49 protein-coding genes (2 of these 49 cut by a window edge) are annotated in these 57,671 nt (G+C 39.8%); 17 read left to right on the top strand and 32 right to left on the bottom strand.

Annotation, left to right across the window (positions count from 1 at the left end):
- Positions 1-1,073, bottom strand: the 5' portion of a protein-coding gene (locus ACIQXP_RS11085) for a glycosyltransferase family 2 protein (RefSeq protein WP_387505357.1). It extends 94 nt beyond the left edge of the window; the window shows 1,073 of its 1,167 coding nt (coding positions 1-1,073); its start codon is at positions 1,071-1,073; the stop codon falls past the left edge of the window.
- Positions 1,074-1,103: 30 nt separating this feature from the next.
- Positions 1,104-2,024, bottom strand: a complete 921-nt coding sequence (locus tag ACIQXP_RS11080; protein ID WP_387505358.1) for a glycosyltransferase family 2 protein — start codon at positions 2,022-2,024, stop codon at positions 1,104-1,106.
- A gap of 403 nt (positions 2,025-2,427) precedes the next feature.
- On the opposite strand from ACIQXP_RS11080, the gene ACIQXP_RS11075 reads away from it, so the two are divergent.
- On the top strand, positions 2,428-3,789 hold the full coding sequence (locus tag ACIQXP_RS11075; RefSeq protein ID WP_387505359.1) for an MBOAT family O-acyltransferase: 1,362 nt from the start codon (positions 2,428-2,430) through the stop codon (positions 3,787-3,789).
- Between the two features lie 2 nt (positions 3,790-3,791).
- Positions 3,792-4,703, top strand: coding sequence for a hypothetical protein (locus tag ACIQXP_RS11070; protein ID WP_387505360.1), 912 nt, complete (start codon positions 3,792-3,794; stop codon positions 4,701-4,703).
- Positions 4,704-4,751: 48 nt separating this feature from the next.
- On the opposite strand, the gene ACIQXP_RS11065 is transcribed toward ACIQXP_RS11070, so the two are convergent.
- Entirely contained in the window at positions 4,752-5,555 is an 804-nt protein-coding gene (locus ACIQXP_RS11065) for a glycosyltransferase family 2 protein (protein ID WP_387505361.1), read from the bottom strand.
- 185 nt (positions 5,556-5,740) lie between these two features.
- Here ACIQXP_RS11065 and ACIQXP_RS11060 point away from each other — a divergent pair, with 185 nt between their 5' ends.
- From ACIQXP_RS11060 to ACIQXP_RS11035, 6 genes are all read left to right on the top strand, one after another.
- Positions 5,741-6,640 carry a glycosyltransferase family 8 protein gene (locus tag ACIQXP_RS11060; protein WP_293744016.1) on the top strand — a complete coding sequence of 300 codons (900 nt, stop codon included), beginning with the start codon at positions 5,741-5,743 and terminating at the stop codon, positions 6,638-6,640.
- Positions 6,641-6,742: 102 nt separating this feature from the next.
- Complete coding sequence (locus ACIQXP_RS11055; RefSeq protein WP_387505362.1) at positions 6,743-7,519, top strand: glycosyltransferase; 777 nt, start codon at positions 6,743-6,745, stop codon at positions 7,517-7,519.
- Positions 7,520-7,629: 110 nt separating this feature from the next.
- Positions 7,630-8,607, top strand: a complete 978-nt coding sequence (locus ACIQXP_RS11050; protein ID WP_387505363.1) for a hypothetical protein — start codon at positions 7,630-7,632, stop codon at positions 8,605-8,607.
- A complete protein-coding gene (locus tag ACIQXP_RS11045) occupies positions 8,608-9,945 on the top strand; it encodes a flippase (protein WP_293744010.1) in 1,338 nt (445 codons plus the stop codon).
- Positions 9,942-10,760 carry an alpha-1,2-fucosyltransferase gene (locus ACIQXP_RS11040; protein ID WP_293744008.1) on the top strand — a complete coding sequence of 273 codons (819 nt, stop codon included), beginning with the start codon at positions 9,942-9,944 and terminating at the stop codon, positions 10,758-10,760. The genes ACIQXP_RS11045 and ACIQXP_RS11040 overlap by 4 nt, the downstream gene beginning before the upstream one ends.
- Before the next feature lie 15 nt (positions 10,761-10,775).
- Positions 10,776-11,987: a glycosyltransferase gene (locus ACIQXP_RS11035; RefSeq protein ID WP_387505364.1), complete on the top strand. Its 1,212-nt coding sequence runs from the start codon at positions 10,776-10,778 to the stop codon at positions 11,985-11,987.
- 6 nt (positions 11,988-11,993) lie between these two features.
- Here ACIQXP_RS11035 and ACIQXP_RS11030 read toward each other — a convergent pair whose 3' ends face one another.
- The 6 genes from ACIQXP_RS11030 to ACIQXP_RS11005 all read right to left on the bottom strand — a co-directional run bounded on the left by ACIQXP_RS11030 (position 11,994) and on the right by ACIQXP_RS11005 (position 19,973).
- Positions 11,994-13,214 (bottom strand): glycosyltransferase family protein, encoded by a 1,221-nt coding sequence (locus ACIQXP_RS11030; RefSeq protein WP_293744004.1) that lies wholly within the window; start codon positions 13,212-13,214, stop codon positions 11,994-11,996.
- Between the two features lie 21 nt (positions 13,215-13,235).
- Positions 13,236-14,405 (bottom strand): acyltransferase family protein, encoded by a 1,170-nt coding sequence (locus tag ACIQXP_RS11025; RefSeq protein WP_293744002.1) that lies wholly within the window; start codon positions 14,403-14,405, stop codon positions 13,236-13,238.
- A 93-nt stretch (positions 14,406-14,498) separates the two neighbouring features.
- Positions 14,499-15,908, bottom strand: coding sequence for an O-antigen ligase family protein (locus ACIQXP_RS11020; protein ID WP_293744000.1), 1,410 nt, complete (start codon positions 15,906-15,908; stop codon positions 14,499-14,501).
- 23 nt (positions 15,909-15,931) lie between these two features.
- Positions 15,932-17,116, bottom strand: a complete 1,185-nt coding sequence (locus tag ACIQXP_RS11015) for a glycosyltransferase (protein WP_293743999.1) — start codon at positions 17,114-17,116, stop codon at positions 15,932-15,934.
- Positions 17,116-19,272 (bottom strand): GumC family protein, encoded by a 2,157-nt coding sequence (locus ACIQXP_RS11010; protein WP_387505365.1) that lies wholly within the window; start codon positions 19,270-19,272, stop codon positions 17,116-17,118. The genes ACIQXP_RS11015 and ACIQXP_RS11010 overlap by 1 nt, the downstream gene beginning before the upstream one ends.
- Positions 19,272-19,973, bottom strand: a complete 702-nt coding sequence (locus ACIQXP_RS11005; RefSeq protein WP_134204576.1) for a TolC family protein — start codon at positions 19,971-19,973, stop codon at positions 19,272-19,274. Before ACIQXP_RS11005 ends, ACIQXP_RS11010 begins: the two co-directional genes overlap by 1 nt.
- 84 nt (positions 19,974-20,057) lie before the next feature.
- Between ACIQXP_RS11005 and ACIQXP_RS11000 the strand changes: the two genes are divergently transcribed.
- The 4 genes from ACIQXP_RS11000 to ACIQXP_RS10985 all read left to right on the top strand — a co-directional run bounded on the left by ACIQXP_RS11000 (position 20,058) and on the right by ACIQXP_RS10985 (position 27,522).
- Positions 20,058-20,678, top strand: coding sequence for an acyltransferase (locus tag ACIQXP_RS11000; protein WP_378936346.1), 621 nt, complete (start codon positions 20,058-20,060; stop codon positions 20,676-20,678).
- Positions 20,679-20,855: 177 nt separating this feature from the next.
- Positions 20,856-24,458 carry an Ig-like domain-containing protein gene (locus tag ACIQXP_RS10995; RefSeq protein WP_391527767.1) on the top strand — a complete coding sequence of 1,201 codons (3,603 nt, stop codon included), beginning with the start codon at positions 20,856-20,858 and terminating at the stop codon, positions 24,456-24,458.
- A gap of 1 nt (position 24,459) precedes the next feature.
- Positions 24,460-25,380, top strand: a complete 921-nt coding sequence (locus ACIQXP_RS10990; RefSeq protein WP_387505367.1) for a PorP/SprF family type IX secretion system membrane protein — start codon at positions 24,460-24,462, stop codon at positions 25,378-25,380.
- A 3-nt stretch (positions 25,381-25,383) separates the two neighbouring features.
- Complete coding sequence (locus ACIQXP_RS10985; protein WP_293743991.1) at positions 25,384-27,522, top strand: OmpA family protein; 2,139 nt, start codon at positions 25,384-25,386, stop codon at positions 27,520-27,522.
- Positions 27,523-27,627: 105 nt separating this feature from the next.
- Here ACIQXP_RS10985 and ACIQXP_RS10980 read toward each other — a convergent pair whose 3' ends face one another.
- The 18 genes from ACIQXP_RS10980 to ACIQXP_RS10895 all read right to left on the bottom strand — a co-directional run bounded on the left by ACIQXP_RS10980 (position 27,628) and on the right by ACIQXP_RS10895 (position 48,663).
- Positions 27,628-28,710, bottom strand: a complete 1,083-nt coding sequence (locus tag ACIQXP_RS10980) for a sugar transferase (RefSeq protein ID WP_293743989.1) — start codon at positions 28,708-28,710, stop codon at positions 27,628-27,630.
- The gene (locus tag ACIQXP_RS10975) at positions 28,697-29,080 is read right to left on the bottom strand and encodes a response regulator (protein ID WP_090980831.1); all 384 of its coding nucleotides are present in this window, start codon (positions 29,078-29,080) and stop codon (positions 28,697-28,699) included. The genes ACIQXP_RS10980 and ACIQXP_RS10975 overlap by 14 nt, the downstream gene beginning before the upstream one ends.
- Positions 29,081-29,354: 274 nt before the next feature.
- A complete protein-coding gene (locus ACIQXP_RS10970; RefSeq protein ID WP_293743988.1) occupies positions 29,355-30,632 on the bottom strand; it encodes a nucleotide sugar dehydrogenase in 1,278 nt (425 codons plus the stop codon).
- A gap of 238 nt (positions 30,633-30,870) precedes the next feature.
- Complete coding sequence (gene rfbA / locus ACIQXP_RS10965; protein ID WP_090980834.1) at positions 30,871-31,731, bottom strand: glucose-1-phosphate thymidylyltransferase RfbA; 861 nt, start codon at positions 31,729-31,731, stop codon at positions 30,871-30,873.
- A gap of 68 nt (positions 31,732-31,799) precedes the next feature.
- Positions 31,800-32,657 (bottom strand): dTDP-4-dehydrorhamnose reductase, encoded by an 858-nt coding sequence (rfbD, locus tag ACIQXP_RS10960; protein WP_293743987.1) that lies wholly within the window; start codon positions 32,655-32,657, stop codon positions 31,800-31,802.
- Positions 32,654-33,202: a dTDP-4-dehydrorhamnose 3,5-epimerase gene (gene rfbC / locus ACIQXP_RS10955; protein ID WP_293743985.1), complete on the bottom strand. Its 549-nt coding sequence runs from the start codon at positions 33,200-33,202 to the stop codon at positions 32,654-32,656. Before rfbC ends, rfbD begins: the two co-directional genes overlap by 4 nt.
- Positions 33,202-34,254, bottom strand: coding sequence for a dTDP-glucose 4,6-dehydratase (gene rfbB, locus ACIQXP_RS10950; RefSeq protein WP_293743983.1), 1,053 nt, complete (start codon positions 34,252-34,254; stop codon positions 33,202-33,204). The genes rfbC and rfbB overlap by 1 nt, the downstream gene beginning before the upstream one ends.
- A gap of 468 nt (positions 34,255-34,722) precedes the next feature.
- Positions 34,723-35,286 carry a DUF3109 family protein gene (locus tag ACIQXP_RS10945; protein WP_134204564.1) on the bottom strand — a complete coding sequence of 188 codons (564 nt, stop codon included), beginning with the start codon at positions 35,284-35,286 and terminating at the stop codon, positions 34,723-34,725.
- A gap of 2 nt (positions 35,287-35,288) precedes the next feature.
- On the bottom strand, positions 35,289-36,062 hold the full coding sequence (locus ACIQXP_RS10940) for a DUF3108 domain-containing protein (RefSeq protein WP_134204909.1): 774 nt from the start codon (positions 36,060-36,062) through the stop codon (positions 35,289-35,291).
- 350 nt (positions 36,063-36,412) lie between these two features.
- The gene (locus ACIQXP_RS10935; RefSeq protein WP_293743981.1) at positions 36,413-36,928 is read right to left on the bottom strand and encodes a DUF2480 family protein; all 516 of its coding nucleotides are present in this window, start codon (positions 36,926-36,928) and stop codon (positions 36,413-36,415) included.
- Between the two features lie 65 nt (positions 36,929-36,993).
- Complete coding sequence (locus ACIQXP_RS10930) at positions 36,994-39,078, bottom strand: peptidylprolyl isomerase (RefSeq protein ID WP_293743979.1); 2,085 nt, start codon at positions 39,076-39,078, stop codon at positions 36,994-36,996.
- Between the two features lie 286 nt (positions 39,079-39,364).
- On the bottom strand, positions 39,365-39,937 hold the full coding sequence (locus ACIQXP_RS10925) for a hypothetical protein (RefSeq protein WP_090980845.1): 573 nt from the start codon (positions 39,935-39,937) through the stop codon (positions 39,365-39,367).
- Positions 39,937-41,250 carry a BamG family beta-barrel-assembly machinery protein gene (locus ACIQXP_RS10920; protein ID WP_145858679.1) on the bottom strand — a complete coding sequence of 438 codons (1,314 nt, stop codon included), beginning with the start codon at positions 41,248-41,250 and terminating at the stop codon, positions 39,937-39,939. The genes ACIQXP_RS10925 and ACIQXP_RS10920 overlap by 1 nt, the downstream gene beginning before the upstream one ends.
- Positions 41,231-41,965, bottom strand: a complete 735-nt coding sequence (locus ACIQXP_RS10915) for a type III pantothenate kinase (RefSeq protein ID WP_293743976.1) — start codon at positions 41,963-41,965, stop codon at positions 41,231-41,233. Before ACIQXP_RS10915 ends, ACIQXP_RS10920 begins: the two co-directional genes overlap by 20 nt.
- A gap of 155 nt (positions 41,966-42,120) precedes the next feature.
- On the bottom strand, positions 42,121-43,101 hold the full coding sequence (locus ACIQXP_RS10910; RefSeq protein WP_387505368.1) for a DUF6427 family protein: 981 nt from the start codon (positions 43,099-43,101) through the stop codon (positions 42,121-42,123).
- A gap of 476 nt (positions 43,102-43,577) precedes the next feature.
- Positions 43,578-44,567 carry a glycosyltransferase family protein gene (locus ACIQXP_RS10905; RefSeq protein ID WP_387505369.1) on the bottom strand — a complete coding sequence of 330 codons (990 nt, stop codon included), beginning with the start codon at positions 44,565-44,567 and terminating at the stop codon, positions 43,578-43,580.
- A 20-nt stretch (positions 44,568-44,587) separates the two neighbouring features.
- Entirely contained in the window at positions 44,588-45,442 is an 855-nt protein-coding gene (locus ACIQXP_RS10900; RefSeq protein WP_387505370.1) for a UDP-2,3-diacylglucosamine diphosphatase, read from the bottom strand.
- A 725-nt stretch (positions 45,443-46,167) separates the two neighbouring features.
- Complete coding sequence (locus ACIQXP_RS10895) at positions 46,168-48,663, bottom strand: YfhO family protein (RefSeq protein ID WP_387505371.1); 2,496 nt, start codon at positions 48,661-48,663, stop codon at positions 46,168-46,170.
- Positions 48,664-48,792: 129 nt separating this feature from the next.
- Between ACIQXP_RS10895 and ACIQXP_RS10890 the strand changes: the two genes are divergently transcribed.
- The 5 genes from ACIQXP_RS10890 to ACIQXP_RS10870 all read left to right on the top strand — a co-directional run bounded on the left by ACIQXP_RS10890 (position 48,793) and on the right by ACIQXP_RS10870 (position 52,904).
- Positions 48,793-49,887: an alginate lyase family protein gene (locus ACIQXP_RS10890; RefSeq protein WP_387505372.1), complete on the top strand. Its 1,095-nt coding sequence runs from the start codon at positions 48,793-48,795 to the stop codon at positions 49,885-49,887.
- An 18-nt stretch (positions 49,888-49,905) separates the two neighbouring features.
- Entirely contained in the window at positions 49,906-50,445 is a 540-nt protein-coding gene (locus tag ACIQXP_RS10885) for a GbsR/MarR family transcriptional regulator (protein ID WP_387505373.1), read from the top strand.
- Between the two features lie 237 nt (positions 50,446-50,682).
- Positions 50,683-51,507: a DUF393 domain-containing protein gene (locus tag ACIQXP_RS10880; RefSeq protein ID WP_387505374.1), complete on the top strand. Its 825-nt coding sequence runs from the start codon at positions 50,683-50,685 to the stop codon at positions 51,505-51,507.
- The gene (locus tag ACIQXP_RS10875) at positions 51,504-52,433 is read left to right on the top strand and encodes a TIGR01777 family oxidoreductase (protein WP_387505375.1); all 930 of its coding nucleotides are present in this window, start codon (positions 51,504-51,506) and stop codon (positions 52,431-52,433) included. The genes ACIQXP_RS10880 and ACIQXP_RS10875 overlap by 4 nt, the downstream gene beginning before the upstream one ends.
- A 21-nt stretch (positions 52,434-52,454) precedes the next feature.
- Positions 52,455-52,904, top strand: a complete 450-nt coding sequence (locus tag ACIQXP_RS10870) for an SRPBCC family protein (RefSeq protein WP_293743965.1) — start codon at positions 52,455-52,457, stop codon at positions 52,902-52,904.
- A 118-nt stretch (positions 52,905-53,022) separates the two neighbouring features.
- Here the strand turns inward: ACIQXP_RS10870 and ACIQXP_RS10865 are convergent, their stop codons facing one another.
- The 5 genes from ACIQXP_RS10865 to ACIQXP_RS10845 all read right to left on the bottom strand — a co-directional run.
- Positions 53,023-53,271 (bottom strand): DUF4834 family protein, encoded by a 249-nt coding sequence (locus tag ACIQXP_RS10865; protein ID WP_293743964.1) that lies wholly within the window; start codon positions 53,269-53,271, stop codon positions 53,023-53,025.
- A 126-nt stretch (positions 53,272-53,397) separates the two neighbouring features.
- On the bottom strand, positions 53,398-53,595 hold the full coding sequence (locus ACIQXP_RS10860; protein ID WP_086548157.1) for a YwbE family protein: 198 nt from the start codon (positions 53,593-53,595) through the stop codon (positions 53,398-53,400).
- 56 nt (positions 53,596-53,651) lie between these two features.
- Positions 53,652-54,944, bottom strand: a complete 1,293-nt coding sequence (locus tag ACIQXP_RS10855; RefSeq protein ID WP_387505376.1) for a DUF3472 domain-containing protein — start codon at positions 54,942-54,944, stop codon at positions 53,652-53,654.
- Between the two features lie 77 nt (positions 54,945-55,021).
- On the bottom strand, positions 55,022-57,064 hold the full coding sequence (gene uvrB, locus ACIQXP_RS10850) for an excinuclease ABC subunit UvrB (protein WP_387505377.1): 2,043 nt from the start codon (positions 57,062-57,064) through the stop codon (positions 55,022-55,024).
- Positions 57,065-57,418: 354 nt separating this feature from the next.
- Positions 57,419-57,671, bottom strand: the 3' portion of a protein-coding gene (locus ACIQXP_RS10845) for a M1 family metallopeptidase (protein ID WP_387505378.1). Its footprint extends 2,120 nt past the window's final position; 253 of the gene's 2,373 nt are visible here — the last part of the coding sequence; its start codon lies beyond the right edge, outside the window; the stop codon is at positions 57,419-57,421.

Here is a 57,671-nt window from a genome sequence, read left to right as displayed (position 1 = left end):
TAATAGGGAATGAATAAAATTTTAAGTCTGATTTTCCGCTTTTCCAGCCAGAAACCGCAGAGTGCCATCAGATAAAACAGCGTTTGCAGTAAAAACAGGGTATAATATATATTACCGCCGTACTGTGCTATGATAAGCACATTAGTGAGGTAGGCAGCAATGAGCGCCAGCGGCGTCAGTGTCCACCTCAGCACACGGTGGCTGATGTACTGAAAGGTAAGTACGGGATCCCTGAAAGGGTTCATCAGCGATTTTAACCAGATAACCGACTGGATGCCCCCGGCTCCAATCCTGACCTTACGTTTGAGTTCTTCGCTGATATTTGCAGAGGAAGTTTCCTGGGCGAAAGCATCCGGCTCATATTTAATGCGGTAACCCTTTTCTGCAATCCGCATCGAGATCATAAAGTCGTCAAGAATACTATTTTTCGGCACGGGCTGATAAAGTGACCTCCTGATGCTATATAATTCGCCTGCCGCACCTACAACAGTATGCAGTTCTGAATCCCATTCCTTCAGCTTCGATTCATACTTCCAGTAAATCCCTTCTCCGGCAGTTGCATCGGCGTGCTTGTCAGTATATACTTTTTTCTCGCCTGCAACCCCGCCCACGCGTTCATCTGCATAATGTTTGCAGAGATGGAAGAGGGCATCTGCATTAAGGAAGGTGTTTGCATCAGTAAAAACGACAAGGTCGGTATCAACACTTTCCATGGCGCGGTGTACCGCTGCGATTTTCCCTTTACGATCTGCAGAATGCATGAGTTGAATCTGCTGATAACGCGAAACAATTTCTGGCGTACGGTCTGTTGAGCCATCTGTAACAAAAATAAGCTGAAGCTTCCCGGCAGGATAATTAAGGGCCAGCGTATTATTAATCTTCTCTTCAATAAAATCCTGCTCATTGAAAGCTGCTACAATAAGTGTACAGGTTGGCAGCTCCTGATCACCAAAAACTTTAGGAACGGCCGGAGCAAATACACGTTTAAGCAAAATCAGAAAGTATAGTACAATCCCATAGCCGATATAGGTATAAAACACCAGCAGAATAGCGATAATGAAGAAAACTTGCATAAAATAATATATTGGTATATGTTTTTGGGGTTAAAATGACTGGGTATCATGGCTGAGATTCCAATAGACCGCTTTGAACAAGACATTAATATGTTTAAGCTTACCTCTGATCAGGAATTTCAGGAAGTTTCTCGGAAATACAATCAGGCCAAAATAAAGGCAGAACAGCGTCCGTTTATAAAAAGCGAAATGCTTTCTCACCAGCAATATCCGGTTCCTGTTCATGTAATAAACTTTAAGCGGACTATCTGCCCCGACCGAAACGGATTCTTTATGGTAAATCTGGGCAAACGTATTCACCCGGATCTTAAACCCTGCTTTTCGGATGTTCAGGCTCCAGTCCATTTCCTCATAATAGAGAAAAAAGTTCTCTGCCATTAATCCGGCCTGCTCGCAAACTTCGCGCGAAACCATCATTGCCGCACCATGCGCAAAAGCGGTAATAAAAACTTTGTTATCGTACTGCCCCTGATCATCTTCAAACTGACCCAAACAGTGGTTTCTGGCTGTAATCGAGGTAAGTTCTGTAAAACCAACGTACTGGATCTTCCCCGGATGCTCAAAATACCTGATTTTTGGGCAGACTACCCCTGTATCAGGGAAATCCTGAAAAGTTGCACTAAGCGTTTCCAACAGGCCGGGAGTAAACTCGGTATCATTATTTACCAGAAAAAGGTAATCGCCATCTGCTGCTGCGATCCCCAGGTTGTTTCCTCCTGCAAATCCGAGATTCAGCTCCGATTGAATAAATTTAACCTGAGGATACCTCTCCTTCCAAACAGGAATAAAATTCTCTTTGCTGCCGTTATCCACAATAATGATCTGGATGTTGGGATAAGTGTTTGTTGTAAAAATGGAGTCGAGTAATTGTTGGGTTACCGCTGGCTGATTATAATTTACACTGATAACTGAAATTTTTTTGCCCTGCAGATTTTCAGTCAGATTCATCATCGGTTGCTTACGGATTTAAAAAATTGTGGGTCCATTTTAATTGCTTTTCATCTGCAGGTTTTGGGTAGTAGCTAACCGTTTACCCAGTTTCGGCCTGGTTCCAGCTACTGCTATGCGTGATCAAATTTATAATAATAACACTAAATAAGGCTTAAAATTTAAGGAAAAGCTGATCAGATTATACAAATGCATCTGATCTATATTCCTTTTATCTATAAATCTGATCTCTGAACACCGATTTACAACTGAGCATTCTAAAGAAAAGGACTGATTATTTAATAAAAAATTGCATTTATAAGGGTTCTATTTATATCTTAGATGTTTCGAAATTTAGACCTGCATGCTCTTTAATTCCCTCAGTTTCTTTCTGTTTTTCTCCACTGTCCTCCTACTTTACTATTTTTTGCCAAAAAAATATGTGTGGATGATGTTGCTGGCCGCCAGCCTGTTTTTTTACATGTGCTGGAAGTGGGAATACATCTTTCTGCTCTTCTTCCCTGCAACCATAGATTTTTTCGTTGCCAGGCGGATAGAGAAAACGGCAGCGCAACGGAGAAAAAAAATGCTCCTTTGCATCAGTATCATCACCAACCTCGGGCTTCTTTTCTACTTTAAGTATTTTAATTTTTTTCTCGACAGTATCAATACCACATCTGCATGGCTTGGATCACCACTCTTATTGCATAGTGCAAAAATTCTTCTTCCTGTAGGGATTTCTTTCTATACCTTTCAGAGCATAAGCTATACCGTAGAGGTTTACCGTGGAAATATGATTGCTGAAAAGAATTTTGGCAGGTTTGCGCTTTTTGTGTCGTTTTTCCCACAACTGGTAGCAGGCCCCATCAACCGCCCGCAGGTATTGCTTCCACAGGTGAACAACCTAAAGCCGCTTGAGGCTGACAACCTGATTATCGGCGCCAGGCGAATATTATGGGGGCTGTTTAAAAAAGTAGTGGTGGCAGACCGGCTGGCATTTTTTGTCAACCTGGTTTACAACAATCCCGAATCGTACCATGGCTTATCTGTTCTTTGTGCCACCATATTCTTTGCTTTTCAGATCTACTGCGATTTTTCAGGCTATTCTGATATTGCCATCGGCGTAGCTAAAATGATGGGAGTTGACCTGATGAGAAATTTTAACAAGCCTTACTTCTCATCATCAATACGCGAATTCTGGAGCAAATGGCACATTTCGCTGTCTACCTGGTTCAGAGACTATCTCTATATTCCGCTTGGAGGAAACAAGGTGGGAATGGGCCGCTGGATATTTAACTTATTCATTACTTTCCTGGTATCAGGAGTATGGCATGGCGCAAGCGTAAATTTTATTATCTGGGGAGCGTTACACGGTTTGTTGATCTCACTTGAATCGTTAAATCAGCGAAAAAAGTTTTTCAATTTTAAACTCCCGCGATGGCTGGGTACATTCTGGACATTCTCAGCGGTATGTTTTGCATGGATTTTTTTCAGGGCTAACAACCTCCATGATTCTTTTACAATCATCAACAACCTATTTGATTATAGTCATTCCTTTATTGCTGAGATCAAACAATCAACAGGGGCTGATCTTTACAACTTCGCCGTAGGCTTTCCACTGATTTTGTTATTGCTCATCTTTGAAGGTTTTTGGGGGAACCAAAGGGTGCAATATTATTTCTATGCCTATCAATCGCTACGTTTTTTAAGCTACCTCACCTTAATCCTACTTATTGCCTTATTCGGGGTACTGGTATCACAAAGCAGTTTCATTTATTTTCAATTCTAGCCATGAAGAATTTTTTTATTCAGCTATTTAAACTACTTCTGATCTGTTATCTGATATTCTGGTTGCTGGATGAAGGTTTTACCTATGTATTTCAGAAAGGAAATTATACTAAAATACAGTGGCTGGACAAGGTTAGTAACCAGAAGTTTGATTTTGCCGTTCATGGAAATTCAAGGGCATATACATCGCTGGATCTAAAAATGATCGAGCAGCAGACAAAAAAGAAAGGGATCAACATCTCTGTAGATGGAAGTTCCATTACCGATCAGTACCTGATGCTGAAGCTGTTTATATTGAAAAACAACAAGATAAAAAAATTATACCTGCAGATCGACCCTTTCTCCTCTAATACAGAGCAAATTTTTGATTTTGCCGTACCTAAATTTTTCCCGTACATTAAAGAACCGGTGGTATTTGATCATTTTAAACAATTCGGATATGAATGGTATGCCTACAGATATATACCTTTTTACCGGTATGCCAAATACAACACCCTATGGGGAATTCACGAAGTGATTAATGATGGATTTAATATACTGCCCCAAGACTTTGACGGTTACGGAGATTTCTTTTATCCTGACGTGGCCTACAAAGGGCCAACGAAGCTGAGAGACCTTACTTTCGATCTGAAAGGAAAATATAAGTTCCTGAATGATATCATTGCACTTTGTAAGGCCAGTAAAATTGAACTCATCTTATTTACAGCGCCAGTGGCCGATATTAAAATTGATGAAAGGTATAAACAGAACATCGCTGATTTTACCCTGCAGATGAAAAGGGATCAAGGGGTTGAATATTTAAATTTTGGTGATATTTATCAGCACGACCCAACCTTTTTTTATAACGAAATCCACATCAACCAAAAGGGTGCAGAAGATTTCACCAAGCGTATGATGCCGGTTTTTGCAAGGTAATAATCATGCTCCGCCCGGTTTCCGAATACACTACATTTTTAGAGAAAATTATCCCCCAAGTACCCGTTTAATTCTTTTTAAAGAACCCTTTATCAATCCTCCATCAATTTGTATTCTTCTGTCGGTGGTCCAGGTCAGCGCGCTGATGGCGGTAACCAGATGGAGTTTTCCAAAGCCCTTATTGCGCAATTTTAGTGCGAGCCAGCCATCTTCATTGGTTCCCGGTGGATGGTTAAAACCATCTACGGCGATTCCCTGCTCGCGCCTAAAGCCCGAATTGAATCCATATACATTTACGGCCTCCTCCTTAAAAACCTTATTCATCCACCGCGAAAGCCTTGCCAGGTGTTCATAAAAAAAATAGGTTGCGCGACCTGTTTCTGCAATAGGCAAAAAAGCGAATCTACCATAAGTAAGGGCGATGCCTGGGTTCTCCAGCGGCACAGTCATCTGTTCAATCCAGTCTGCAGGATAAATGGTATCCGCATCAGCATTTAATATGTATTTACCGCGGGCAACCGCAAGGCCGGCGTTACGGGCAAAAGTAATTCCCTGCCTGCTTTCCAGAATACATTGTACCCCGGTACTTTTAACAAGGGCTTCAGTATGATCGGTAGAATTGTTGTTTACCACAATAATTTCTACCACCCTTTTTGTTTTATTGGCAGCCAAAGAGGCGAGGGTAGGTAGGATATTATCCTGCTCGTTGAATGCCGGCATCACCACCGATACTTCCGGAACACCATTAGAGATCGTTTTATAGGAGGCCCTGGCCTTAGCGCCCAACTCTTCGGAGGTGAACCGTTTATCAATAAACTGTTTAATATGTTCAGGAACTTTGATTGGCCACATGACTGATGTTTTAAAACACAATATTAAAGAAATACTTCAATAATTTTAAGGTTTGCAATATATTTGAATAGGTAAAGGGGTCAAAACTTCAAATTTAGATCGATAAGGTTTAAAAAGATGAATAATAATTTTAATTCCCTAAATTTGTATGTTCTACCGAAACAAAAAGCCTCTATTTCAAACGAATGTCCAAACAAAGAGAAACTATCCATATTGTTATCGCAACGGATAACCACTATGCCATTTTACTGGCCCCCCTGATCAAATCGGTACAGGCCAACCATAAAACCGGTGAGCAGATTGCCTTCGCGATTATTGATAATGGAATTTCCAAACTGAACATTCAGAAGCTACGATCAATGGTTGATGGTAATGATTATACCCTCAGCTTTCATGAGATGGAATCGGTTCTGCCCAAGGATATGCACCTTCCCATTGACGGTACCGGGATGCCACAGATTACCTATATGCGAATGTTTGCGCCTTATATTGTAGGTAATACCGCAAAACGGGTTATTTATCTGGATGTAGACATGATTGTGAACAGGGATATATCGGAGTTATGGTCGGTGGAACTGGACGGTAGAACCGTAGGTTGCGTACAGGACCATTCGGAAACGGTAAGTTGCGAATGGGCAGGAATACCTAATTACCGTGAACTTGGGCTTGATCCGGAGACGAAATATTTCAATGCGGGTTTGCTGGTAATCGATATTGAAAAATGGAAAAACGAAAATATACCTCAAAAAATACTGACCTGCGTAGAGGAGAATAAAGATTCGCTGCTTTTAGCAGATCAATATGCCCTGAACGTAGTTTTTGCCAATAGCTGGAAAGAACTCGACCACCGTTGGAACTGCAAGGCCGGGGTGGACGTAAAGGATCCCTTTATTATGCATTTTATTGATATTAAGCCGATCTATTCATCGTATAATGGCAGTCAGTTTTACAAAAACGAGTTTTTCCGGTATCTTAAAATGACCCCCTGGGCAGACTTCAAAATTGTACCCAATTATGTGAGGGTTTTCAGAAAAGGGTTTTACAAAGTAAAAAAAACAGTCAAAAAAATTTTTGCTTTGAAATAAAATAATAAATTTATACATGTTCAGATCCGCTTCTGTAAGCTGCACCCCCAAAAGGTTAAGACCAGCAGTGGAAATCTTTTCCAGCTAACAATTTATCAATACATGCAGTCAAAAGCTTTCAATTTTCCAGAGGTAACCTTGCTGGTTACCCATTTTAACAGGCCTGCCTCCCTTGCCAGATTACTTTCCTCTTTCGCGTCGCTAGGTTGCAAATTTGGTGAAATTGTTGTGTCTGATGATTGCAGTACAGCCGAAAACCTGTTACTTGTTAAAAAACTCCAGCCTGAATTTGGTTTTAAGCTCATTACTACGCCAAAAAATGCCGGACTAGGGAATAATATTAATAAAGGACAGCGGAACGCAACACTTCCCCTTACGCTTTATGTACAGGAAGATTTTGTTCCACTCGAACTGTTTCCGGAGAAACTCTCTGCATCAATCGGTTTTATGCAGAATGACCCCACCCTGGATATTGTTCGGTTTTATGCCTATCAGCGTTTTCCTTTTCTGAAACCATTTGCTGAAGGTTTCTCTGAAATGCATTTTAATCCTAAAGATATTCTGAGTACCTATAATAAATTCTACCTGTACAGTGACCATCCACACCTGAGGAGAAGTGATTTCCTAATCAAGTTTGGCGATTATAAGGAAGGGGTTAATGTAGAAAAGGCAGAATACAGCATGATGATGTCGTTTCTTAAACGTAAGGGTAAAGGATTGTTCTATGAAGACTTTCAGGGTCTTTTTGAGCAAAAAAACTCGAGTGAAGAACCCAGTACCTTTAAACGGAACTGGAAGCGGCATCCCACCAATATGATGATCAGGGTGGCCAGGCACCTTTACAGGCACATAAAATTTAACCTGAACTATTATTTTTAAAGTTGCGCAGCGCTTAGCTTTTGATTAACGCGACTTTACGACTAAATTACCACAAAACCTCTGGCTGGCATCAGCATAAAAAATGAAAATAGCTACAAATAACCTGTGACATGCTAAGGAAATTAATTGTTAAAATTTTAGGCTTATATACAAAAATCAGGCATTATAACGTTCCTGCGAATTACCGCTATTTCTTCAGGGACACCTATCTATGCCAGGTGATCCAGTGGAAATACCTGATCAGCGATTATGTAATTAAAAAACCCTACAAAAAAATATCCTTTAGCGGGGAGTTTACTCCTGACCTGGCCTTTGCACTGCCATTTGCCTACTGGCATTTCAAAAACGGCACCCTATTGCAAACAGAAGGGGCAAAATATACCTCCGAGCTGTATTTTTTTTCGCCTGAACACCTTGAAACATTTGATTCCAGAACTACGCCTGGAAACTATAATTTTGAAACACCCCGGATTCTTTACAGCCAAAACTACAACATGCGTAAGTGGGCACAAGTTCCCTTAAAAGAGATGTATGGCAATGACATTTATCGTTATAACAAACCTATCCTGATTATTGCCAACCGCTATAATATGGAATGGGACGGTCCGCCGATCAGTTTTTTAAGCATTCCACTTTTAGACGAACTGATCAACAGCTATAAATCTGAATACCAGATTATTTACAATAGACCCAGACCTGAAAATATTACGAATGACAACAGCGATATTTACGACTTAAATGAATACGACTGGATTGAGCAGCAGCACCCTGAAGTGCTCTTAATGGAAAACATGTTTAAACAAAACCTGGGCAAAGCGAGAAACTTTAACCATTTCCAGCTGATGGTATATGCAAATGCGGAACATTTTATATCCACACACGGGGGAACAGGTGCATTGGCCAGCTATTTTGGCGGCGTAAATATCCTTTTATCTAAAAAAGGCCCGGAACACTATTTTGGTTGTTTTACAAAACTCTACCCTAAATTCTCAAATGCAGCGGTATACCATGCCAAAAGTGATCAGGACGTACTTGAACTGGCAGCAACACATCTGAAAAGAAAACCATTATCCCCAAATCAGGCTTAAATGAGTGGAACAAAAAATAACTATTGGATTAAATCCGGGATCATCAATATCCTTCAGAACTTTTCGGGCACGCTGATCAACCTTGCGATATTCTTCGTACTGGTAAGACTTCTTACAAAAAATGATTATGGTGTGTGGGGAATATTTTTGCAAACGGTAACGATCCTGGAAATTATCCGTAACGGACTTATTCAGAGTGCATTGATCAAATTTATGTCGGGGTCTGAAAAAAAAGAACATTCAGATATCTTTTCTGCAACCCTTACCATTAGTGGAAGCCTTACGGTTCTTTGCATTTTATTGAACCTGATTTTTGCAGGTTATCTTTCCAGATTGCTCAAAGCACCGGAACTAGAACCCATGTTTCACTTGTATAACATTGTATTTATTTTTTCCGGAATCCTGACCCAGTTTAATTGCATTGAGCAGGCCAACTTTAAATATACGGGTGTTCTCTTCAGCGGTTTGGCAAGACAGTCCGTATTATGCTTATTCTTGTTCGTATGCCTTTTTTTCGGCATCAAGACCAACCTGATGACACTGGTGTATGTACAGATTTTAGCTGTACTGGTTAGCATCGCCATCTCCTGGGCCTATGTAAAAAACTTCATCAGCTTCTCTTACCGGTTTAGTAAAAACTGGATCAGCCGGATATTCCATTATGGCAAGTATGCATTTGCTACCTCGGTTAGTTCCATTCTTTCTGGTACGATAGATCAGTGGATGCTTGCAGGCATCATTTCCCCGGCTGCCTCCGGCTCATTCAATATTGCAGTGAGAATTGGTAATCTGATCGATATTCCGACCAATGCTGTAGCCACTATTGTGTTTCCGCAAAGTTCTAAACGCATAGAAACGGAAGGAAAGGAAGCCATTAAATACCTGTATGAGAAGTCGGTTGGTACCATTCTGGCCATGGTAATCCCCGCAATCATTTTCATCTATCTGTTTGATGGGATGATTATTAAGCTTTTGGCCGGAGATAAGTATGCCGATACTGTTCCTATACTCAACATCACCTTACTTTATTGCATATTCGGTCCGTTTGGGCGACAATTTGGGGTAATTATCGATTCCATCGGAAAAACAAGGGTTACTTTTATCATTGTAATTGTTAATACCTGCGTAATTCTGACACTGAATTATTTCCTCATCCACCGGTACGGGGTAATCGGTGCTGCATATGCTACCCTTATTGCTAACATTTTCGGTTTTAGCATATCTCAGGTTATTTTGTGGAGAGAATTAAAGGTAAATGCGCTCAACGCATTTGTATATGCCTATCGCTTTTACCCTGAATTCATCAATAAATATATTTTAAAAAAGGCAGATTTATGATCGGAGTTAAATTTATCGGGAGGCTTGGAAACCAGATTTTCCAGTATGCTTTCTTTCAGTATTTAAAAGCAAACAACAAAGGAAAATCGTTTTTTTTTGTAAATCCGCATCATGCTTACCTGACCAAATATTTTGACCTGGGGACATTCGATAACCTGACCTTATCTTCAAAGCTCTATTCGGTATATACCCGCATGTTGCCCAAAGTATTGAAATTTAACGAGATTTACATTGAAAGTATCCAGGTTCCGCGGCCGGTAGAAGTGAAAGAACGCACCATCTACAAGGGCTTCTTCCAAACCGATTTTTATGTCAGGAATATTCCAGGAGGATTCAACATTAAGCTTAAAAAGCAATTCACCGATCTTTTTGAAGCGGAATTCGGACCTGTTTTCCGGACGAATAAAACGATTGTTGTCCATATCCGGCGAACGGATTACCTGAACTATGGCAAAAGAGACATCTCCCTGCCGATGTCTTATTTCAAAACGAGACTGGATGCCCTTGGCGATACTAAAAACTGTATCGTTTATTTTGTGAGTGATGATATTGAGTATGTAAAGACCTACTTTGGTGAACAGCCAAACTATATATTCTCATCAAATAATGAGATTACTGATTTTCAGATTATAAAAAATGCTGACATCGCCATTATTTCCAACAGTAGTTTTGCCTGGTGGGCCGCTTATCTTTCAGATAAAAACAATACGGTATATGCACCAAAAAACTGGTTAGGTTTCCGCATTGGGAAGGAGCATCCAAAAAGGGTGATGACAGATAAATTTATATGGTGCGACGTTTTTGATCAGCCCTAATTTTAACCATAAGGGATGAGGATACTTCATATTACAGCTTATATTACCGGTGGGGCAGGAATTGCTGTTATGCGTCTTCATCAGGCGCTTTTAGAACAGGGCATCGAATCTGAAGTGCTTTGTATGCATGCCCTCAATGAAAATCTTTTACCTGGAGTGTATAAGACCGATCAAAAAAGGCCGTTTACCAACCGTGTAACGAGGAAACTGGGCATAGACAGAAATACGAGAATTACGGAAGGACAAACAGGAAAGTATGAAATATTTAGCTTTCCTTTTTCGCATTACCGGTTGGAACAGGATGACCGGGTAAAACGTGCTGATCTTATCCACCTCCACTGGATATCGGATTTTGTAGATGTCCCGACCTTTTTTAAAGCCATAAAAAAACCGATGGTTTGGACCGCTCACGACCTGAACCCGATATTAGGTGGTTTTCATTATGAACAGGACGTGTTGCGTAATCCCAATTTCAAAAATGCAGAAGATTTGCTTCAGAGAACAAAACATGAAAGCATTCGTTCTTCCGGCATCAGGTTTATTGCGAGCAGTACGCTTACGCTGCAAAAAATCCAACAATATCTTCCTGGCGTAAAATGCGATCAGATTCCTTGTGTGCTTGATATTGCCGGTTTCAGACGAATTGACAAAACTATTTCCAGGGAAGCCCTTAATATCCCGGCAGATTCACTGATACTTGGAACGGGTGCTGATGATCTTGAAAATTACAGAAAAGGTTATTGGCTTTTGCTTGAGGCGATTGGTGGCTTAGAAGCCGATGAAAAAAAGTTCATTACCATTTTAACTTTTGGGGCAATCAGGGCAAAAGTTACAACGAACAATGAGCACGCCATCAATATCATCCGCTTTGAACCTGTGCACGATAAAAGATTTCACTCACTGATTTACAGTGCAATGGATTTTTTCATTAATCCATCACTGGAGGAAACGTTTGGACTTACCGGCACCGAAGCTATACTGTGTGGCACACCGCTGATTGCATCAGCAACAGGGGGAATGATTGATTATACTGAGCCTGGCTTAAGTGGCTATTTATTTGATCCGGGTGATGTAGCTGAACTGCGGAAACTGATCAGACAAGCAATTATTTCAAAAAAAGAAAAAGCGGCAACTTTAAACAGCTGCAGGGAGCGCCTTCTTGAGTGGTACAAACGCAATGATCCGATTAGTAAACATATCAATCTGTACAAGGAAATGTTGTCTTAAAAAAAGTTAATTTTTACCTTTTTTTTCGGGATAAAACTCAGCGATCAGACTGCCCAGTTCTGCCATACGCCTTGCCCAGGTATTATCGGCAGCAATTGACAACCTGAATGCTTTAGCTTCCTCGTTATCATTTTCAAGATAAAAAGAAATGGCTGCAGAAAACTCATTAGCATTGTGGCAATAGCGCACAGAATCAAAGGTAAACTCCAGAAGATCCATATTAAAATCTGTAGACACCACTGGTTTACCGGTTCCCAGGTACTCAAATAATTTAAGCGGAAAGATTGTTGCACTCACTTCATCCTTTTTAAAAGGAACCATTGCAATATCGAATCCTTTTACCACCGCCGGCATCTCATCATAGCGCACACTTTCGCGAAAATAAACGTTATGCATTTCTTCAAACTCCTGAGGAACAAATTCCCGGGCGGTAGGCCCAACCAGTACAAAGCTTTTATCCGGGTTCATCTTAGCGACCTTTATCAACAGATCAAAATCGATACGGCGTTCGATTGCACCTAAATAACCGATAACCGGTTTCGGGATATCAGATACGGAAGGGTGGATGAGCAGGTTCGGATCCAGCGCCCGTGAGGAAACCGTCAAATCGGCTGCATTAGGAATAAAAAAGGTCAGCTTTTTCTTTTTAATTTTGTCGCGATAAAGTGCTTTGCTTGTGCAGATTACAAGATCGCTGTTTTTGATGAGCAAATCTTCGGATACAAATCCATGGCGTTCATCATAAGCCGTAATAATAGGGTCTACACAATGGTAAATCTTCAGTATTGCCCCGGAAAGCATTTTAGAAACACCGGGATAGTGGAAATTAAACGAATTGATAAAAATAAATTCATCAACGCCCCGCTCTGCCATAACCCGGTTAATCCTGGCTGAAATCATGCGTTCGTTCCACCGCAACAACCAACGATAAATACGCCCTTCGGGCAAAAAGTTAAGAGAAAGTAACAATGGCAAGATTAAAATCTTTAAACCGGGAAATCCTGTATCAAGAATTCCTTTTGCGCCTTTCTTAAAATGTGGAATTCTTAAAGCAATGTCTGATTGTTGATTTCTTTTGAAGTAATCTTTAAGCGTATACGGAAAATCAACATAATATACGTCGTTGTTTTCTGCCAGAAATTTGGCGGTATGATAACTGGTGGATTCAAATTTCCAATCAAACCTGGTGGCCCCCAATATTACAATTACCTTGTCCTTTAGTTCCATAGTATGTATTCTTAGCAAAAGTTATTGCCTTTTCCAGATAGATGAAATCCGTTGCGCAACCCTGGAAGGCCAGTCTTTATCCATAAAAGGCTTTTCGAAACATAGAAAAAATACGGCACTCAAGGCCAGTACAACCGGAAGAAACAGGGCCAGCTGCAAGAGCAGATTAATGGTATAATCACGCGTGAAGGTTACATATTTGCTCAACCGGATAAAAAACTCGGCAAAGGGAAGATGAATAAGATATATGGTATAACACATTCCACCGATGGCCATCACCCACCTGTTGGTAATCAGCCGGTTAATCAGGTTTCCTTTAAATGCAGCAATAAAAAAAACAAAAAGACAAATCACCACCGCCAGTCTGTTAATGAACTCAAAACCCCAGCTCCATAAACCAATAAGCCCTGCAAGAGCGAGTATAGCTACAATATCATAAAATTTGCTTTTTTTAATTGAAGCCCAATCGCAGATATAAAGATCAGCCAGCATAAAACCGATTAGGAAATAGTGAAGATGACCTAAGATTGAAAGACTAAACGGTGGCAGGTACCACTTAAAATACTGCTGGAGCAACATCAGCACCAGGATAAAGCCAATGTTCAGTCCGCGTCTGATACCTTTTTTAGGTATTTTAAAGAAAAAATAGGAAAGAAATGGCGCAAGAATATAAAACTGGATTTCGATTTCGAGGGTCCAGGTTGGGGGATTGAAGGGAGACCAGACACCATAAAAAATAGCATGGGTATAGGTGATATTGGCAAAATAATGCGGAAGATATTCAAAAAAAGACACATGGCGCTGAAATACATAAACCAGAAAGAAAATACTGATCCAGAAAATATAAGGTGGTTCAAGCCGGGTAAGCCTTCTCCAGAAATATTGCCTGATACCTATTTTCTTTCCGCTGGCCAGGTGGTATGAAGCAAATGGGAGCGCCAGGATAAACCCGCTGATTACAAAAAAAATGTAAACACCTAAGAACCCCCTGTAAGCCAGAAAATAGGCAAATGTATCTGCTTTGGGATGGATAAAATCGATCGTGGTATTCCGCTCAAAACGCTCGTTCAAATGCTGTATAAGCACCGGAAGGATCGCAAAAAATCTAAGTCCATCAATCTCGCTGATGAGCTTCCTTCCGGAGGTGACCCTGGCCAGTTTATCGGGTATGGATTGCAGAAATTTATACATTATTCTTACTTTTCTTATATCCTTTGATAAAACCATATATAAAAAATACAGCTGCTGGTATGACCAAAAGTCCTAGTGGCATATTGAAATTAGTTAATTTTTTGAGATTTCTATTTTTTTTCCATCCAAACTATTGGCCATCAATACAAATGACCATGACATGTAAAGAATGATTACTGAAGGGAAACCATTCATTACTTCATTGCCATAACTACAAAAAAACAGCCCGGCGGTACCGGATGTTAGCGCAATGCATTTTACTTTGAGTCCCTTATCCTGAATGTTCCAAACCGTTCCGCAACACTTTCCAAGCATATACATAATCAGTGAAAACCATATCACAAGCCCCACAGGTCCGTACATTACCCAAATCTTAACCCAATAACTATCTGGCGGAATATTTGATAAATATTTTTCTGAATTAAATTTAATCCCGTTCAATCCGATACTTCCCACCCCTGCACCGAAGGGTTTGTTCTTCATCAATTCTTTCAGCGTGGCCTGATTGATCAGCCTGGCATTAAAGGAATCGTTTTCAGGGTCAACAGCGGTACGTAGCCTAACAATCTGGTAATTCCCACTTCCGATAGTGGTATATTTGAGAAAACCAAACATGGCAACAACGAAGAAAAGCCCCGAAAAGAGCACCTTAAAATTTTTACTCAGTGACATGGCAAAGATGCTGGCCACTACAAACGCAAAAAAAGCTCCCCTGGTGCCGGAAATTAGCATTCCGTAAAAGAGTATTAATCCGGAAATCCATAATAAGATCTTCTTCCATCTTTTGAAAGGGCCTAAGGCCATCACTATTGTGATTGCAGACATTGCGGCCTGAGAAGCACCAAACTGGCCTGCATCGGTATAAAATGAAAATACCCGGAGCCTGCCATCAATAATATGGGTGGTTGCCCCTCCTTCATCAAGCCACCGTTGCTCACCGGCAGAAACCCCTATATAATATTGTTTGATTCCATAAAGTGTACCTAAAACCGACAGGGAGATGATCATTATAAAAAAAACATCAAGGTCGCGTTTACTCTTAAACAATAAGAAGCCGATAGGGGCAATTAGCAACCAGTTGAAAGCTGTAAAACGTACTTCATTTAGCCAACCCAGCAAACTGGCCCCTTCCGGATTAACCAATTCCAGAATGTTAATTGAAAACCAGATGAGCGCGATGATAATATGATCATTATGGATCTCTTTCCAGTCGATTTTCTTATAATTAACGAGCAGCGAAAGCCAGGTAGCGCCGAGCAGAACTTCCATTAGGGGCCCAAAAGGCAATCCCGTATTTTTCAGCAAGCCCGCAATAAAGAAACAGTATACGAGATAAACGAGAAAACCAACTTTTGGATTGGAAAATAATGCAATCGTAAATACAATGCCTCCTGCAAAAAGCAGTGCCAGGAAAACGGCATAATATTCGAGCTTAACGGTGAGTAAAGCTGAACCGACAGCAAATGATAGCATAGCAATAAGAATTACCAGCTTTTTTTTCATCTCATATGATAGGTTGGACCACATCATCTGCTGTTATTTTTGAGGCTGTGCCTGGTTGCCACATTTGGCTTACTAGAGAAGACAGATTTGGCTAAGGATATAAATTGATAAAATATAAATTTAGGAATAAAAACCAGCGCCCTGCGAATTTTTTTATCGGTTGTTTTGCTTAAAACCGGAATTAAAAAGCTAATTACATAAATAATCAGGGAAAGGAAAATTACCAGTGCCAATAGCTGGGTGGTAAATAGGCTAATGACCATTAACAAAACAGCCAGTGATAAGAATATAAACAGTGGCGGCCTTAAAAGCACAGTACCAAAGATAAGCTGATTAAGATTAGCGCCTGCCACACCTTGATAAAGAATTCCAAACCCAAATTTGAAGTACTTAAACCAGGTAGCGATCCAACGCGATCGTTGGCTGACCAACTGCTTCGGAGCGGAGGTTTTCTGATCATAAACAATGGCGTCCTGGGCAAAAGCAATTCTTTCGCCACCAGCAATCAAACGGGCCTGAAGCACTTTATCAAATCCGGCACCCTTGATATCAATATCTTTTAGCATTCGTATGTAGAGCTGCGAATCAAACGCCATACCTGAGCCCGCAAGCGTTGCAGATGATCCAAGTTCAAAGATCACTTTCCCGTCATAAAAATGGTAATAAATATCCCTTGCCGCGTCCAGGCAGGCAATTGTAGTCTCCAGGTTTTTAGCTGATCTAAGTCCCTGTACAGCATGGAACCCCAGCCCGAAATACTTGTTTAACTCATTAATCAATTGCGGATGAGCGAGGTTATCGCTATCCATGATCAAAATTGTTTGATGTTGATGCCTGAAATGCTCAATGGCATAAAAGTGAGAGGCCGTATTGCTGGCTAAAACATTTCCGGGAAACAAAACGTCAACACGATCATCGGTAAAAATAAGCGCCTCAGATGGCTTACAGTTATCCGCAACCACATAAATATGAAAATTTAAATAGTCCATATCCAGAAGGGATTTGACCGCATCGGCTACAAAATCTACCTGCTCATAAGCCGTTACAATAATTCCATAATCCCTGTTGGTTGTACCCGGATTTAAAGATTTTACTGGTTTGGCGGAAAACTTCCAGCATAAAAACAGCACCATCGGAAAAAGAAGATGGAAGCAAATAATGATTCCCAGAATGTATAATATCCATTGCCAGATCACAAACCCGTCCATTATCCTTTTGTCTTAAAAAACTCCAGTCCGCCCGAACCCGTTTCGGCCATATTAAGTATCCATCCCCTAAAAATCCCGGTTTCTTTAAGCATAGCAAGATATGCCTTTTTATCTTCGTTGATTGATTCTCCTGATTTGAACACCGCTACGGCGTTATGGGAAAAGGAAAGCCATTCTCTCACGAGGCTGCTATCATTGATAGCGGCAACATCGATAATAATCAGGTCGTATATTGTTTTTGCCCTATCCAGCTGTTGATTGATCTGTTGAGCACTGGAAAGTTCCAAAAGAGATCCTTCTTTGCCACGGTTGCTTAACACCGAAATCATTTCTATCGGTTCCTGCTGCCCAACTTGTTCTCTTCCCTGTAAAAAATCCTCCACATATTGTCCAGCCCGGGCCTGACCTAGCGAGGGATGTGTAAAATTCCCATCTATCAACAATACCTTTCTATTTGTTTTTTCCCATGACCTTGCAAGGCACCTTGCAAAAAAGCTTTTCCCTTCAGAAGGCCCAAAGCTGGAAATAACGATCACCTTATCCTGCATGGCCGACTCCAGCTCATATCGGATGGAACGTATGCTGGCCCAAAAATCATGATGTGCCGGATCCTCCCATGAGCTATTCAGCGATTCAAGCGGAGCCGGGAGTTTTGGTATCGTACCGAGTACAGGCACCGACGTTTTCGCCGCCAGTGTTTTCGCATCAAGTATTCGGTTATCGGTAATGAAAACGATAAATAATGCCAAAAGACAGAAAACAAGACTCACAAAACCACTGAGCACCATCAGCGGAAATTTCTTCGAAGGCTGTGCAAGTCCGCCAACGCCCATCTGGACAATATTCATCTTGGATTCAACCCCGGATTCGAGGTTACTCTGATTGTATTTGTTTAGGATATCCAGATACTCCTTGCTGGCGATATCCACACTCATCTCCAGGGTCTGTACCTCTGCTTCCTGTGGAACTAAATTCTCAAAATCCCTGGTCAGTGAATTAATTTTATTTTCAAGAGAGTTTATTCCGTACCGGGATATATCCATCTGTATTTCCAGATTGATTTTTTGACTGACCAGTTCCTGTTTAGCACTCAGGGGATTGTTGATGTACTGATCAGAAGATTTGTTAATCTGTTCAGTAAGCTTATTTCTAAGGGAATCATAACTGTTTTTATACCTTTCGTCAAGGTCGTTTTTAAGATAGAGATCGTAAAGGCTGCTTAGTTCTGCCTTAGTTTCCACCAATCCCTGGTTTACTTTAGAGAGTCTGGATTCGATATAGCTCCGTTCTTTGGGATTGAACTTTGCATCAATCTCATTAAGCGCACCAGCGTATGCAGCAGTCTTCTCAATGGCTTCCTGCTTTTTGGTATCATAATCCAGGATTAAAGAATACAACTGCTTAGACTGTTCTGTGAGATTTAAGACCTTGTTTTTGATTTTATAATTTTTCAGTCTGGCCATTCGTGCGGCAAGGGTATCTGTCTTTTCTCTGAGCATATTCCTCAAAAAATTGTTTGCCTTACCCTGCGAAGCTTTGGTGAGCGAAGTATAACCTTTAATGAATTCTGAAGACAGGGTATTTACAATATACGCTGCCAGCTCCGGGCTTTCGGCTTCAGATTGTACGGTAATGAAATCGCTTTCTCCGGAACGGAATACAGATATTTTGCTTTTAAGGGCATCGGCATCGTAATTCATTGATTTGAGCACCCTTGTAAGCCCCTCCTCATCAGGAACGTTGAGATCAAGTTCCTCATTATTTTCATATTTTTTACGATATATCTCAATGGCATGGGCAACAGCGTCTTTATTCAGCGTTTCAACCAGGTCACTTTTGGGTTTAAAAGGTTTATTGGTGGTTAGATCGTGTATCATTAACAAGTAGGATACTTGATTGAGTACCCTTTTCATACGGATCATCTCAATGAGATTGCTAAACTGCTGACGCACCTGTTCACCCTGGACCGCCTCAATAATTACCGACTGTTGCTGTGTTTCATCCACAATCCCAGTTGAAATCTGGGCCTGGGATATATAGGAACTTTTCAGGTTCCGCACTAAAAATGTAGTGATGATAATGGTAATCAAAGGGACCAATATCAATGCCAGACGATAGCGTTTGACAAGTTTCAAAAATTTATATCCTTCAGCCATTATTTTATTTCTTCCAACTTTTTAACCGTTAATTCTTCGAGTGAAATTTTTGCATTGAGGTAGCTGGCTTCCATCTGCAGTTTGGCCTGCAGGGCATTGCTCAAGGAATTCGACGCGCTGTTGTATTCTGCAAAGGTTATCTCGGCCTTTTGATACTTGATTTTCATGTTTTCAAAATTACTCTGTGCCGTGAGATACATATCATTAACCGGTGCCAGCGATTTTTGAAACTGAAGAAGTGTAACATATCTGGATTTTACCTGTGCCTCCAGCTCAAGAAAATACTCTGCCTGGTTAGACTGGGCAATTCTTAACTGTTCTTTTGCTTTTTTAATCTGGCTTGGCTTGGTTAACAGAGAGCCGGGGTTGATGGAAATACCAAACTGATATCCTGTAAGCAGATCAGCAGTCTGCAGATCTACCACGGTATTGGCTGTTGCCTGGTTTGAGCGGGCGACGTACTGAAAGGACAGCGGCTCCAGCCACGAAAGTCGCGCCCCGGAAAGGTCGCTTTTGGCTATATTGATCTGGTTATTAAGAGCACCTACCCTTGGATAGTTGGCTTTAGCCGCCGCAACAAGTTTCTCCATATATAAATAAGAAACTTCGCTTAAAATACTTTCTTGAGCGAGAACGCTGTTTAACTTAAGCAGGGTGCAGATAAAAAACACCATTAACGGCTTGAGTTGGTTTCTAATCATAAAACGATTGCAGTAAAGATCAAATATATGGTTATGATTTAAATTATGCTAATATTGTAAAGATAACCATAATTAAGATCTGTAATGAAATCACTCTTAAAAGTAGTAAAGGGTAATGAAAAGCTAAAAAAAATTGTGCACTGGATGATGATCCCTACCGGTGAGGCCCGTCCAAGAATATGGGTAAGCCTTTTTTTAAATCCTTTCTTTCATAAAAAAGGTAAGAATAGCCGCATCAGGTCTAGAACAAGGCTGGATGTTTTACCATTTAACAGTTTTGAAATGGGCGATGACTCCATCATAGAGGATTTTTGTACAATCAACAACGGGGTTGGCGCGGTCTACATTGGCAACAGGACGCTGATCGGAATGAGTAACGTAATTATCGGACCGGTACATGTTGGTGATGATGTCATTATCGCCCAAAATGTAGTGATCAGCGGCCTTAATCATTCCTACCAGGACATTGATCTTCCTATCTCTAAACAACCCGTAGTTACATCGTCAGTTAAAATTGGTAATGGCAGCTGGATTGCAGCCAATGCGGTTATAACAGCCGGAGTGACGATAGGAGCACATGTGGTAATTGCGGCAGGTGCAGTTGTAACCAAAGATGTTCCGGATTTTTGTGTAGCAGCAGGTAATCCGGCAAAAGTGATCAAGAAATACCATCCCGAAACTGGGTTATGGTCCAGAATAAGTTAAGCTATCAGCCCTATTGTGATGGCGCTAAATCCTGGCTGACCGAAAACCAGAAGGTTGCCGGTGTTATTAATTTGAGAATTATCAATAATTTGAGCTAAATATATAATAGTTTGGAAATTAGCTTTTAACTTTGCAAGTTAAAAATCAACAAACTATTAATCCAAGTTTATGATAAAAATGTTACGTTTTCAGATAATCGTCGTATTATCGCTTTTTATCTTTAAAAATGCTTTTGCCCAGTTCCCTTATGTAGAAAGTTTCCGTAACTCCACCTCAAAAGGAATAATCTTTGGCGGTGCACCATCTGCTTTTTTGACCGCTGGTGGTAGTGCTTACAATACGGCTACCTCCAGCCATACAGGCACGCCTCTGGACCCAAATGGAGATGGATATTTGAGGTTGACAAGCAACGTTCAAAATCAGAAAGGCTATGTCATCAATACCACCAACTTCCCTTCGGGTAATGGTCTTAAAGTTGCCTTTGAATATTATATTTATGGTGGCACAGGTGCCGATGGAATCAGCTTCTTTCTTTTCGATGCAAATGCCAATCCATTTGTTATCGGCGGATTCGGCGGTTCGCTCGGATATGCACAGATTACGACAACTACCCCAATCTCTCCCGGAGTAAGTAACGGCTATCTCGCCATCGGCCTTGACGAATACGGAAACTTTTCCAATCCAACTGAAGGCAGGCAGGGAGGCATAGGATTTAGGCCTGGCTCGATAACCCTAAGGGGCAGGGGAAATGGTGCGGCACTAACCTCCGGTAATTACAGCTATCTGACCAGTGCTGAAATGAATCAATTTGGGTTCCCACTCGTAGGAGACGGCGGACAACGTCAACCTGATTCTACCAATACGGGATATAGGAGAGTTTATATGGATCTTGCCCCACAACCTGCCGGAGGCTTTAATATAACGGTAAGGGTTACACGTGGTGGAGCAAAGCCAATTACCACCACAGTTATTGATAACTTTTATTATGCTGAAGCTGCGCCAGATAATCTCCGTTATGGATTTGCATCATCTACAGGCGACCTGACTAACTTTCACGAGATCAGACAAGTAACTATTGATGCGCACAACCAGACTGGTTTAATAGATCCAGTAGCCAAAAATGATGCCTTAACGCTATGTCAGGGTAATCAGGCCGTGATAGATGTAACTGCTAATGATACAACCGCGAACCCGAGTGCTGTATTGAATAAATCAACAATTGACCTTGACCCTAACCAGAATGGGATACAGACCAGCTATACCGTCTCCGGAAAAGGAACTTTCTCAGTAAATTCTCAGGGCAGCGTGCAATTCATCCCTGAACCGAATCTCTCTGGTACGGTATCTGCGTCCTACACGATAAAAGATTCGTACGGAAGAACATCTAATCCGGCGACCATTTCATTAACCTATGTTGCTGCACCAAACCAGCCAGATGCGGGAATTGACCAACTGCTTAATATTGCTACCCCTACCACAACCTACACGCTACAGGGAAATAGTGCGGGTACCAACAGTGGTTTATGGACACAGTCTTCAGGGCCAACAGGAGCTGTGTTGGTAAATCCCCAACAGCCAAATGCAATTATAAACAACTTAACCGGTGGCATTTACACATTCAAATGGACCCTTACTTCTCCGGGCGGATGTCAACTTTCAGATGAAGTTAAGCTGATTGTGAACCATATACCTGTAGCCGTTAATGATACAGTAACCACAAGTAAAGATACGAATATACCGATAAGCGTACTTAGCAATGATACTGATGCCGATGGCAATTACACGATCAATGCCTCATCCATCAGTATCAAAAGTCAGCCTTTACATGGAACACTTGTTGTTGATCCGGTGAGCGGTATTGTAAACTACAGGCCGGCAGCCAATTATAGCGGCTATGATTCATTTGTATATACTGTAAAAGATAATTATGGTGCCGAATCCAATACGGCAATTGTAAATATCGCTGTAAATATCAAACCTGTAGGCACAGCAGATATCGCGAATACGGTAACTGATTTGCCGGTAGTTATACATGTGATGGATAATGACCCTGGTAAAGCAGGGTCAATTGTCATCAAAAAAACAGATCCCCTAAAAGGCACTGTGGTACTCAATACTGATGGAACTTTCACTTATTCACCTAATGCCGGCTTTAGTGGAAAAGACAGCTTTACTTACATCTTACAGAACAAAGACGGGTTACAGTCTGATCCGATCACGGTAACGGTAAATGTGAAACCCTTGGGTAATCCTGATGCGGCCTCTACTGTTACAGGAACTCCCATCACTATAGCGGTAAAGGAAAATGACCCCTCTAAAACGGGTACCACAACGCCTATACAGACTCCGCCAACAAATGGCAGTATCAGTTTTGATGCCTCAGGGAACCCGATTTACACCCCAAATCCGGGCTTTTCGGGAAAAGATAACTTCACCTATACGCTTAAAACTGTTGACGGACTCTCATCAGATCCCATCAGTGTAACCGTTTCTGTAAAACCTTTAGGTTCCGCAGATGCCTATATCACTCCTTTTAACCGCTCAGTTGAAATGCCGGTAAAGGATAATGATGCCAGCAAAAGCGGCACCAGCGTGGTATGGGTAACAGCCCCTAAAAATGGCAATGTAAGCGTAAGCACAACCACCGGACTACCTGTTTACACGCCTAATGCAGGCTTTAGCGGTCAGGATGTTTTCACTTACATCTTAAGAACTGTTGACGGCATTGATTCAGACCCAATTGCCGTAACAGTAACCGTGAACCCACCGGTTGTGATCAATGCGCCAAATATCAGCGTAGAAACCCCGGTAAATGGACCGAAATTAATCAATGTTCCAATTTCTTCCGGAGGAAAGGTTACGATAACTGATCCGCCTAAACATGGTACAATAACTTTTGATCCTACTACTGGTCAGCCGATTTACACGCCCAATCCGGGTTATTCAGGCCCTGATGAGTTTACCTATATCATTGTAGATAAAGATGGTACCCCGTCTACTCCAGGTAAGGTTACAATTACGGTACTTATTCCTGGCAAAATCGGATTGGCAAAACGATTAAAATCAACACCGGTTCGAAATCAGGACGGAAGCTATACGGTTAGCTATTCATTCGTGCTGACCAACTTTGGCCAGATAGCGATAAGAGATATTAATGTAACTGACGATCTGTCTGCAACTTTTAGAGGAAACACTTTTGAAGTATTAAAAATCAGCGCAACAGGTGGTCTTTCTGCAAATAACGGTTTCAATGGTTTAGCTGACAAAAACATGCTTACAGGGAGCAATACATTAGCTAAATCTGCTTCGGGCACGATTGATATCGAAGTTAAGGTATCTTTAGATAAGTATGACGGTAGTTTTAGCAACTCGGCTACTGCTGAAGGCTTTTCGGTAAGTGACAACAGCAAAACTACAGACGTTTCTACGGATGGAACTAAACCAGACCCGATCACCGCAGGAGACGTTAGTCCATCGCAACCAACAGTGGTTAACCTGATCAAGGAAGATCTTTTCATCCCGGGAGGTTTTTCTCCAAACAATGATGGCATTAACGATTATTTTGTAGTTGGCAATACCAACGGAAAAAAGATCAACTTAAGCATTTTTAACCGCTGGGGAAATCTGATTTACCAATCGAAAAGTTATCAGAACGACTGGAATGGAAAAACGACTGAAGGTGTCCATGTGGGAGAAGAAGTTCCGGCAGGAACCTATTATTATATTTTGACCATTGATGGAACGGACAGACGTGTGGGCTATATTACAATTAACAGATAAGATGAAAAGATATATTATAATTTTAACCATGTGCCTGCTTTTTACTAAAAGCTGGGGCCAGCAGGACGCTATGTATACGCAATACATGTTCAATACGCTTGCCATAAATCCTGCGTATGCCGGAAGCAGGAACCTGGTATCGGCAACTGCACTTTACCGTAACCAGTGGACAGGAATAGAAGGCGCACCCAGAACAGGAACATTCACTATCGACGCTCCTGTCTTAAATAAAAGATTTGGTGTAGGCCTGCAGGTTTTTAGCGATAAACTAGGTGTTACCCAAACCACAGGTGGTTCTGCAAGCGCAGCCTACCGGATAAGAATGGAAAAAGGAAGCCTGAGCTTTGGTCTGCAAGGTTCCATTAGCCATTACACTGCACGACTTAGCAGTGTTTCATTAAGTTCAAATCCTGGCTACGATCCTGCATTTATGAATGATGCGAGTAAAACGCTGTTTAACTTCGGAACAGGAGTATATTACAATTCGGATAAATTCTACCTTGGCCTAGCTGTGCAAGATTTACTGGGCAATAGCCTTAACAGCAACGCTAACGGGAACAACTTACAAGCCAAGCAGGTGCCGCATCTTTTCGTTACCGCAGGTTATGTCTTTCCTCTCGCTGAAGACTTCAAGCTGAAACCCTCATTTTTAGTTAAAGGCGTAAAAGGTGCCCCTGTGGAAGCTGATTTTAATGCGTCACTATGGATTAAAAATATACTGGCTATCGGAGCAGGTTACCGGACAAATGCAGACATCAGTGCGCTGCTCGAAGTACAGGTTAGTCCTCAGATACGTATTGGTTATAGTTATGACAGAAGCACCACTGAACTGCAAAATTTTAATTCAGGCAGTCATGAGATTATGTTGAGGTACGAATTTGGGTTTGAAAAAAACAAAATATTATCACCAAGATTTTTCTAAGTTATGAAATTTGATTTTAAAGTAACGTTGTTAATATACCTAGGCCTTACTCTCGCCCTCTGTACCTCCACATATGCGCAAAACAATCCAAACATCCAGAATGATTTAAATGCGGCACGCAAGAGTTTTAATGGGCTTGAATATGTCTCTACAATCAATAAGGTTAAAAGGGTACTGGCAAAAGATTCAACCAATTTAGAGGCGCTGGACATGCTGGCCTACAGCTACAAAATGATTAAAAATTACCCCGGAGCGTTGAAAACATACCGGAAGTTAACCTCACAACCGGCTATGAAGAATGAGTGGGCGTTATATTATGCCGAAAGCTTAGCCAACAACCAGCAGTATGAAGAATCAGAACGGTGGTATAGAAAATACCTCTCATTAGTACCTGCAGATAAAAGAGCAGCGGCTTTTGCATCTACAAACCTGGCCAAGATCAATAAAAATTCAAATCACTGGAAGATAGGTTTTTTAAATATTAATACGCAGGCTTCCGAATATGCTCCGACTTTCTACAAAGAAGGTCTTATGTTTACCAGTAACCGGCAATCGGAAAATTTTTCTAAACATATCTTTAAATGGGACAATACGCCATTTAGCAAGCTCTATTATGTTAATAAACTTTCAGACTTAAAGGTAATTAACCAGGACAGTTTAATTAATTCGCAAAGTTCTGCAGATAAACAGAAAATCAGGTATAATGATGATGATACACCAGAAACCAGTAATGATAACAACGTTTTGTCTGCCTATACCAGTGCGATAGAAAGAGATACCTTAAACCTGATTTATGGTCAGCATAAAATGGTCAAAAAACTAGGTGGAGTATTTAACAACAAATATCACACTGCGGCAGCGGCTGTGTTTCCTGACGGTTCCATCATTTTTACCGGTAATAACTATTTAAACGGAAAAACCTCCAAGAGCAATGATGGTACTATAAAACTGAAACTTTACACAGCTTATGGACCTAATCTCAGTGCAACCAAAGAATTTCCTTATAATAGCAATGAGTATTCTACCGGCCACCCGGCATTAACTCCTGACGGGAATATTCTTGTTTTTGCTTCTGACCGTCCAGGCGGCTTTGGGGGTACAGATTTATATTACTGTGTAAAATCTGGCCGTGGCGAATGGACCAGCCCCATTAACATGGGTAAGCTGATCAATACGGAAGGGAATGAAATGTTCCCAAGTTTTGATCATGACGGGAATTTGATTTTCTCATCAACCGGAATTGCCGGTTTTGGAGGACTGGACCTATTCCAGGTGCCGCTTAAAGAAATGAAACCGACAACCGCGCCCGTTAACATGGGTGCTCCTTTAAACTCATCTAAAGATGACTTTGCGCTTATTTTAACTCCAGACGGCAAGAAAGGCTATTTCAGCTCTAACCGGGAAGGAAACGACAACATTTACGAGTTTAAAAGATCTACCTACAAAATTATTTTGCAAGGAACCCTTACAGACGCAAGAACTCGGATTCCCCTGGCCGGAGGCCGGATCCTCATGCACCACCTTGATGGCACTGATACCATCAAAACAGATAACCAGGGACGCTTTAAAAGAGAGTTGCCTGCAGAGACAGACTATGAGGTTACAGCTCAAAAACTTGGCTATATCAACAATATCCAGTTTACCACGTCAGTAGGGATACAAAAGGATTCTGTAATCAATCTCGACATCAGATTGAACAGAACAGAAAGCGCTCAACAGTATGTGCTAAACCATTGCGATTCATTGAAAAAAGTTTTCTCCGTAAAAAATATATATTATGATTTAGATAGATCAGAAATAAGGCCTGATGCCAGGGGCGCGTTGAACGAACTGGTAGAACTGATGAGAAAATACCCTGAAATTACGATCATTACTTCCAGCCATTGCGATAGCAGGGCATCAGAAGAATACAACAGAAACCTGTCGTTAAGACGTGGTGAAGCTGCCAAACAATACCTGGTTGCGCGTGGTATCCAATCGGATCGGATCAAGGTGGAATACTATGGAAAAACCCGGTTAGTTAATCGCTGTTACGATGGCGTTAACTGTTCAGAGGAAGACCAGCAACTTAACAGACGGACAGAATTTGACGTGATTCTAAATGGCGTTAATATCACCAGGGAGAACTGTTCGGATAGATAGAAATGAGGCAGGTTGCTTACCCGTAAATATTAAATGAGTTAAAAAAGTATATCAGAAATGATATGCTTTTTTAGTTTAACAACAATTGCAACCGTTTTGAAAGACTTATACATTTTCCTTTTGCTTCATCGCAGCGAATGTTGCAATAAGGATGGCCAGATCTAGTCTTAAAGAATATTTTCTGGCATAAAAATTATCAAGTTTTTTACGCTCCCGTTCAGACATTTCTCCTTTACCCCTTCTGCTCACCTGCCATAGACCCGTAAGCCCTGCCGGCGCAAGGAAACGTAAAGCCCATTCATCGGATGTCAGCGACTTTGCTTCGTAAAGCGGCAAAGGCCTGTTTCCTACAAGAGACATATCTCCTTTTATTACATTGAAAAGCTGAGGCAACTCATCTAAACTGTATCTGCGTAAAAAGGCGCCAACCTTTGTAACCCTCGGATCATTCTTTATCTTAATAAAAGTAGGCGAAGAACCTTCAGTAGGTACGTACTGGTTAAGTGCTGAAAGGTTGGCCAAATCGTTACTACTTTCGTGACGCATAGAGCGGAATTTAAAAAAATCGAATATTTTATAACCCGCTCCCACGCGTTTGCTCCTGTATATGATCGGTCCTCTGGATTCTATGCGGATTAGAAGCGCGATTAAGCTAAATACAGGAATCAGCAATAGAAAAACAAAGCATGATATACACAGGTCGAAAATCCGTTTTTTTATTGGGAATTGCGCTGTTATTCTGATTGCAGCTGAATCGCTTACCCGGGGCTGAAAAGCACGTAACCTGATCAGGAATTTAATCCTGTTGCAAAGATCATTAACCGGAATTGGCGCAATATAGAGATCACCAACATTAAGCATCAAAGCAATCTGCGATAACTTTGGACTGCCCGAGGCCGATAAAAATATAATCACGATCTCCCTAAGCAACGTGTTTAGCTTTAGTTTCTCTACAAACCTAAAACATTCACCGTCCCCATCCACTTCTATCAATATCGCATCCGGAAGACTCAGCAGGGTCTGCTTTGAAATATACTCTCCAAGAGTCGCAATATCTTTATGCGTTTCCACTTTAAAATGGCGTTGCAATTCAGGAAGGAGTTGGGTGAGAAATTCCTTCCCAGCATAAATAATGCGCGTGTAATCATTAACAACTATCCCATTTCCTTTATCATCAGTTGACTGCATGGCTTGCTAGTATATTACTCATAGCCATTTCCAGATCGAGCGGATTGAAGGGCTTGGAAAAGTATGCATCAACTTTAAAAGGTATGGCGCTTATCTGCGTTGAGAGATCTTTGATTCCGGAAAGAACGATAATCGGTATATGCCTGTAGAGCCCACTGATCTTAAGATTACTGATGAGTTCGGACCCGCTCATATACGGCATATTGATTTCTGAGATAATGATATCTGGCATGTTTCCCTTATGCAACCACTGCATGGCTTCAACTGGTCCTGATTGCATCGAAAGATCATAACGACCTTTTAAAATCACCCCTAAAAGGTTTAGCATGTGAATTTCTGTATCAATCACCAAAATTTTCTTTAGTTCCATGTTGTTAGTCTAGATTAAAACAAATCTAACCAGAACCTGTAGAAGAAAAAATACATTTTTACTGATTTTTCACATTTTTTGACATAGATCAAAAAGAATATCCGATTCCTAAATGAAAATTTGAAAAAGACATTAATTTATTAATTCGTTAACATATTCAGTCATCAAATTAAACGGAAAATATGGGGGGTAATTCTGCTTTGAGAAGTAAATTTGATTACCTTTTGACGAGAATATTGCTATTTTATGCGGCAATAATCCAATCAAATACAAATTATAATCTACCATCAACCAAATCGCGCCTGATAAACGATTTGGTATCGAAAATAATTGATCCTTTTGCTTTTAAAGCAGCATAATCAATCTGCAGGAATTGTTGGTGCGCCACAGCTAAAATAATTGCATCATAGTGATTGAAATCATCAGATTGAATCAGCTGGATATTATACTCAGTCTTCACTTCAGCTACATTGGCCCATGGATCATATACATCTACCTCCATACTAAAAGATCTGAGTTCTTTATAAATGTCAATCACCCTCGTATTTCTGGTATCCGGGCAATTCTCTTTAAAAGCAAAACCTAATATGAGGGCTTTGGCTGCGTTAATTACTTTATTTCTTGCCACTAACATTTTAATCACTTTGTTGGCAACAAACATACCCATATTGTCGTTTACTCTGCGTCCGGACAGAATTACTTCTGGTTTATACCCCAACGCTTCTGACTTATGCACCAAATAATAGGGATCAACACCAATACAATGACCACCGACTAAACCTGGTTTATAGTTAAGAAAATTCCATTTGGTAGCAGCAGCAGCCAATACATCAGCTGTATCAATATCCATGCGATCGAAAATCAGGGCCAGTTCATTAACAAATGAAATATTGACATCACGTTGTGCATTTTCTATGGCTTTTGAAGCTTCTGCAACCTTAATGCTAGGCGCAAGATGCGTACCGGCAGTAATGATAGAAGTGTAAAGCTGATCAATTTCAGCAGCAATTGCGGGGGTGGAACCCGATGTAACTTTTTTTATCTTCGTAAGGGTATTGACTTTATCACCAGGATTTATCCGCTCTGGCGAATAACCACAGAAAAAATTAATATTAAATTTTAATCCTGATTGCTCTTCTAAAACCGGCACGCAGTCTTCTTCGGTACAACCCGGGTAAACGGTAGACTCATAAATTACAATATCACCTTCTTTGAGAATTTTACCCAACATTTTACTGGCCCCAAGTAATGGCTGTAGATCCGGCCGTTTAAGGTGATCTATAGGTGTTGGTACAGTGACGATAAAAACAGCACAAGCTGTCAAATCTTCCAGGCTTGCACTCAATGTTAAGCCAAATTCTGATGAGGAAAGTACAGCTTTCAGATCATTTAAATTTGCTTCGTGAGTGTGGTCTTTCAGTTGCTTTAGATCTTCAACACGACTTTTGTTAATATCAAAACCAACTACTTTATATTTCTTTGCGAATTCGATAGCAAGCGGGAGCCCAACATAACCTAAACCTATAATCGCAATTCGCTTTTTTATATTCATTTTTTCTTTGGTGACCGGGACAAAGATAAGATAAATCGCGAAAGCTTTAATTGCCGCTTACTTAATGCTGAAAATTGCGAACCAATAAAAAAACCTGGAAAAAAGACCCTTTTATAGTAGCTCGGGCTACATTATTTCCGATCTGATAGAAATTCAGGATGATATGGGAGTAAAAATAAAATCGCTGATGAATGCTTTCCGATTCATCAGCGATCAACTATAATAATAAGATAATAAACTACTTAATCTGTTTAAGTAAATAGCTTCCGTAACCGCTTTTTACCAGTGGAGTAGCAATGGTTCTAAGCTGTTCTGCATCGATGAAACCCATACGATAAGCAATTTCTTCAATACACCCGATTTTTAAGCCCTGGCGTTCTTCGATAATTTGTACAAATTGCCCTGCCTGCATTAATGAAGTAAAGGTTCCGGTATCTAACCAGGCCGTTCCACGGCTCAATACGCCAACTTTTAATTTGCCTCGCTCCAGATATACTTTGTTCACATCAGTAATTTCATATTCACCACGCGGAGAAGGCTTAACATTCTTTGCAATTTGCACTACCTCATTATCATAAAAATACAAGCCAGGTACGGCATAATCAGATTTAGGTTGAGTAGGTTTTTCTTCGATAGATATGGCCTTTTTATTTGCATCAAACTCTACTACGCCATAGCGTTCAGGGTCTGATACCTGATAAGCAAACACCACTCCTCCATCCGGATCAGAACTGGCTTGTAATAATTTGGCCATCCCATCACCATGGAAAATATTGTCACCTAAAACCAAAGCCACTTTATCCGTACCAATAAATTCTTCACCAATTACAAAAGCCTGAGCTAAACCATTTGGTTCTGCCTGCACAGCATAACTAAATTTACAGCCTAAATTTGCGCCATCACCTAATAATTTCTCAAAATTTGGGAGATCATGCGGTGTAGAAATGATTAAGATTTCTTTTATCCCTGCTAACATCAGTGTAGATAGAGGATAATAAATCATCGGTTTATCATAAACCGGCATCATTTGTTTACTACAAGCCAAAGTTAAAGGATGCAAACGCGTTCCGCTACCACCAGCTAAGATTATACCTTTCATTAGTATTCGATTTGAGATTTAAGAATTTAGATTGAGATGAAAGCACTGATCTCAATATCCGTATTACTTTATTTATTAATTTGTTTTATACACGCTACCAAACTATCTCTCCAATAAGGAATCTCTATATTAAAAGTTTCTTTAATTTTAGTTTTATCCATAACTGAAAATGCCGGTCGCAAAGCTTTGGTCGGATAAGCAGAACCAGGAATAGGATTTACTTTGACTTGGGTTTGGCTAACATCAAAAATAGCCTTTGCAAAGTCGAACCATGAAGTTACACCTTCATTACTGTAATGGTAAATGCCATAGCTGGTTTGTCCGGATTCGATGATATCATATATTGCATTGGCCAGATCGATAGCATAGGTCGGCGTACCCACCTGATCGGCAATGATATTCAGTTCATCACGTTCTGCACCAAGTTTAAGCATGGTTTTCACAAAGTTATTTGCATATTCAGAATATAACCAGCTGGTACGAATGATGAAATGGGCAGGTAATATTGAGGCTACCGCTTTTTCACCATCTAATTTAGTTACACCGTAAACATTGATCGGTTTCGCCTCATCGCTTTCCTTTAGCAATTTAACGTCATTACCTTCAAAAACAAAATCTGTAGAAACATGGATTAACGTGGCACCATTTGCCAGGCAGCTTGACGCTAAATAAGCAGCCCCCGTTTCATTGATTGATTTGGAAAGATCAGCTTCATCTTCTGCTTTATCAACAGCAGTATAGGCTGCACAATTAATTACAAAGCCTGGTTGTTCTTTAGCTAAAAGGTCATTTAAACCACTTTCATTTAAGATATTTGCATCTTGCTCTGCCGGAAAAACAACTTCTGTAATCCCTCTGCGCTCTGCAACTACCTTTAAACACTGGCCCAACTGTCCACCCGCGCCAATTACTAATATCTTGCTCATATATGTTGAAGTTCAGCAAATGGTTTTAAAAGTAAGTCTTTATCAGAAACAGCCTGATGTTCTTCAGGAATTAACCAATCGATATTCAGGTCAGAATCGTTATAAATCACGCCGGTTTCTGAAGCCTTATTGAAAAAGTTATCGCATTTATATAAAAATTCGGCGGTTTCGCTCAACACTGAAAAACCATGTACAAATCCTCTCGGAATGTACAACTGCAATTTGTTTTCTGCGCTTAAACGCACAGCAACATGCTTACCGTAGGTTGGCGAACCTGGACGTACATCTACAGCAACATCCAATACCTCACCCTTGGTTACACGGACTAATTTAGCTTGCGCAAATTCACCGGTTTGTGCATGTAAACCACGTATAACGCCATAAGAAGAATAGGATTGATTATCCTGAACAAATCTTCCTGACAAACCAGTTTTTTCTTCAAAGGTATTTTGATTAAAACTTTCAAAGAAATAACCGCGGGCATCTTCAAATACCCTTGGTTTTATTATCAGACAGTCTTTTAAGCCTGTTTGTTCAATTTCCATTATTTACCGCTGTACTGTTGTTCGTAATAAGATTGATAGTTACCAGAAGTAACATTGTTTAACCATTCTTCATTTTGAAGATACCAGTCTACTGTCTTGGCCAAGCCTTCTTCAAATTGTAAGCTCGGCACCCAATCTAATTCCTTTTGCAGCTTGGTAGAATCAATAGCATAACGTAAATCGTGACCAGCGCGGTCAGTTACATAAGTAATCAATTTAGCTGATTCACCTTCTTCGCGACCCAGTTTTTGATCCATAATTGTACAAAGCAAGTTGATCAGATCAATATTTTTCCACTCGTTATGCCCACCAATATTATAAGTATCACCTGTTTTAGCGTTGTGGAAAATTACATCAATTGCCCGGGCATGATCTTCTACCCATAACCAATCGCGTACATTTTCACCCTTACCATAAACCGGCACAGGTTTGTTATTTTTAATATTATTAATGGCTAATGGAATCAGCTTTTCAGGAAAATGATGAGATCCGTAGTTGTTTGAGCAGTTAGAAATTACACAATCAATACCATAAGTATCGTGATAAGCCCTTACAAAATGATCGGAGCTAGCCTTTGATGCCGAATATGGACTATGCGGATCGTAAGCTGTAGTTTCAGTAAACATGCCTTCTTCGCCTAAAGCACCATAAACTTCATCCGTACTCACATGGTAAAAACGTTTTTTATCGTAATCACCTTTCCAATACTCGCGGGCAGCATTTAATAAATTTACTGTACCGATTACATTGGTAATTACAAAGGCCGTTGGATCTGAAATAGAACGGTCTACGTGACTTTCAGCTGCAAGGTGAATTACTGCATCAAAGTTTTCCGCTTTAAATAGATCGAACATTGCATTGGCATCAGCAATATCTTCCTTTACAAATCTATAATTCGGCTTATTTTCAATATCAGTTAAATTAGCCAGATTACCTGCGTAAGTAAGCTTATCTAAATTGACAATTTCGTATTGAGGATAGTTATTAACAAAACGACGAACTACATGGGAACCAATGAAGCCCGCACCACCAGTAATTAAGATTTTCTTCACGTTATAAATTGATTTTTGGGTCGTGCTAAATTAAATGTTTTTTAAACAACAAACAACTTAATTTGACATTATTAGCACCTGAATTGCTAAAAATCAACTCCTATTTAACGAATTACAGAAGAAAACGCTAATTAGCTCAGTTAATATACAATTCGAAGCTAATTTTATTAAATATTTACTACATTAGCACTTTTTCACCACTTTATTCCGCGCCAATTATTGACAAAATTAATTTTCATCTCGCAAGAATGTTAATTTTTTAACAATTACTTAATACCAAAAGGTGCAATTTTAGCTGAATACTCAACTTGCTGACTAGAAAAGGTTCCAAATCTTTATAAAAAGCAACCCTAACCCCAATATTACAGAGGTACACCTATAGTTAACCTTGATATAGCATCATTGTAGCGAACCGTTGTTTAAGATCAGGAATCATCATAAAGAACTTAACCAGCACCATGTTGATCACTATAATGCAGCCACAGAACTCTCTAATTCTTTATACCACTGCTCTCCATACTTTCGGATTAGTGGCCCCTTTAGAAAACTGTATACCGGCACTTTAAGTTCGCGGCCAAAAGTACAGGCATCATGGCAGATATGCCAACGATCATAGTTTAACACTTCAAATTCCGGATATTTGGTAATCCGGATAGGATACAAGTGGCAGGAAATCGGCTTTTGCCAATCTACAATCCCTTGCTCATATGCTTTTTCAATAGCGCATTTAGTAATACCGCCTTCGAACAACACATAAGCGCATTCTTTATTTTTATCTACACAAGGGGTAGTTAGATCGCCATCTTCATCCACTACATAAACGCCTTGTTCTTCAATCGCTTTAATACCCTTTTCGTTTAACAGGTGTTTTATTTTCGGGTAAATTTCTTCCAAAACGGCTTTTTCGTCATGATCTAGAGGCGCTCCGGAATCGCCTTCCACACAACAGATTCCTTTGCATTTGCTTAAATTACAAACAAAGTTTTCTTTCAATACATCTTCGTGCACCAGCACCTGTTCAACTTCTATCATCATTATTCTTTTGCTAAAGCATATTTCAGCCCATCGGCTGATTTTAATTCCATTGTAACTGCACCAACCAATATCTCAACCTGAGCCTTTACCGGCACCCGGTTTCCATCATCGGTTACCCAAAGGTATAACCGGCTATCTTTTTTAAATATACGCCCAGGCTTAATAGATGGGCTGAATTTCAAACAGCGGATATTACCTAACTTACTCTTTACCGTTTCTTTACCGATATACTCTACCTCCAATGCCGAAATCTCATCCCCTAAGAAATAGTTCAACTTAAACTTATCTCCAACTTTGATTTTACTCATATCCAGGCTTCGCGCAAAATAATATGCTGAAACGAGATCAAATGTTTGATTGGTTGGTGTAGTAAAGGTACCCCTGTTGGAAACAACTTTCTTTCCATCCTGATTGAAACGCGCCTTATCCTGTCGTCTATAACTGGCCTCACGGATATTCTCCTGATAGAAATAAGGTAAAAGATCAGTTTTATCAATATATGAATCGTAATGATCCCTTATCTTGTAAAAGATATCAAATGTACCCGAAGTCTGTGCATCAACCGTGAGTTTATATGTAGGTTTGTTATCAAACTTTAAATCAGAATTGGTTACTTTAATCGTGGCTTCGGCCGCAGTAATAAATCCATACCTCAGTTTATACTGTAATACCTCACCCTCCTGAAATACAGCCTCTTTCTTTAAGGGGAGTTGTTGTGCTACCGAGAGTAGACTACACAGGCAGGCTGTAACCGTTATCAATATTTTTTTCATTGCTTTTGTACTCATTTGTGTGTGTGTCATGAGAAAAAAACCATGTTTAATAGTATGGCCAAATTTTCCCTCTATGAAGATATACAAAAAGCCAACCAAAATTTAATCTTTCTTATATTCATACTTAATTACGAAGCACAGATCGATTAATACTATCCCGTTTGAACCGTAATTCTGGTATTTAATTTCAAGGTAAACCTAACCACGAAAATCAGGATCAGAGTCTATTTTCAAAAGATGCTGACTAGGTATTAGCTACAAGACAATTGAAAAAAACATTTCTACTTGTAAAATAAATCAGATAGCTAGCGGATCAGCATGACGATTGCTTAAGGCAGGGGGCTTAAAATTTAATCTTTCCTTTTATAAACAGGTACCGTAGAGCAAGGTTCGCCAAACATAATACTTTTCACGACCGGGGTGAGCAGATTGGTAACTTCTACATATGCAGCAACCGGCACCTCAATATCGCCACATCCTTTGATCACCACACGCTCGTTAGCATAATCCTGTGGATTAATTTTAGCCAATGCCTTAGTAAATAAAACCGTTTCTAACGTATTTAAGTCGCCGAATACCACTTCGTTTGCATAGGGCTTTAGCTTATTGGCCAGCAGCATATAGGCCCAGGTTGGCACAATAGCATCTGCAGAGCAGGTGATGGCCACATTCTTATCCTGATACTGTGCCCAATCGTGATCTTTGATAAATGTCCGAAAATCTTTTTCCCTCAGCATTAAACCGTGGAAGAGATTATTGACAATATCATATACGACCCTTTCTCCTTTATGATAAAAATCCTCAAGGTTTAAGGTAATCAAACCACTATTAGCAACTTTATTGATGATGTTTTCCTGAATTTCCATGGCCTTAAATAAAAAAACCGTTCCGACTAATCATCGGAACGGCTACAAAATTACATATTTTCTAATTAATAGAATTTCACGCGATTGTCTTTTATCTTGGCATTATCCTGCAAAGCCTGAAAAGCTGATCCTAATGAACGCTGACCTAAACTTAACAACATGCTTTCTTTTTGTTTAAACATATTTGCAATTGGAGCAGGATTTGTAAATCCATCAACGGTAAATACATATACACCACGCTCACCCTGAACAGGAGCAGACAATTTACCCGGCTGTGAACCAAATACACTACCTACCAATGCATTTTCCTGTGCAACACCTGGAATTACAGGATTAGCAAATACTACGTTCTGAACTGGATTAACCGGACGGGCAACTTTCGCCGCCACCTGATCAATAGTTCCTTTACCAGCATTCACTAATTTCTCTTTCAATTGTTTGGCCTTAACCGCATTAAGTACCATTGGTTCGATTTCTTTTTTCACATCAGCCAATGATAAAATGCCTTTAGGACTAATGTTGGTTAAGCGTGCCACCACGTAAGCATTGCTCATGGTATAAATTTCTGGCAAAACATCGCCTTTATCTGCTGCGTAGGCATCCTGGATCAGTTTACGTGGATTATCTAAACCTGCCGCAAATCCTTGTGTTGCTGTAACTCTATCTGCTACACCTACTTTTAGGCCCTTTTGAGCTGCAAATTTACTGAAATCGTTACCTTTTACATCAGTTAAGAAACTGCTCGCGGCTTTATAAGCTGCAGCCTGGGTTTTGCTGCTTGCGGCCAGTGCTTTTTCTACATAGGCTAATTTAGCTACTTTAGAAGAACCGATTTGCTTTTCAATTTTAATCACATGATAACCAAACTGCGATTTTACCACTTTAATATCACCGGTTTTACCATCAAAAGCAGCATTTTCGAATTCAGGAACCATTGCACCACGCGCAAACGTACCTAACTCGCCACCTTTATCCTTTGAGCCATCTACACTGTAGTTTTTAGCCAGTTCAGCAAAATTGCCACCTTTCAAAACTAATCCTTTTAATGAATCAGCTAATTTAAGTGCTTTATCTTCGCCGCCAACTTTAGCCGGGTCAATTAAGATATGGCTTGCTTTTACCGAATCAGGAGACATACGGGTAGCCACCACTTTTACGATTTTGTAGGAGTTGCCGCTTAATTTCGGACCGTAGAAACTGCCCGCAGGTAAAGCAAATACCGCTGAATCAACTGCAGGATCCAATTTACCTTTTGTAATATAGGTAAAAGGAACTTTTACGTCAGAATTGATCGCTGCAAAAAGCGAATCATTTTTAGCCACCTGGAAATCAGCAGCAATTTTATCTACCTGAGCTTTGATGGCCATTGAATCGGCTTTATTAGGACTGATACTGAAAGTAACATACTCAAAAGCACGTGTTTCCTGCGGATTGTTGAAACGCGCTTTATTCTGATCATAGTATTCCGAATAATCAGCATCCGTTAATTTAACCGATTTATCAGGAACTGAAGCATAATCTAAACTTACATATTTGAAATTAGCCAGTTTGTTACGGTTGTTATATTCGTCTGTAGCTTCTAATGAAGTTACATAAACCGAATTACGGATTAAGTTGGAATATTTGGTTTGTAATGCCTGGTTTTTAATTTCCTCCTGTAACATATTAGATTGTTGCAAAGCCTGAGGATCTTTTGATTTCAAAAAGTTCATCAAGGTAGCACGGTCCAATTGTCCGGTTTGTGGATTGGAAAAATATTGTTTGATCAACGGGCTGGGGTTTTGACCTTGTAACAGATCTAACAACTCGTCTTCTGATATGGTTAAACCTAAGCGATCATACTCTTTAGTTAACAAAACTTTTGCTAACTCTGCATTCCAGGCCTGATCAACAGCCATAGCCGTCATCTGAGCATTGGCACTACCACCGTATTGTTGTTTCATCTGGTTTACGCCCTGATCAACCTTTGGCCCGAATTCATCGATATTGATGTCGTTACCATCAATAGTTCCTACCACTTTTTGATTTGCGGACCAAAAAGGTTTACCCACGTTAATTGCATCACCTACTAAAAATGCAACAATTGCAAAACCGATTGCAAAGACCAGAATATAGCCCGCACGGTTGCGCAAAAATGTCATTAATCCCATATTGTATTTATAATTTATTTAGTTCTTTTTTAAGAGGGCGCAAGATACAAATTTGCCTTAAAAAAGAAAATACAAAATTTTATTTATCAAGCACCTAATTATTAAGGGGATGGAAGAGGCAAGAATGGAGGACGGGAGAGGTAAGAATGGAGGATGGAAGAAAAGAAATTTGGCTTTGAATCTATAAATATTTAGAAGGTTTCCGACTTACCTCACCCATCTCACATCTCAAATCTCAAATCTCAAATCTCAAATCTCAAATCTCACATCTCAAATCTCAAATCAATCAGGGCGCTACACCTTCTTTCATATTCAATTCGCCATTTCCGCTATCCATTTCGTAGGTACTAAAATCCTGTGGTGCCTTGAAATTTATTCCTTCACCCACGCTTCCATCAATTCCCTTTACGTATACCCGCTGGTTGGAGTAGAAAATTTTCTTTGATTCATCCCAGATTAATTCCTGCGAGGAGAAGGTATCACCCTTACTGCTTTTCACTACTACATTTTTCCTGAATTCCGTTTTGAGCTCATTATCCCTTCTAATGGCATAATCGCAAACCAGGTTTCCATCAATGGTGCCGTTCGGGTTATAAAAGTCGATGTTAACCCCTTTGATCATCTCTTGATAAGTGCTCCCGTTAGCGGGCGTAACTTTATCCAGTATCGGGGCAACACCTTTTGCTTTGATCCTGGCAGAATCGCTGTAAATAATATCTACACCTAACGTTCGGTCGCGGGAGAGGATGGTCTTATTTATCGAAACAGCATCTGCTTTTTTTAGATCGTCGTCTCCACAGGAAGCCAGAAAAAAAGGCAATACCAGAAAAAGACCATATAAAAATGCTTTTAATTTCATTAATCTACGCGGTACTTACGAAACCAGGTATCGTTCAGGGTAAAACCCAGGTGGAAATTAATATACTGCTCTTTAACCAGATTATTATTTAATGTTCCTCTTTGTCCGAGTTCTGTTGTAAAATTGATTTTATAAAATGCAGTACCACCATTTGCAGTAGGTAACGGGAACCCAAAACCTAAAGATGCACCCATTTGCTTAATATCCTGATTACCGATTTTAATATAAGTCTTATCGTAATTAAAACCGATACGATAATCTATACGCTTCAGGTAACTATTGTAAGAAAATGCATCGGGTGTCCATTGCCCACCTAAAGAAGCTCCCCAGCTATCCTGCAAACCCTGGTTTACATCATTGATACTGGTTTTAGACCATTTACCCATTCTAAAATCGGCGCCAATTAACCATTTATCATTCTGTTGGATGGCGATCCCAAAATTATGGGTTAAGGGTAAGGTAAGATTTGATTTTCCGTTATTTACCGTATTTAAAGTATCTGCAGCAGTACTCTCATTCCCGTCCTGATCTCTTGTATACAAAGTAGCATATGAAGTGAGGGTAGAGTTAACCTTTCCGGAAGTGCTTCCCGAGTAACCCAGGGTAACGATTGTTTTTTTACCTAATGTAAAATCGTACTGAATACCATAAGAATAGCTTAAGCCGGCAACACTATTTTTGGTCTGAAGTTTCGCATTGTAAGAACCTGCACTGTTAAACTCTGTAGCACGGGTGTTCTGAAGGTTGCCGAAAATGTATTCCAGGTTACCGCCAATTCTTAAATGGTCGCCAAAACGGTAACCATAGCCTAAATAGGCTTTTGATAAACCGCCTTCTCCTTCATAAAGCTGATTTAAGGTTGTAGTATCAACTTTCACAGTATTCCTGTAGTTATAACCCAGATCGGAATAAGGTAAAATACCAAAACTCAATGCCGATCTTCTGGTAACAGGAGCGGCAAAGGCCAGGTGACTGAAAGTAGAGTTAAAACTTGATTCGCTTAAATTGTTGCGCGTGAGGTTGGTTACACTTGCGCTCATACCAATATCAATAGTGGTTAGCGAAATACCAGCATATGATGCCGGATTCTGCATATTAATATTATTGAAACCGGTGACTTTGCTTACAGCGGTAGAAATCCCGCCCATTGCCCTAAACTGAGGCAGTAAAGATCCTTTTATATTTCCGAGCCCATATCTTGAATATGGTGATGAAGTTGTAACCTGTGCCTGAGCATTTAAACCACAAACAAGAACGAGTATGGTTGCAATATAATTTATTCTTTTGTACATTTTAATCTGCAATAGCTTCATTTAATCCTTTTAATACTAAGTAAGGATCTTTTATAATTTGAGGCGCAAAGATGCTGTTTTGTAATTGTTTATACAAAAAATTAGCATCCCCCCCTGTTATAATTACCTTCAGAGCACTTTCTTTTTTATTATTTATGGCAATAAAGCCTTCAATTTCATTTATTATCCCTTGTAAAACACCGTTTTTAATGGCTGATAAAGTGTCGGTTCCCTCCGGTACCTCATCATGTTCGTTCCAGTCTACCAATGGCAAGCGCCCCGTAAATTCGTGCACTGCCTTAAAGCGCATTCTTATACCCGGACTTATACTGCCTCCGAAATATTCTCTGGAGCTGCTTAAAACATCATAGGTGATGCAGGTACCCGCATCAACCACTAAAGTGGCATCTGCCGGATGTAAACCGTTGGCACCCAGAATAGCAGCCCACCTATCTAAACCCAGTGTAACCGGTGTTTTATATCTGTTCTGCACACCATTTGTTAACAGGGCTGAAAAACGGATGTAAGCTGTATGCTTTTTCAAAAATACCTCTAACGGCCCGATTTCCTGGTTAACACTGCTAATGATAGATTTTGTTGGCGAAAACTTCTCAACCAATTGAGCCAGATCGAGTATCCCGATCTTATTAAAACGCTGATGGTGAACAATTTCTTTATTTGCAAAAACACCAACTTTAACAGCAGAATTTCCAATATCGATGCTTAAACTACGCATTTAAAATCTCCCGTTGCAAATAATATGTTCTCAGAAATTCCAATGTCCCCATTTTTTTATCCATCTTAATTAAAACTAAAAAGCTTCAATTATAAAATCGTTCACAAAGCTATCAATCTTTGTTAAGTTTCATTCTAGTTATTTGTTAAAAAAGGTTAAACAAAAAGAAAATACTGTATGGAAAGCACAAATAAAACGAATAATGTCTCGTAAAACCAACGCTTTTTGGCATTGCTGAAATAGTAGGCGAGCAGTACCGATCCGGGTGGCACGCAAAGCAAAAAATGCCAGGTCCTGAAATTAGGTTTAAGGTAAAAACTGGCTGCAGAAATAATAAACATGAAAAACAACAGCTGAAAACTTTTCCTTGTACTGATGAAACTTCTGAAAAAATTTTCGCGCAGCTGTAGCGATGCCAATATCATAATTACCGTTACGGGAATCAGCACCAGATAATCGTTATAGTTGATTTTAAAAACCGAGGGGAACTTATTCCCCAAGGGCCTCCAAATCTGATAAAACGAGCTTAAATTATCATTCCAGTAATAAAACACTGCCAGAAAAAAGAAAACCGTAATAAAGCCGATTAAGCCAGCCACCCATTCGCGCCAGTTAAAGGATCTAAAAAGCAACAACGCTAAAAAGATCATCAGCAACATGGCCATAAACGGAAAATAGATTAAGGTTCCAACTCCAATAATCATCCCGATATCGAAAATGGTAGTGATGGAATTTGCACTTTTGCCCAGTTTTAAAAATTTATCAATGATCCAGATCAACAGAAAGTTACATAATAATGCCGGACTCAGGATCATAAAAGGCATAAACAAGCTTGTTCCTGTAATAAACATCAGCCCTGGCAGAAAATTGGGTTTGGCTAATAAATTATGGTTATTCACCACCCAATTGAAAATTAATGCCTGTACATACACTAAAAGTGCCGCAATAAAAATATTGGTATAAGGAGTAAAGGCATGATCTAAGTCAATATTGATCAGTAAACGCGCAAAAGGCTCCAAAAAATCAAAGTTCAGTTGATCATGCGTTTCCTGAAAAATGGCAATACGCAAAAAGAACGTGTACGCCAGCAAGAATACGAGGTTAACTGGATTTAGTTTTCTAAACTGATTAATCATGCCTTTAAAAGAGTAGGCAAAGTAAAGAAAATAATTTTAGAGTAGGGGAAGAAAGATTAAAGCGGGGAGAAGATTAGAGCGGAAAGAACAAAGCTTAAAGCCAGGATTTAGAGAATGGTTAGTCTGAGCTGAGTCGGAGACAGAGGAGTAAGAACAAAAGTATATACTGAAGAGCGAAGGTGTTATTTTTTTTTGAAAGCAGGTTTCTGTTCTTTTCGGCTAAGGTAGCCCTGCCATACGCTTTATCCCGATGAAAAATCGGGATGCCCGCTCCTGTCAGGTTTAGATTACTTCGTACATTGCGACTGAATTTAAGCATAAAAGCTAAAACATAGAGATGCACATAATGTCCATTGGAATTCTACATTGTAATAAGAGATTGCTTCGTCAGCTGAAAAAGCCTCCCTATAATGACATTTTAATTTGACCTGCTGGCTATCACTTTGGACTACAGACTAAAGACTTAGGTCTATAACCTAAACCCTCGCATATTTCTTCACCATATCATCAATAATCCGGGCGGTTTCATCCGGAAAATCGAACTCATGTTTCTGAGGATTTTCTACCCAGTTTTTAACAATTGGCAGCCAGTTACGGGTACTTCCCCAGATAACAGGCAAGCCAAACTGTTTTAAGGCATAGGCATTACATTGCTGTTCAAACTGGAAACGCATGGGTGCAACCAGTAGTTTTTTCTTTAAATAAAGCGCTTCTGCAGGGCCCTCAAAACCTCCGCCCGTAAATAAACCTTCGCAGGTAGCCAGGCTTTTGTTAAATTTTTCGTTGTTAACCGGCTCTACAAAAACATTCCCTTCGCGATAAGCAATTTTGCTGTGTTTGGAGAAAACCTGCCAGGTGACTTCAGGGAGTTGTTTAAAAAGCTTAACCAGGCGTTTATCGTCAATGGCCGGGAGATAGACCGTATAGTGTCCTAAATTTTCATTTTTGAGATTTCGGATCTCTGCCCTGATTACAGGCGTATGGATAAAGCTATCATAACGGTCGAAGTGGAAGCCAATGTGGTGTTTGGTTGGTGCATAGCGGCTCAAAATAAGCTTACCCCAATCTAGAGTTCTTGGGCGGGGTACTTTTTTCGATTTAAATGCTGCCTGATGACTTAATGACACACATTCTATACCCTGCAATTTACAGGCCCAAGCACTTACGGGTTCGAAATCGTTAACGATTAAATTGTATTCTTTAAGCGGTAGCTGTTTCATATCTTTCCTAAAACGGAAAAGATTCATATTCAACCACGTTTTATAATGATCTACCCCGCCTTTTTTACCAAAAATGAAACTGAAACCATGTAATTGGTACTTTACAGGCTGACTCAGTTTTACATCGGCCTGCGTACCACTTACCAAAATATCCAGTTCGCCATATTTTTGAAGCAAAGGAATAATTTCCCGTGCCCTGCTGATATGACCGTTACCTGTTCCCTGTATTGCGTAAAGTATCTTCATTTATGCCCGAATATCTAAAATTATTGGGCAATTTCATATTTTATATTCTGCAAAAGAATATTGATGTCCAGTTTACTCTTCAAATCTTCTGCATCTGAAAGCATTCCTTCCTCCAGTTGATCTTTCGTAAAATGCTGGTGTTCATACTTAAACACCGTCCATTTTTTATCCTGGTATTCTAAGGCCGTTAAACTTTCTACCCAATCACCGCTGTTCAGATACGTTACTTTTCCGGCAGCAGTTGCCATTTCGCGTTGCTCGGCCTGGTGAATATGGCCACATACCACATACTCGTAACCCTTTTCAATAGCCAGTTCTGCTGCCGTTTGTTCAAAACTGTTGATGAACTTAACGGCATCTTTAAACTTGGCTTTGATTTTTTTTGAAAAGCTCATTTTTTCCTTTCCAAAGGCCGTTAATACCCAATTTACAAAACTGTTGATCAGGATCAGCGTATCGTAACCAACAGCTCCCAATTTAGCCAGCCACTTGGAATGCTGCATAGTCACATCAAAAACATCACCATGGAAAAACCAGGCCTTCTTCCCGTCCAGTTCTAAAATCAACTTATTCTGTAAATGAAAAGTACCCATTTCCATGCCGTCGAACTTGCGAAGCATCTCATCATGGTTTCCGGTAAGATAATGAACCTGCACCCCTTCCGAAACGAATTTCATCAGCTTACGGATGACCTTCATATGCGATTCGGGCCAGTAACTTTTGCTAAACTGCCAGATATCGATAATATCTCCATTTAAGATTAATGTTTTGGGTTTAATACTTTTAAGATACTTTAAAAGTTCTTTAGCATGGCAGCCATAAGTACCCAGGTGTACATCAGAGATTACGACTACATCGAGATTTCTTTTATCCATAAAAAGGAAAGTTCAGGGGAAAGGATATTAATACCGCCCGGTTTAAGCAGTTTAGAGTTAAATTAAACGTGTTACCACTCTTCTTCCTCATCGAGTTTTACCTCAAACGGGCTAAAGAAATAAATTACAACAATTAATAAGCATACGGCAAAGAATGACTCTAACATATTACCTGATTTTCATTACAAAGATAAGACGCTGGATATCAAACAAATGTTACGACACTGTTAAATTATTATGCTATTTGATAAAGATTGTTAAAATGAGTAAGGGTGCTTAATTGGTCAACCGCTTTCGGATTGTTATAGATAAGTGGTTTGTAGGTCAAACTAAAGGTAATTACAGGTTAGATTTCGAAAATGAGCGGTTCATCTTTCTTGGCAATTACAGTCCCGCTATCGCTTTTAGTCCTCGCTGCGCTCCAGGCTATTCCGCTCTATCGGGTTTAGAAACAAGGGTTTGTGCACCCTGCAACCCTGAAGATGGAATGCTTTTCTTGCTCAATCACCCCTGCCCGTTGCAGGCGGCGAGCCGATGCGAGAATTGAGCCAAAGATAAAACCTCATTCATTGATTTTCATGCTATAAATTATCAAGCAGGATGACAAAACGAGGAGATATTCCGTACTTCTGCGTTTTCGTGGCTGGATATCATTGAAAAAAGTTGCGAAAGAAAAAACCCCGTAGGATCAAATCGTACGGGGTTATAAATTATCTAAAAAGAATTTAAGCTTTAACCGCTTTCTTTTTCTTCTTTTCTTCTGAATAAAAGCCAAAACCTAATCCGGCCAATAACAAGATTGATCCTGCCAAAGAGATTTTCTCTCCGGTATAATATGATGTTGGATGGAAAATAAACTCAAGCTTATGGTTACCGGCCGGTAATTGTGCTGCACGTAAAACGTAATCGGCCCTGAAGTATGGCTTTTCTACTCCATCTACATACATTTTCCAGCCCTTATCGTAATAGATCTCTGAAAACACTGCAATTGCATCTTTAGCTGTTGAATATTCGTAAGTTAAATGATCAGGATTGTAACTGGTCAATTTGATAAACCCTTCCTGACCAGTGCCTAAACGCTTGGTATCAATCAGGTTTTTATATCTTTCATCAACAATAGCCTCTTTTTTTGCATCGAAACTGCTGATTGCCTTCATTTCTTCGTCGGCGTTTTTAGCAAACTGCACACTTTGTACAAACCAGGCATTACCCGCAGCTGTTGGGTTACGCTGCATTTTATACGATCCGTTTTGCTGATCTTGTGTAATGATGTACTTGGTATTTAACATATCAAGAACGTCTTGATTAATGCTTTTGGTCATTTGGTTATCTACCAGTTCCTGGAAACGTTTTAACCTTGCCGAGTGAAAACCACCAACAGTTTTATGAAAATATGAGGTTTCTGCGCTTTTGAAAGGATCACCCAAAGACATGTCGAAAACCCTGAAGTTTGGATCTTTATCGGCGGAGATAAAATTATCTACATCTCTGGGCTGATAGTGATTCTCCAGTTCTGATTTGCTTACAAAGTTCTGGTTATTTAAATATCTACGGTCTACCTGCCATAAATCGATCAGCACAAACAAAGCCAATAAACCAAAGGCCAATTGCATATTCATCTTTTTGGTGATGAAAGCCCAGGTGATACCAAAACCAACGGCGATAAACAATAAAGAACGTAATGCATCGGTACGCGCCAAAGATACACGATCAGCAACAACGCCATTTAAAATCTCCATAGCCGCAGCACGGTTATTTTGTAAGGTTTGTGCTAAAGCTTCTAAAACCTGTGGTTGGTTAGTCTGTGTGAAACTGAAAAATGCAGTCGGGATTACGGCAATAATTAAGGCGAAACCACCGGTTATACCCGCAGACCATGTTAGACGCTGTACTAAATATTTTTGATCGTATTTACCGTCCTGTGCTTCCTTTATTGCCAGTATTGCCAATAAAGGAACCAGCAAGCCAACAACAGCCAAAATAGACTCAACTGCCCTGAATTTGTTGTAACCTGGCAGGTAATCAAAAAATAGATCAGAGATAAACGGAAGGTTTTGTCCGAATGACAGGAACAATAACAAAACACTGGTTCCCAGGATCCACCATTTCCAGCGGTGTTTTACAATAAACAAGCCAAAAACGAACAAGAAACAGATAATTGCTCCAAAATAATATGGACCAGATGTACCTGGCTTATTACCCCAATACTGGTTAGTACCCAAATTTTGTGCAACATAGCCTATGGCCTGACGTGGATCTACACCCTGAAGGCTTTTCTCTACCGCTTTATAGGTATTACTCTCAGGTTTAATCATTTCATCAATACTGCTGGCACCGCCATAAATATTCGGAATCAGGAATGAGAAACTCTCGCCAACACCCTGGCTCCATTGGTAAGCATATGTTTTATCCAAACCATTTGCAGGTTCGGCTTTATCGGTTGTTAAGTTAGATTTGCCACGGATGGTTTCTTTACCATACTCGTAGGTGGTCCATAAAGTACCTGCATTTACTAATACCGACAGGAAAATACCAGCAACAATATAAGCGATTGATTTACCAAAAGTTTGAAGCTGCTTTGCTTTGATGGCATGATAGAGCTCGATACAGCCTAAAATAAATAAGGCTATAAATAAATAATAGGTCATTTGGATGTGGTTCGAACGAATCTCCAAAGCCATAAACAATGCCAATAAACTTGCACCAACCAGGTATCTTCCCCTTAGGGTGAGAATTATGGCCGCTAAAATAGGGGCAAAGAAACCAATAGCCAAAGCTTTATTACTGTGCCCTGCAGCTATAATGATAAAATTATAAGAGGTAAAAGCAAAAGCAATAGCGCCTGCAGCTGCAAGCCATGGATTTATCTTCAATACACAGAACAATAAATACGCGCCTAAAAGGTACAATAAAACCGTTCCAACTGGGTCAGGAAATATCCCTTTAATTACATCGATACCATAGGTAGTAATGTTAAGCGGATACTGTACCCAGATCTGATAAGCGGGCATACCACCAAACATCTGGTTGGTCCAAAGTGGTCCTTTACCATCTTTTGCCTTAATATCCATAATTTCTTTCTGCATGGCTTTAGCCTGCAAAACATCGCCTTGCTGTGGCGCCTTGCCTTGTAAAACAGGACTGAAGTAGGCAAAAGTAATGACTACAAAAAATGCAATAATGGCCAAGTGAATGCCATTTTTATTAAACCAGTTATTCATTAAGGTTTGTTTAAGTTTAAACGAACGTCAAAAATAAAAAATTGGCCGGTATAAAAAAGCAATAAATGAAATGCATGCTGAATAAAAAATTAGATTTGTGATCAAGAATAAAAATTCAACCTATTTATTATGAGAAAGTTTGTTGTTACGATTGCGCTCGCCGCCTTAACTTTTTCTTCGCTTGCTCAGATTGTAAGTTTAAATAACGACGAAATCAAAAAGCTAAAAGTGCAGATCAAAAATGACGGGCAAACTAAAAAATTATACCAGGGCTTTGAAAAAGCGGCATTAAACTACCTCAATGAAATACCTAACCCAATTGATACCATCCGAACGGAAGGATTATTAAAGGGTAATCCAAAAAAAGAGAAAACCAGATCAGCCCTGGCAGATATGAACAAAATGTCTGCATTGGCCTTGCAATACCGGATTACTGATGACCAGAAATATTTAAACAAATGTGCAGAATTTCTTGGTGCATGGGCGAAAATCAATAAACCAGATGGCGATCCTATTGACGATACCAATCTGGATAAAGCCATTGAGGCTTATGATCTGATCAGAAGAGACCTAGCCGGGAAAGATAAACAACAGATTGAACAATGGCTGACGGAAACAGCATGTGCCGAGATTAACAGCAAACGAATGAAAACTGGAAGAGCCACCGCCATTAACAACTGGAACGCGCACCGGTTAAAGGAAGTTGGTGAAATTGGTTATGTTTTAAATAATCAGGAGTTTATTAAATGGACAATCGAAAATTTAAAAAGCCACATTAACATCAATTTATTTCCCGATGGAACAAGTTTGGATTTTAAAGAACGTGATGCCATGCATTACCACATTTATGACCTGGAACCGATGCTCAAATTAGCCATTATGATCGACAGGGCAAAGGGACCAGACTTCTACACTTATCAGTCGCCAAAAAGATCTTCCATTAAAAAATCTGTAGAGTGGCTGATTCCATATATCAATGGCGAAAAACAACATGAAGAATATGTACACACGACTGTTAAATTTGATCGAGACCGGGCCAAAAATAATGAACCCGGATTTGCGCCGGGTACAATGTTCAAACCGGATTTAGCTTTACCGGTACTAAAACTAGCCGTGTATTTTGATGGGAAACAGGCTGATCTGTTAAAAAAAATCATTAACAATCGTAACGACTGGCAAACCATACTGGACGAAATTAAGCGCGAAAGCAGACTTACAAAATAAATAAACTTTCAATAATTTTTGAAAGTTAAAAAACAATATTTATATTTGTTTATGGAATTGGCAGCAGCGAAATTAAAATTTATAGAAGCCTGGGGAAAATTAGGCTCCGAATGGGGAATCAACCGCACCATGGCCCAGGTACATGCCTTATTGTTAATTTCTCCTGAAGCACTTACGACGGAAGAAATTATGGATGCACTCAGCATTTCAAGGGGAAATGCAAACATGACGCTCCGCGATTTAATTGGATGGGGCTTGATTGAAAAACAACATAAAGCGGGCGAACGTAAGGAATATTTTTTTGCGGATAAGGATGTTTGGAATATTGCACGCCAGGTAGCCAAGGAACGCAAAAAAAGAGAATTAGATCCTGTGTTAAAAGTTTTAAATGAGCTATCAACTGTGGTGGGCGATGAAAAAGATCCGGAGTATAAAACCTTTAAAAAATCAGTAAACGATATTAACAAGCTTGCGGTTAATGTAGATAAAACTTTAGAAACGATGCTTAAAGCCGAAGAAAGTTGGTTTTGGGGCTCGATATTGAAAGTGTTTAAATAGATTGGGAGAGGATGTAGGATTGAGTAGTAATATAAAAGTAGCAAGCATCAAGATGAAAGTATTAAGTACCGAGATGAAAGTAGCAATAGAGATTTACTTTATGAGTTAAACCCTTAGCCTTACCCTAAACCTCAAACCTCACGTCCTAAACCTCACCCAAAAGGCCTGACCAATTGTTCGGCTTTATTTTTTAACTCAAACTTTCATTTCTTACTGAAAATACCAAAATTTAAATTAATGAAAATGCTTAAAAACCATGTGATATTATTTGACAATGAGTGCCCAATGTGTTATGCTTATACTAAAGCTTTTGTCAAAACAGGAATGTTAGCGCAAGATGGCAGGGAGCCTTACCAGGAAATACCACCAGATATTTGCCCACTGGTAGACCATCAAAGGGCGACTAATGAAATTGCCCTGGTGAATACCGAAACCGGCGAAGTTACTTATGGCATCCAAAGTTTATTCAAAATTATTGCACATGCCATGCCCTTCTTTAGGCCTTTATTTGTATTTAGTCCATTTGTTTATCTAATGCGTAAACTTTATGCATTTATTTCTTATAACCGCAAAGTGATTATTCCGGTAGCAGTTAAAGAAAATACCTTACAACCCAGTTTTAACCAACGCTATCGTATTGCATATTTATTTTTAACCTGGGCCATTACCGCCTATATTTTGACAGATTATGCACATCTTTTGACAGATTTTGTCCCATTAGGCAGTAAATACCGCGAATATTTAATCTGCGGTGGACAGCTATTTTTTCAGGGTACTATTATCATTTTTTATAGAGAGGAAAAACTTTGGGATTACTTAGGGAACATGATGACCATTTCTTTCGCGGGCTCTCTTATGCTTTTACCCGTCATAATACTTACAGAATATTTCGACTTTCAGCCATCGTTTTTCCTATTTTACTTTTTAATGGTTGCTGGATTGATGTTTTTAGAACATCTCCGCAGGAGTAAATTATTAAAGCTGGGCTGGGTAATGAGCATTACCTGGGCATTGTATCGTTTAATTGTTTTGAGTTTAATCTTCATTTTTAATTGGTCATGAAATACGGAAAAATTATACTGGCTGGCGGAAATGGTTATCTGGCCGGCGTATTGGCGAAATATTTTAGCGGCATAGCCGATGAAGTAGTCATTCTGGCGAGAAAGCCACAAGCTGAAAAAGGCAACATTAAAACACTGGTTTGGAATGGGAAAACCATAGGAGATTGGGTATACAGTTTGCAAGGGGCAGATCTCTTGGTTAACCTTTGTGGTAAAAATGTAAACTGCAGGTACACGGAGAAAAACAAAAAAGAAATTTTTGATTCCCGGTTGATTCCTACCCATTTACTTGGTAAAGCCATTGAAGAAATAAAAAATCCACCAAAACTTTGGATCAACATTACTTCTGCAACCATTTACCGCCATGCAGATGACCGACCACAGGATGAATTTACAGGCGAAATCGGCAACGGCTTCTCTGTTGAGGTATGCAAAGCCTGGGAAAACTGTTTTTTTAAAACCAACACGCCCAACACCCGAAAAATAGCACTTAGAATGGGTATTGTTTTAGGTCTGAAAGATGGAGCATTCCCACGCTTACTTAACCTGGTGAAATTGGGTATGGGCGGCAAACAGGGCAGTGGCAAACAATACATGAGCTGGATCCATGAAGAGGACACCGCAAGAAGTATTGAATGGCTACTTGACCATCCGGAAATTAAAGGAGTTGTAAATTGCACTGCGCCAGAAGCGGTTAAGAATCATGTTTTCATGCGCAGCATCAGAAAAGCTTTTGGTCGCAGTTTTGGCTTGCCTGCACCAGTCTGGTTATTAGCTATTGGTGCGAAAATTATCGGTACGGAAACGGAACTGATTTTAAAAAGCCGATGGGTTAAACCAACAATATTGATAAATAATGGATTTGATTTCAGATACGGAAAGATTGATGAAGCAATGACCGAGCTAAGCAGGCAGCACCAAAAGTAGTGGTAATTAAAAACGGAAAGTATGCCAACCATTATCTTAAAAACAGTGATTAATGCACCCATCGCGCGCTGTTTCGACCTGGCCAGAAGTATTGACCTTCATCTACAGTCGATGCTAAGTTCTGGTGAGAAAGCCATCGCTGGAAAGAAAAGTGGGTTGATCAGTATAAATGAATCTGTAACCTGGCAAGCAAAACACTTTGGCATTTTGTTTAAAATGACCAATAAGATTAGCGCAATGGAATATCCAACGTTGTTCATTGACGAAATGATTAAGGGACCTTTTAAAAAACTCCATCACCAACACCTGTTTAAAACAATAGGTTCTCAAACAGAGATGACTGATATTTTTGAATTTGAAGCGCCTTTTGGAATAGCAGGATGGTTGGCAGAAAAAGTATTTCTTAAAAAATATTTGCTGAAACTAATTGAGAAGAGAAACGAGGTCATCAGATTTCAAGCTGAATTGTAATATGCGATGATACACTTTTGATAAGACCCTGAAATAAATTCAGGGTGACGATGACGCGGGGAGAACTGACAACGGAACGACATTAACAAAAAACCCCGAAACAAGTTCGGGGTTTAGTTTATTTTACTTCTTCGTAGTCTACGAAATCGCCAAGTTTATCTGTTTTACTTTGATCGGGTTTTGGCGGCATATAGTCGATAGAAATAGAACCTTCAGGTTTCTGTCGCCGCTGTTGCTGCTGTCCTGTAGCCTGACTTTGCATTTTGCTGGCCAGGTTATTAAACAGCATAGGTAAAATTAGCCTAATCAACATTCTGATCAGCCAAAGTACCAATATTGTAATAAAAACGAATTTTACTAATGCCATGCTTTAAATAACTGTTGTTACAAATATAGACGTCGTAACATTTATTTTGTTACTTTTTCAGCCTTTAATTGCAATCTGATTACAAATATAATACGCAAATAGGGCGATAAAAGTTTAAATATTGCTTTAATCTTCTATAATTTCTGCTACGCGGCCAACCTGACCATCTTCCAGTCTTACTTTTATCCCCCGGGAATGAAATGCGGATGAAGTAAGCAGATCTTTCACCACGCCATAGGTGATGTTTCCTGATCGCTGATCTTTCTTCAGTATAATTCCGACTTCCAAGCCCGGATAAATGTCTTTTCTATTTTGCCCGTCCATTTGTGCTGTAATAAAATGATAATAAAGATTTCAAAATTCCATAATTATTTTGAATGTCAGGGTAGTTTGCTGAAATCAATTTCAGGTTTTTTACCTTTAGTGCTTCTGCTAAAGATTTTTCCCGGCATGGTATAATTATTAAAAAAACCTCCATTTTTTAAATAGAAAGCACCTTTATTGATCCCTCCCTGATAGTCCATCCGATAGCCTTTTGCTCCGGTATTATCAGTAGTGAAGCGCGCAACCTTTAATTCGGTCCATGTTCCTTTATCATCGCAGATCCATTGGTTATCAAACAAAACTTTTCGTGATAAATCTCCCTGCACTGGTGAAAAGTTTTCTAAAAAGGAATGGAAGCGTTTTAAATAAGTATTAGTCTTCGGCCTGGAAAAGCTGGCTATCAACTTCCATTTATTGGTTTCGGGAATAAAGAAATAAGCAGTATATGTGGTTAAGCTATCTTTTCCGGGCGCCCCATGCAGCAAAAACTTATAGGTGTTTCCTGCTTTCCATATATAATTTAGGTAGCTCTGGCCCCCGGCGCCTTCGTTTCCAAATTCTCCTGTGTATACACCTTCGCCTTTCTTTAGCATTTTGATCTTATGCGCTTCGGGAATACTTTTAGGATCATCTGTATTGAAAGGACTCCATACCGAAAATAAGATATGTCTTTCCGTCGGGCTGTTCACCTGCATACCAAAATAACCTTCACCAAAACCACAAGCCATAAAATAGGAACCTAACTTATCTTCTCCTTTTGGCACGGTTACTTCGTTATAGTACCATTCTGCATTTATATTTTCAGGCTGTTGATAATTTAAATGAACCGATGGTCCGCGCCGGCCCCAGTAAAAGAAATTGCCATCATTGTTTTTTACGTAAGCAGTTTTTCCCTCTATTGCCGTTCCGCTAATGCTTAACGTTTGGATGAAAGGAAATTGAGTGCCACTTTTGTCTATCCCTTTTATGGTGATGGCAACATAGCCGGTATCTTTGATTATCCAATCGCCAATTTTACCGTCAAAAGTTTTAGCTTCATCAAAACTTACTTTTTTGGATTGATTGTTAATAGAAAATTCTAAAGTAGATTGCCCTTCAACCACAGGTTTATCTTTAATAGAAATGAACAGCGTACCTGGCTTTGAAACCCTTAGATAGGCTGTAAAATATTCACCTGGGTTAGACCAGTTAACAATTCCACGGTCAGACAAGCTTTTTACAGCATCTTCATGTAAAGAACTGTAAGCATTGCCCCCAAGAGGAAGATAAATTGCCGCAGCATTTTGGGCATGACTTTTAAGCCCCGGAACGCCAAGTAAGATTAGCACTACCCACTTTAGAAATCTCATTTGATGATTTTTAGATAATTTTATTGAAAGCAATTCTAACTCAAATTATCTAAAAATCAATCTTTAAAACCAAATCGTTACTTGCTGAATTTTTCGTTAAACATCTTTTCCAGCGCAAACATTTCATCACGTAGCTTTGCAGCTTGTAAAAAGTCCATATCTTTTGCTGCTTTCTGCATATCCTTACGGGTGTTATCAATTGCCCTCTGGAGTTCGGCCTTACCCATATACTGTACAATTGGATCTGCCGCAATACTGATTTCAGCATTTTCTACATAGGCTTTTGCTTTATTATCGCTTGCTTTTTGCGAGAAATCGAGTACAGAGGTCTGTTCTAAAATTGCTTCTCTCGATTTGCCGACCGTTTTGGGTACAATGCCATTTTCAAGATTATAGGCAATCTGTATGTCCCTGCGCCTGTTCGTTTCTGAAATGGTTTTTTCCATACTTTCCGTAATGCCATCTGCATACATGATTACCCGGCCACGATCATTACGGGCCGCACGGCCAATGGTTTGAATCAGCGATTTTTCTGATCTTAAAAACCCTTCTTTATCCGCATCTAAAATCGCTACCAGGGTAACTTCTGGTAAATCTAAACCTTCCCTTAACAGGTTAATACCCACCAAAACATCAAATTCGCCCAGGCGTAAACCACGCAGAATTTCTACCCTTTCCAAAGTTTTAATTTCTGAATGGATATACCTGGTTTTGATATTTAAGCGATCAAGATATTTCGTTAACTCTTCAGCCATACGTTTGGTTAGCGTAGTAACCAGCACACGGCCACCATCTTTTATCGTAAGGTCTATTTCATCCAAAAGATCATCAACCTGGTTAATGGCAGGCCTGACCTCTATAACAGGATCTAGTAATCCGGTAGGTCTGATGACCTGCTCTACTACCACCCCTTCTGATTTTTCCAGCTCGTATTCTGCAGGGGTAGCACTCACATAAATGGTTTGTGGCGCAAGGGCTTCGAATTCGTTGAAATTTAAAGGCCGGTTATCCAATGCGGCCGGCAAACGGAACCCATATTCAACCAAAGATAATTTCCTTGACCGGTCTCCGCCGTACATGGCCCTGATCTGCGGAACAGTTACGTGGCTTTCATCAATGACCATTAAATAATCATCAGGAAAATAATCCAGCAAACAGAAAGGGCGCATACCCGGCTGTCTTCCATCAAAGAACCGGGAATAATTTTCAATACCGGAGCAATAACCCAGTTCTTTCATCATTTCGATATCGAAATTGGTCCGTTCCTCCAATCTCTTTGCTTCCAGTAGATGCCGATCGGCAATCAATTGGTTTTTTCGGATCTCCAATTCTTCCTGTATACCCCAAATGGATTGATTGAACCGGTCTTTTGGCGTAACGAAAAGGTTGGCCGGATAGATGGCCATATCTTCCAGTTTTTCGAGCGTTTTACCTGAAACGGGATCAATTGCTGAAAGTTCTTCGATATCATCGCCGAAAAAAGAAATGCGGTAAGCATGATCCAGATATGCCGGATAAACATCAACAGTATCGCCTTTAACCCTAAAAGTTCCGCGTTTAAAGTCTGTAGTTGTCCTGGAATATAAAATTTCTACTAAACTATGCAAAAATGCATTTCTCGAAATCCGAAGGCCTACACCAAAGCGAAAAACCATCCGGGAAAAATCTTCGGGATTCCCCATACCATAAATACAGGATATGGATGATACTACGATAATATCGCGCCGGCCACTCATTAATGATGAGGTGGTGCGTAAGCGCAGTTTTTCAATCTCCTCATTTATGCTCAGGTCTTTTTCGATATAGGTATTACTTGAAGCGATAAAGGCTTCCGGCTGGTAATAATCATAATAAGAAACAAAGTAATTCACCGAATTTTCCGGAAAGAAATTCTTGAACTCCCCATATAGTTGTGCAGCCAGGGTTTTATTATGACTTAAAATTAAAGCAGGCTTTTGGGTCTGTTCAATTACATTGGCTATCGTGAACGTTTTTCCTGATCCGGTTACACCCAATAAGGTTTGGTAGTGTTCATTAGCATTTACACCGTCTACCAGCTGTCTTATCGCATTTGGCTGATCTCCGGTAGGTTTATATTCTGAAGTGATTTTAAATTTCATGAGTATATCAAACTTAATAAAAATTGATGTTAAATCCATTATTGTGTTCTTTCCTCCGTTTATTAAAGATAAATCGCGGGGAATTATAAGACTTAACATTAAAAGGGTAACAGACGAAAGTCAGGAAAGTTGAAAATTGATATTTAAGGAACCTCAAAATTCAATATGTCATTTATAGTATCTAAACTTATTCCAACCTTGTAAATCAAAAGTTTAATTTTGGATTTACTAGGTTAAAAATGAAAACTCCCCGTTGAACAAAATTCAACGGGGAGTTTCAAAAGAGTTTCTTCATCCTAAAGATTTAGGATTCCCAATCAAGTTGGGAATGACGATCGGAGGAATAATGATACATTATTTCCCAGCAGCAGCCTGCATTGGGTTTTTGCCAACTGACTGGCCTCTTACAGCCCCACCAGCTTTTGCTTTATATACTTTAAACTTACTTTCTTTGGCTTTACCGCCCCACGTATTGTTAGACGTGTCAATATCAGCGGTTTCGCGTAAAGGATCAATTAAAATTGAAGCCACCTCTTTGTTTTTCACATAGAATTTAGAAGTTTTAAGTTCATTGTGTCTCCAGATCTGCGCAGGGATACGGTCTATT

Source organism: Pedobacter suwonensis (assembly GCF_044762335.1).
GTDB lineage: Bacteria > Bacteroidota > Bacteroidia > Sphingobacteriales > Sphingobacteriaceae > Pedobacter.
Note: the sequence above shows the minus strand (reverse complement) of the source record. Positions and strands in the feature narration are given on the sequence as shown.

Excerpts from the sequence above, each read along its gene's own strand:
- ACIQXP_RS10935 (WP_293743981.1), bottom strand. The coding sequence starts at position 36,928 with ATGGAAATTCAGGAAAACATCATCAATAAAGTTGCTAATAGTGGTTTG.
- ACIQXP_RS10985 (WP_293743991.1), top strand. The coding sequence starts at position 25,384 with ATGAAATTTGATTTTAAAGTAACGTTGTTAATATACCTAGGCCTTACT.
- ACIQXP_RS11025 (WP_293744002.1), bottom strand. The coding sequence starts at position 14,405 with ATGTATAAATTTCTGCAATCCATACCCGATAAACTGGCCAGGGTCACC.
- ACIQXP_RS10870 (WP_293743965.1), top strand. The coding sequence starts at position 52,455 with ATGCCAACCATTATCTTAAAAACAGTGATTAATGCACCCATCGCGCGC.
- ACIQXP_RS10970 (WP_293743988.1), bottom strand. The coding sequence starts at position 30,632 with ATGAATATAAAAAAGCGAATTGCGATTATAGGTTTAGGTTATGTTGGG.
- ACIQXP_RS11020 (WP_293744000.1), bottom strand. The coding sequence starts at position 15,908 with ATGAAAAAAAAGCTGGTAATTCTTATTGCTATGCTATCATTTGCTGTC.
- ACIQXP_RS11055 (WP_387505362.1), top strand. The coding sequence starts at position 6,743 with ATGCAGTCAAAAGCTTTCAATTTTCCAGAGGTAACCTTGCTGGTTACC.
- ACIQXP_RS10940 (WP_134204909.1), bottom strand. The coding sequence starts at position 36,062 with ATGAAAAAAATATTGATAACGGTTACAGCCTGCCTGTGTAGTCTACTC.
- ACIQXP_RS10865 (WP_293743964.1), bottom strand. The coding sequence starts at position 53,271 with ATGGCATTAGTAAAATTCGTTTTTATTACAATATTGGTACTTTGGCTG.
- ACIQXP_RS11005 (WP_134204576.1), bottom strand. The coding sequence starts at position 19,973 with ATGATTAGAAACCAACTCAAGCCGTTAATGGTGTTTTTTATCTGCACC.
- ACIQXP_RS11050 (WP_387505363.1), top strand. The coding sequence starts at position 7,630 with ATGCTAAGGAAATTAATTGTTAAAATTTTAGGCTTATATACAAAAATC.
- ACIQXP_RS10925 (WP_090980845.1), bottom strand. The coding sequence starts at position 39,937 with ATGAAATTAAAAGCATTTTTATATGGTCTTTTTCTGGTATTGCCTTTT.
- rfbD (WP_293743987.1), bottom strand. The coding sequence starts at position 32,657 with ATGAGCAAGATATTAGTAATTGGCGCGGGTGGACAGTTGGGCCAGTGT.
- ACIQXP_RS11035 (WP_387505364.1), top strand. The coding sequence starts at position 10,776 with ATGAGGATACTTCATATTACAGCTTATATTACCGGTGGGGCAGGAATT.
- ACIQXP_RS10975 (WP_090980831.1), bottom strand. The coding sequence starts at position 29,080 with ATGGAACTAAAGAAAATTTTGGTGATTGATACAGAAATTCACATGCTA.
- ACIQXP_RS10990 (WP_387505367.1), top strand. The coding sequence starts at position 24,460 with ATGAAAAGATATATTATAATTTTAACCATGTGCCTGCTTTTTACTAAA.
- ACIQXP_RS11015 (WP_293743999.1), bottom strand. The coding sequence starts at position 17,116 with ATGGACGGGTTTGTGATCTGGCAATGGATATTATACATTCTGGGAATC.
- ACIQXP_RS10860 (WP_086548157.1), bottom strand. The coding sequence starts at position 53,595 with ATGGACGGGCAAAATAGAAAAGACATTTATCCGGGCTTGGAAGTCGGA.
- ACIQXP_RS10880 (WP_387505374.1), top strand. The coding sequence starts at position 50,683 with ATGAAAATGCTTAAAAACCATGTGATATTATTTGACAATGAGTGCCCA.
- ACIQXP_RS10995 (WP_391527767.1), top strand. The coding sequence starts at position 20,856 with ATGTTACGTTTTCAGATAATCGTCGTATTATCGCTTTTTATCTTTAAA.
- ACIQXP_RS10915 (WP_293743976.1), bottom strand. The coding sequence starts at position 41,965 with ATGCGTAGTTTAAGCATCGATATTGGAAATTCTGCTGTTAAAGTTGGT.
- ACIQXP_RS10945 (WP_134204564.1), bottom strand. The coding sequence starts at position 35,286 with ATGATAGAAGTTGAACAGGTGCTGGTGCACGAAGATGTATTGAAAGAA.
- ACIQXP_RS11080 (WP_387505358.1), bottom strand. The coding sequence starts at position 2,024 with ATGATGAATCTGACTGAAAATCTGCAGGGCAAAAAAATTTCAGTTATC.
- ACIQXP_RS11040 (WP_293744008.1), top strand. The coding sequence starts at position 9,942 with ATGATCGGAGTTAAATTTATCGGGAGGCTTGGAAACCAGATTTTCCAG.
- rfbC (WP_293743985.1), bottom strand. The coding sequence starts at position 33,202 with ATGGAAATTGAACAAACAGGCTTAAAAGACTGTCTGATAATAAAACCA.
- ACIQXP_RS10920 (WP_145858679.1), bottom strand. The coding sequence starts at position 41,250 with ATGAAGCTATTGCAGATTAAAATGTACAAAAGAATAAATTATATTGCA.
- ACIQXP_RS10875 (WP_387505375.1), top strand. The coding sequence starts at position 51,504 with ATGAAATACGGAAAAATTATACTGGCTGGCGGAAATGGTTATCTGGCC.
- ACIQXP_RS11010 (WP_387505365.1), bottom strand. The coding sequence starts at position 19,272 with ATGGCTGAAGGATATAAATTTTTGAAACTTGTCAAACGCTATCGTCTG.
- ACIQXP_RS10910 (WP_387505368.1), bottom strand. The coding sequence starts at position 43,101 with ATGATTAATCAGTTTAGAAAACTAAATCCAGTTAACCTCGTATTCTTG.
- ACIQXP_RS10980 (WP_293743989.1), bottom strand. The coding sequence starts at position 28,710 with ATGCAGTCAACTGATGATAAAGGAAATGGGATAGTTGTTAATGATTAC.
- ACIQXP_RS11060 (WP_293744016.1), top strand. The coding sequence starts at position 5,741 with ATGTCCAAACAAAGAGAAACTATCCATATTGTTATCGCAACGGATAAC.
- ACIQXP_RS11070 (WP_387505360.1), top strand. The coding sequence starts at position 3,792 with ATGAAGAATTTTTTTATTCAGCTATTTAAACTACTTCTGATCTGTTAT.
- ACIQXP_RS10855 (WP_387505376.1), bottom strand. The coding sequence starts at position 54,944 with ATGAGATTTCTAAAGTGGGTAGTGCTAATCTTACTTGGCGTTCCGGGG.
- ACIQXP_RS10895 (WP_387505371.1), bottom strand. The coding sequence starts at position 48,663 with ATGAATAACTGGTTTAATAAAAATGGCATTCACTTGGCCATTATTGCA.
- ACIQXP_RS11000 (WP_378936346.1), top strand. The coding sequence starts at position 20,058 with ATGAAATCACTCTTAAAAGTAGTAAAGGGTAATGAAAAGCTAAAAAAA.
- rfbA (WP_090980834.1), bottom strand. The coding sequence starts at position 31,731 with ATGAAAGGTATAATCTTAGCTGGTGGTAGCGGAACGCGTTTGCATCCT.
- ACIQXP_RS10890 (WP_387505372.1), top strand. The coding sequence starts at position 48,793 with ATGAGAAAGTTTGTTGTTACGATTGCGCTCGCCGCCTTAACTTTTTCT.
- uvrB (WP_387505377.1), bottom strand. The coding sequence starts at position 57,064 with ATGAAATTTAAAATCACTTCAGAATATAAACCTACCGGAGATCAGCCA.
- ACIQXP_RS11030 (WP_293744004.1), bottom strand. The coding sequence starts at position 13,214 with ATGGAACTAAAGGACAAGGTAATTGTAATATTGGGGGCCACCAGGTTT.
- ACIQXP_RS11065 (WP_387505361.1), bottom strand. The coding sequence starts at position 5,555 with ATGTGGCCAATCAAAGTTCCTGAACATATTAAACAGTTTATTGATAAA.
- ACIQXP_RS10930 (WP_293743979.1), bottom strand. The coding sequence starts at position 39,078 with ATGGGATTAATGACATTTTTGCGCAACCGTGCGGGCTATATTCTGGTC.
- ACIQXP_RS11045 (WP_293744010.1), top strand. The coding sequence starts at position 8,608 with ATGAGTGGAACAAAAAATAACTATTGGATTAAATCCGGGATCATCAAT.
- ACIQXP_RS10905 (WP_387505369.1), bottom strand. The coding sequence starts at position 44,567 with ATGAAGATACTTTACGCAATACAGGGAACAGGTAACGGTCATATCAGC.
- ACIQXP_RS10900 (WP_387505370.1), bottom strand. The coding sequence starts at position 45,442 with ATGGATAAAAGAAATCTCGATGTAGTCGTAATCTCTGATGTACACCTG.